The sequence below is a fragment of the Rathayibacter sp. AY1C5 genome, assembly GCF_002931705.1.
Taxonomy (GTDB): Bacteria; Actinomycetota; Actinomycetes; order Actinomycetales; family Microbacteriaceae; genus Rathayibacter.
Genome location: NZ_PSWD01000016.1, coordinates 1 through 55,125, shown reverse-complemented (window position 1 = coordinate 55,125; position 55,125 = coordinate 1). Strand labels below are relative to the sequence as shown.

Sequence of the window (55,125 nt, the reverse complement as noted above, 5' to 3'; positions counted from 1 at the left end):
TCGGCCGCTCGCCCTCGCCGCGGGCGTAGAGGTGCCAGCTCCCCTCCATCTTGAGGTGGGAGTGGATCAGCGCGTCGCCGACCCGCATCAGCAGGTGCTTGCCGCGGGGGACGACCTCGTCGATCGTCTCGCCGGTGAGGTCGACCGTCGCGTACTTCGGCACGCGGACGTCGCATCGGGTCAGGACCTCGCCGTCCAGCGCCTCGGCGAGGTTGTGGGCGGATCGGTAGACGGTGTCACCCTCGGGCACGCGGGCTCCCTCCGGCGCTCACGAGCGCATCCTCAGGCCGCGCGGATTCGCGACGAAGCCGGCGGCGACGAGGGCGTCGCCGAAGGGCGTGCCGAGCGCGAAGACGCCGTCGATCTTCTCGACGGTCAGCTTCTCGACCCCGCGGGAGCGGACCAGCTGCGAGAGGGAGGCGGCCGCGTCGGCGAGGGCCGCCTCGTCGGCGGTGAAGGTGAGGGCGGTCTTGCCGCCGCGCTCGAGGTAGACCGCGAGCGCTCCGTCGACGACGGCGACCAGCGCGCCGGCCTTCCGACCGGGGCGGTGCCCCTCGCCCTGCGGCCACGGCAGAGCGGCGCCGAACGGATTGGCGGGGTCGGTCGCCGCCAGCGCGAGCACCGGGCGTGAGCGCTCCTGCGCCTCGTCCTGCGGGGCGAACGTGCGGAGCCGGTCGACGCTGCCGGCTGTGCCGAACTGCGCTGCTCCCAGCTTCTCGATGAAGTAGCCCCTCCGGGCGCGGCCCTGCTGCTCGAAGCCGCTCAGCACCTTGTAGGCGAGGGCGAAGCCGCCCAGGACGCCCTCGGCCTGCACGGAGCCGCGGGTGACGATCCCGTACCGCTCGAGCAGCGTCTCGCCGAGCGCGTGCCCGCGGATCGTCGCGTCCGACTCCGCGAGCGGCACGATCGACCAGCGGCCGCCGGCGGTCGGCGGCCCCACGCGGGTGGCCATCGTGGGGCGGGCGGTCATCCGGCCCCGGGGCGCGCGGGCGCGGGCGGGGGCGCGCGGCTGGCGGTGGGCGCCGCCGGTCGAGCCGACGAGGGTGCGCAGCGGCGCCAGGGTGTCGTTCGTGACGAGCCCGGCCCAGACCAGCTCCCACAGGGCCTCGACGAGGCCCGCGTCGTCGGTGGAGCCGACCGCGTCGGAGAGCTGGCGGAAGAAGTAGCCGCCGCCCGAGCCGAGCACGCCGACGATCTCCTGCTGGAGCTCGGTCAGGGTCACGGACTCGGCGGCGGGGACGGGGAGGGTCAGCCCTGCCGTGTCGGCGAGATGGAGGCTCACCCAGCCGTCGTTGCCGGGCAGGGTGCCCGCGCCGGCCCAGAGGACCTCGCCGGTCGCGGTGAGCTCGTCGAGCATCGCGGGGGAGTAGTCGCGCACCCGGGCGGGCAGGATCAGCGACTCCCAGGCGGACGCGGGGATGGGCGCGCCGGCCAGCTGGTCGATCACGGAGGCCACGCCGTCGATACCGCGGAGCGAGCCGCCGACGTGCTGCCAGGCGGGGAGGAAGCGGGCGTACGCGGCCGCGTCCACCGGCTCCACCTCCTTACGGAGCGCGGCGAGAGAGCGGCTGCGCAGGCGGCGCAGCACCTCGGCATCGCACCACTCGGTCCCGGTGCCGGTGGGGCGGAACTCGCCCTCCGAGACGCGGCGCTCGCCCGCGAGGCGGCGCAGGGTGTCGGTGACGACCGCGACTCCGAGGCCCAGGCGGGTGGCGACGGCGGCGGCGGTGAAGGGGCCGTGGGTGCGCGCGTAGCGGGCGACGAGGTCGCCGAGCGGATCGCGGACCGGGTCGATGAAGGCGACGGGGACGCCGATCGGCAGGGGCACGCCGAGAGCGTCGCGGAGCCGGGAGGCGTCCTCCATCGCGGCGTACCGCTGCTCATCGCCGAGGCCCACGGGCAGGACGCGCTTGGCCTTCACGAGCGCGGCCACGTCGGCCTCGAGCACCGCGCGCTCGATCGCGGGCGCCTTCGCGACGTCCGCCGAGGCGACCGACTCGTCGACCAGGCGCTCCCCGAGCTCGTCGAGCGTCAGCGGGCCGAGCAGCCGGAGCAGGTCGGCGGCGCCCTCGAGCCCGCGGAGGCGGCGCTCGGGCTCGACGCGCTGCAGCTCGCGCTCGATCTGCGCGAGGACGGCCGGGTCGAGCAGCTCGCGCAGCTCCGCCCGGCCGAGCAGCTCGCCGAGGAGCGTCGCGTCGACCGAGAGCGCCGCGGCACGGCGCTCGGCGAGCGGGCTGTCGCCCTCGTACATGAAGGCCGCGACGTAGCCGAAGAGCATGGACCGCGCGAACGGACTGGCGGTCGGCGTCTCGACCTCGAGGATCCGCAGCTCGCGCCCGTCCAGCCGCGCGGCGAGCCGGAGCAGCGCGGGCAGGTCGTAGACGTCCTGGAGGCACTCGCGGACGGTCTCGAGAATGATCGGGAAGGTCGGGTAGGTGCGGGCGACGTCGAGCAGCTGCGCCGCCCGCTGCCGCTGCTGCCAGAGCGGGGAGCGCTTGCCCGGGTTGTACCTCGGGAGCAGGAGCGCCCGCGCCGCGCACTCGCGGAACCGGGCGGCGAAGAGGGCGGAGCCGCCGACCTCGCTCGTGACCAGCTGCTCCAGCTCCTCGCGCTCGAACAGGAACAGCTCGGAGCCCGGCGGCTCCGACTCCGTGTCGGGGATCCGCACGACGATGCCGTCGTCCCCGGCCATCGCCGCTCCGTCGACCCCGTGCCGCTCGCGGACGCGAGCGCCGATGGCGAGCGCCCACGGCGAGTGCACCTGCATCCCGTACGGGGAGTGCAGCACCAGCCGCCAGTCGCCCAGCTCGTCGCGGAAGCGCTCGAGCACGAGGGTGCGGTCGTCCGGGATCTGCCCGGTGGCCAGGCGCTGCTCGTCGAGGAAGGAGAGGAGGTTGCTGGTCGCGTACTCGTCGAGCCCGGCCGCCGTGCAGCGCTCGCGGGCCGTCTCGGGGGCGGCGGCGCCCACCTCGCGGGTGAACGCCCCGATCGCCTCGCCGAGCTCGGCGGGGCGCCCCTGCGAGTCGCCCTTCCAGAACGGGAGGCGCCCGGGCTCGCCGAACGCCGGCGTCACGATCACGCGGTCGTAGGTGATCTCCTGGATGCGCCAGCTGGTGGCTCCGAGCGCGAAGACGTCGCCGACGCGGGACTCGTAGACCATCTCCTCGTCGAGCTCGCCGACGCGGTTGCCGGTCGAGCCCGGCTCGCCGACCATGAACACGCCGAAGAGCCCGCGGTCGGGGATGGTGCCGCCGCTGGTGACGGCGAGGCGCTGGGCGCCGGGCCGGCCGGTGAGCGTGTTCGCGTCGCGGTCCCAGACGAGGCGCGGCCGCAGCTCCGCGAACTGGTCGGAGGGGTAGCGGCCCGAGAGGAGGTCGAGGGTCGCCTCGTAGGCGGAGCGGGGCAGGGACACGAAGGGGGCGCTGCGGCGGACGGTGTCGAACCAGTCGTCCACGTCGAGGCTCTCGAGGGCGGTCGCGGCGACGGTCTGCTGCGCGAGGATGTCGAGCGGGTTCGCGGGGACGGCGATCGCCTCGATCAGGCCGGAGCGCATCCGCTCCGTCGTCACGGCGGAGTGGAGCAGGTCGGCCCGGTGCTTGGGGTAGAAGGACCCGCGCGAGACCTCGCCGACCTGGTGGCCGGCTCGGCCCACGCGCTGCAGGGCGCTCGCGACCGAGGGCGGCGTCTCGACCTGGACGACGAGGTCGACCGCGCCCATGTCTATCCCGAGCTCGAGGCTCGAGGTCGCGACCACGCAGCGCAGGCGGCCGGATTTCAGGTCGTCCTCGATGATCGCGCGCTGCTCCTTGCTCACCGAGCCGTGGTGAGCGCGGGCGAGCAGTGGCTCCTCGTCGGGCGCGGACTGCCCGCTTCCGCTCGTGCCCCCGGCCGCTCCCATCGCCTCGGCCGGGGAGCGGCGGACGGAGGAGGAGGCCGCTTCGGCGAGCAGGGCCCCGACTGCGACGGGCTCGCCCGCCTCGCGCGCCCGCTCCGCGGCGAGCTCGCGGCGCTCGGCGTAGATCTCGTTGAGCCGGGCGGTCAACCGCTCGGCGAGACGGCGGGAGTTCGCGAAGACGATGGAGGAGGTGTGCGCGAGGACCCGGTCGACGATCGACTCCTCGACGTGCGGCCAGATCGACCCGCTCTGCGGACCGGTGGCCCCCATCGTCGATCCGTCCTGCGGAGCCGCCGTCCCCAGCTCGGACATGTCCTCGACCGGGACGACGACGCTGAGGTCCCACTGCTTCTCGGACGCCGGAGCCACGATCGCGACCGGGGAGCGGCCGGCGAGGAACCGGGCCACCTCCTCGCGCGGGCGCACCGTCGCCGAGAGGCCGATGCGCTGCACCGGCTTCGGGAGCAGGGCGTCGAGCCGCTCGAGGGAGACGGCGAGGTGCGCCCCGCGCTTGGTCGACGCGACCGCGTGGACCTCGTCGACGATGACCGTCTCGACGCCGCGGAGCGACTCGCGCGCCGCCGAGGTGAGCATGAGGTAGAGCGACTCGGGGGTCGTGATCAGGATGTCCGGCGGCGTCTTCTGCAGCACGCGCCGCTCGGCGGCGGGCGTGTCTCCCGACCGCACCCCGACGGTGACCGTGGCCGGCGCGGTACCGATGCCCTCGGCGCTCAGCCGCAGCGCCGTCTGGGTGACGCCGACGAGCGGCGAGCGGAGGTTGCGCTCGACGTCGACGCCGAGAGCCTTCAGCGGCGAGACGTAGAGCACGCGCGTGCGGTGCTGCGGATCCTCCGGCGGCGGGCCCTGCACGAGCCGGTCGATCGCCCAGAGGAAGGCCGAGAGCGTCTTGCCGGAGCCGGTGGGAGCGACCACGAGGGCGTGCGCTCCGCTCGAGATGGCCGACCAGGCGCCCTCCTGGGCGGCGGTCGGCGCCGGGAACGCGCCCTCGAACCACGCGCGCGTGGCGGGGGAGAAGCGCTCGAGGACGTCCGGCATGCACCCATCCTCCCTGCCACCTCTGACATTGCCGGGGCCGCGGCCCGGGGGCGAGCCCTTGACGCGGGGGAGCCCGCCCGTCAGGCGAAGCCGAGACGCACGAACGTGCCGATGTCGGCGAGCTCGGCCTGCCCGACTCCGTGGGCGACGCCCTCGTAGACCCGGGCGTCGAGCGCCGTGTGCTCCGGGAACCAGGCCGCCGCGTCCCGCACGAGCTCCTCCGGGATCACCGTGTCGAGCGTCCCGCGGCCCCAGAACACCGGAGGACGCTCGCGGGCGAGCCGCTCGTCCGCGTCGTCGCCCTCGGCGAGCGGGACCACGAACCCGGACAGAGCGACCGCGAAGGCGAAGCGGCCCGGCGCGCGCCGAAGCAGCTGCACCGCCAGCGCGGCGCCCTGGGAGAAGCCCAGCAGCCCCACCGGACCCGGGTGCCCCAGAGCGTCGAGCCACTCGATCACCCCCGCCGCCGCCGCCTCGACGGCCTCGGGATCGGCCCGCGGCTCATCAGGCACCAGCGGCACCCGGAGGGGCCACCACGCGTTCGCCCCGCCGCCCAGGGCGAGAGGCGCCCGGAGGGACGCGAGGACCGGCTCCAGCGGCAGGTAGGCGCCGAGCGAGAACAGGTCCCCCTCGTGCGAGCCGTAGCCGTGCAGCAGCACCAGGAGGGGCCTGCCGACGCGGTCGCGCTCGGAGGAGGACCACAGCACCGCGTTCGCGTCGATTCCCATCGCACCATCATCCCCCTGAGTGCGGGATCGCCGCCGCCGGTCGGAACACCAGCCGCGAAGGGTGAGAATGGCTGCATGAGCGTGCGCACCCCTGACCCGAACTCCGGGTGGCTGTCCGACGACGAACTCGCCGAGATCCGCCGGCGGCTCCCGCTGCTGTACGTGGAGGCCGTGCCCGTCCGGGTCGACGGGCTCGGGCAGGTCACCGAGGTCGGTGTGCTCCTGCGCGCGACCCCCTCCGGCCAGATCACCCGCACGATCGTCTCGGGCCGCGTGATGTACGGCGAGACGCTGCGCGACGCGCTGTTCCGCCACCTCGAGAAGGATCTCGGTCCCATGGCCTTCCCCCTCCTCCCGGCGAGCCCGCTCCCCTTCCACGTCGCCGAGTACTTCCCGATGCCCGGCATGGGACCGTTCACCGACGACCGCCAGCACGCGGTCTCCCTCGCCTACGTCGTCCCCGTCACCGGCACCTGCGACCCCCGCCAGGACGCCCTCGAGCTCACCTGGATGACCCCCGACGAGGCCTGCTCCGACGCGATCTCCGCCGAGATGGAGGGCGGGCGGGGCGCGCTGATCCGCGCCGCGCTCGCTTCCGTCGGCCGCCTGTCCTAGCGGCGCGGATCGGCCGCGGTGCTTCCTGCGCCGATAGCGGCGCGCCGCGGTCGGCTCGCAGGGACAGCAGGCCGGCTGGAGCATCGTGCGTCCGCCTGGACCGATTCGCCGGCACGCGACTCGGCCGTTCGGCTCGTGGATCCGGCATCCACGGGACCTCTGTGACCGGGCGAGGAGAGGCGGCGCCCCTGCCCGACGACGGCGCAGCAGGGGATCGCCTGATCAGGACGCGGTGAGGACTTCCGGAGCTCCCTGCGCGGGACTCCGCTCGAAGAGGTGAAGCGTGAACGACGAAGGGCCGGGGCCCGCGACCAGTAGTCGCGGGCCCCGGCCCTTCGTGATGTCGGCGTCCTGATCAGGACGAGCGTTGACGTGCGATCACCGAACGCTCAGCCCCCGGACCAGCCGCTCCCCGCGAGGCGAACGGTCGATCCGCGTGCGAGCGGATCGGCCTAGCCGGTCGCGACACGCTCTGCGCGTCGCGACCGTGCTTGAAGCCGACCGCGGTGCGCCGCTACGCGGCGCACAAAACGGTCAGCCCTGCGCGCGGCGGCCGCCGCGGCGGGCGCCTCCGCCGGCGGACTCGCGGGCGGGAGCGGCCGAGGCCGCTCCGCCGGTCGCGGTGCTGTAGAACGAGCGCGATCCGCCCGAGGTCGAGGGGGCACCGGCGGCCGAGCGGCTGCGGCCTCCGCGGGCGCCGCCGCGGGCGGGTCCCTCGGCGGCGGTGCGGTCGCGGCGGGGGCGGTCGCCTCCGCCGGTCGCGGCACCCGTCGAGCGTCCGCCGCGGGGTGCGGCGGTGCCCTCGGTGCGGGCCGCGCGCTTGCGCTGCGCGTTGGCGCCCTGCGAGCGTCCGCCCTGCGACTGGCCGCGGACGGGCTCGACGACGGCGCTGGGGGTGACGTACGGAGCGACGTCGCCGACGAGCTTCGCGACGGCGGCCGAGTCAGCCGTCACCTGCTGGGGCGCGACCTGGATCGCGGCCTTGCGGAGGAGGGTCTTCACGTCGCTGCGCTGCGTGGGCAGGACGACGGTGACGACGTCTCCCTCGCTGCCGGCGCGGGCGGTGCGGCCCGAGCGGTGCAGGTACGCCTTGTGCTCCATCGGCGGGTCGACGTGGATGACGAGCTCGACGTCGTCGACGTGCACACCGCGGGCGGCGACGTCGGTGGCGACGAGGACCTTGACGGTGCCGGCGCCGAACGCGGCGAGGTTCCGGTCGCGGGCGACCTGCGAGAGGTTGCCGTGCAGGTCGACCGCGGGGATGCCCTGGCCGGTGAGCTGCTTGGCGAGCTTCTTCGCGTGGTGCTTGGTGCGCATGAAGAGGATGCGGCGGCCGGTGCCGGACGCGAGCGTCTTCACGAGAGCGTTCTTGGCGTCGAGGCCGTCGACCTCGAACACGTGGTGGGTCATCAGCGCGACCGGCGAGTTGGCCTCGTCGACCGAGTGGAGCACCTCGTTCTGGAGGTACTTCTTGACCAGCTTGTCCACGCCGTTGTCGAGCGTCGCGGAGAACAGCAGGCGCTGCCCGCCGCGGGGGGTCTTGTCGAGGATGCGCGTGACGACCGGCAGGAAGCCGAGGTCGGCCATGTGGTCGGCCTCGTCGAGGACGGTGATCTCGACGGCGTCGAGGTTCACGAAGCCCTGCTTCATCAGGTCCTCGAGGCGGCCCGGGCAGGCCACGACGATGTCGACGCCCTGCTTGAGCGCGGCGACCTGGCGCTGCTGCGAGACGCCTCCGAAGATCGTGGTGGTGACGATGCCGTACGCGTCGGCGAGGGGCTGCATCGCGGCGGTGATCTGCGTGGCGAGCTCGCGGGTCGGCGCGAGGACGAGTCCGAGCGGGCGGCCGGGGCGGCGGCGTCCGCCGGCGAGCGAGCCGCCGAGTCGGGCGATCATCGGGATGGAGAAGGCGAGGGTCTTGCCGGAGCCGGTCTTGCCGCGGCCGAGGACGTCGCGTCCGCCGAGGGTGTCGGGCAGCGTGTCGACCTGGATCGGGAAGGGCTCGGTGATGCCGCTCGCGGTGAGCGCGGCCACGAGGGGGGCCGGCACGCCGAGGGCGCTGAAGGAGAGGGGGGTGTTCGACATGGAGTGGTGCCTTTCGGGGGCATCATGCCGATCGAGGACGCGCGGGCGGTGGCCGGGGCGCGGGTGATCGGCGTTCGGGCGAAGGTGACGGTGGTCACATCCGTTCGCCGTACGATTCGGTGCGCGCGGCCGGGGGCCTCATGCACGTGCGCCAGATGGTCGGGACGGATCCTCGACGGTCAGAGTCCTAGGGGACAAGGGGCGTTCTACGACGCGGGGGAGCGCAGTCGCTGCGCTCGCACCATCCCACTCTAGTGGATGCCGATCCATCCGCGCATCGCGGCCTGCACGCGGGAGCCGTCGCGGTCGCTCAGCTTGGTCCCGACGAAGTCGCCCACCCAGTCCGAGGTCTGCACGCGGAAGGCCGGCTCCGGGTCGCGCAGGGTCTTCAGGATGACGGCGGCGACGTCGGACGGGTCCTGCGCGTGGGTCGAGGAGAAGGACGACGCGGCGCGGTCGAGGTAGGCGCCGAGCGCCGGCGAGTAGGGGCCGGCCTGCGCGAGCATCGCCGCCGCGTCGATGCCGACGTTCTCGACGAAGCTGCTGCGGACCGCTCCCGGCTCGATCAGCGACACGTGGACGCCGACGGAGGCGGCGACCGGGGCGAGCGCCTCGAAGAACCCCTCGACCGCGAACTTCGCCGCGCAGTAGTCCTCGTTGAACGGCTGCCCGATCGCGCCGCCGACGCTCGAGACGGTGACGATGCGACCGCGGGACGAGCGCAGCATCGGCATCGCGGCGCGGGTGACCGCGACGGTGCCGAAGAAGTTGACCTCCATCACGCGGCGCAGCTCCTCCGGATTCTCCAGCTCGAGGGTGCCGAGATGGCCGGCTCCGGCGTTGTTCACGAGGGCGTCGAGACCGCCGAGCTCCTCCTCCACGGCGCGGAGGCAGCCGGCGACGGAGTCCGCGTCGGTCACGTCGAGCGCCCGCAGGTCGAGCTCGACGCGTGCCTCGGCGGCGGCGGCGCGCAGGCCCTCCGCCCGCTCCGGATCCCGCACGGTGGCGACCACCCGCCAGCCCGCGCGCGCGGCCTCGATCGCTGTAGCGCGGCCGATGCCGGTGGAGGTTCCGGTGACGAGGAGGACGGGACGGGGCATGCGGCTTTCCTGCTTTCCGGCTCACGACGGCGCCGCCCGGAGGCTATCGGCCGCCCCTCCGAGAACGTCCAGGGTCGGTGTCAGCCCCGGTAGCGCTCGCCGACCGGCACCTCGACCGGCAGCCGGTTGCCCGCCTGGGCGAGCGGGCAGGCCCAGGCCGGGTCGTAGGCGCAGGAGGGGTTGTAGGCGAAGTTGAAGTCGAGCACCAGCGTCCCCGGGGCGGAGCCCGGGCCGAGGTCGGCGCCCTTCACGGTGTCCAGGAGGTAGCGGCCGCCGCCGTAGGTGCCGCCGGGTGTCCCCGCGAGGGCGTCCTTGACCGGCAGGAACAGGCCTCCGCCGTAGGACGCCAGGCGCCAGACGTCGAGGCTGCCGGTGTCCGGCACCTCGACCGTGCCGATCAGCTCGAAGGGGACGGTGCCGTCAGTGCCGGTCTCCACGTCCATCCGCCGCGCCTCCTCGGCCGGGGCCACCTCGAGCTCGAAGCGCCAGGCCGCGTCGTAGGGCGCGATCGGCAGCGAGCGGAAGTGCGCGCGGTCGGCCGGGAGGAGGGGGGTGGAGGGGTGCTGCGCGAAGAGCGCGTTGCGCCCGCGGATCCAGGACGCGTGCGCGGCGAGCAGGTCCACGTTCGAGAGCCGGCGCACCTCCGCGTAGAGGGCCTGGACGTGGCGGCGCCAGTCCGACACCTCGACCGCCGTCGTGAGGCGGCGGCGGGGCGAGACGTCGTCGTCGTCCTGCTCCTCCTCGTCGGCGGAGGGCCACTGGAGGCGCAGGAGCTCCGAGCGCGACAGCTCGGTCTCCTCCTCGGCGACGCCGTCGGGGCTCATGCGGCGGACTCCCCGCGCGGGCGGGTGTCGGCACCGAGATCGTGGCGCCAGGACGGGGCGAGGGAGCGGATGCGGATGCCGCGCCACTGCCAGAACGCCCACATCGAAGGCCAGAGCGCGGCCGAGGCGAGACCCGCCGAGAACTCGAGGCGGTCGCGGAAGAGCGTGCGCCCGTCAGGGAGCGGGGCCACGGCCATGCGGTGGTCCCACGCGGTGATGAGGCGGAGGGAGCCCGTGAGGGGCCCGCCGCTGTCGCGCAGGATCCGCACGTCGGGCATCGAGGGGACGCGGCGGTAGGAGAGGTCGATCTCCTGTGCGCCCATCGGCACGATCCCGAGGGCGTCCATCGCGACCTCGTGGGAGCCGAGCCCCCAGGTCGGGCGGAAGCCGCCCTCGTCCAGCGACGCGGCGGTCAGGAGCGGGGACATCACCTCCCGGAACACGGCCGGACTCTGCAGGGCGCGCCAGGCGGAGTCGGCGTCGGTGTCGAGCACGTGCTTGAGCATCACCTTCACGAGGGACATCCTCCTCCGCCCGCCCCTGCGCGGGAACCGGGTGCGCGCGGAGCCCCGGACGTGTATGCGCCTCCGGGGCTCGCTACCGTGTCAGGGTGACCGCTCCCGCCGCCTCCGTCGATCAGTCGACCTACCAGATCCGCTTCGAGTGGGGGGCCCGCGCCCTCCGCGTGCTCGCCCCCGCCCACGTCACGGTGCTCGTCGACGCTCTGCCCGGAGGCGAGAGCCCCGACCTCGGGGGAGTGGAGGGCCGCGTCGTCCGCGCGGGCCTGGCCGACCGCTCGGCCGTCGCCCGCTGGATCCTGGAGCGCCAGCACGAGAACGGCGGGCGCACCAGCGTCAACGTGATCGCACTCGGCGACGTCGACGACAGCGGAGCGGCGCGGTTCGCGATGGAGGACCAGCTGGCGGCCGGCGCCGTCGTCGACGCGCTCATCGGGCTGGGCATCGACCACGTCTCGCCCGAGGCCGCGGTGGCCTGCGCGTCCTACGAGGGCCTGCGCCGGGCGTGCGCGCATCTGCTCACCGCGTCCGAGTCCGGCCGCCTGCTCGCCGCCGAGGGGCGGGCGGACGAGGTCCGCGCCGCCGCCCGGGTCGACGCCGTCGACGAGGTGTCGGTCCTCCGCTGACCCGCCGCTCCGGCGGGCGCGGCCTCCGAGCGGTGCAGGGCGTCCGCGGAGCGCACAAGCCCCTGCGGATCCGAGCCGCCGCCTCGACCACTCGCCCGCCCCCGGCGTAGCGTTCGGCGGAGGCGGTCCCTCCGCCCCCGCCCCGACCGAAAGCTGGCCCGCATGAAAGCCGTCCTCAACGACGTCGTCCTCGCCGACGCCCCCGACTCCGACCTGATCTCGATCGAGGGCAACTGGTACTTCCCGCCGTCGAGCATCGCCGAGGGCGTGCTCGTCGAGAGCCCCACGCCCTACACCTGCCCGTGGAAGGGCGAGTGCCAGTACTTCTCGGTGCAGACCGGCGACGGCCTGCAGAAGGACAAGGCCTGGTCGTACCCGCACCCCTACCCGACGGCGTTCGACCGCGTCGGCAAGGACTTCTCGGGCTACGTCGCCTTCGACCGCTCGGTCCGCGTCTCCGACTGACCCGTCCCGCCGCGGTGCCGCTCCCGGTGCCGCGGCGGTGCGTCAGCCGCGCGGGGCGGCGGCGCGCGCCCGGTACGCCCGGACCTTCGACCGGTTCCCGCAGCGCTGCATCGAGCACCAGCGGCGCGAGCCGGCGCGGGACGTGTCGAGGTAGAGCATCCGGCACTCCGGATCCGCGCAGCGCCTCAGCCGTCCGGCCACGGCCGGGCCCAGCAGCCCCACGGCCTCCCGGGCGATGGACGCGAGCGCCTGCCTGCCCGCCGCATGGAGCCGTCCTGCCTGCCGCGACCCTCCGCCCAGCACCGGTGGGATGTCGGGCATCGCCGCGACCAGGTTGACCACGTCGACGTCGCGCGGGTCGGGCGCGGTGCCGGCCTCGGCCGCGACGGCCAGCCGGGCGATCGCGCCCCGGAGCATCAGCGCGTCGTCGAGGCGCGCGTCCCGGCTCTCGGGGCCGACCGCCTCGAAGCGCTCGGCGAGCCAGGCGGCCAGGGCGGCGTCGGAGTCGAGGTGCTCGGCCGCTCCCGGAGGCAGTGCTCCCGTCGTGGCGAAGTCGAGTGCGAGGCTTCCGGAGTCGAACCACCAGCGCCGGCCGTCGGCCTCGGGGAGCCACTGCCCGGTGACCGGCGTGCGCCCGCCGTGCGGGGCCTCGTCCGCGGTCACGGCGCCGGGACCGGTCGGCGCCGCCACTGGATCGCGTTCGCGGGCTCGAACCGGCGCGCGCAGCGGCCGCAGGCCAGGGGCCGGGTGGGCCGGCGATGGCGGTAGAAGAGGTGTCCGCCCGGGCAGGTGCCGACCCACGGCGCGAGCTCGTCCGCGGTCGGGTTGCTGTGGGTGCGCGATCCCGTGTAGCCGAGCCGTGCCGCGATCCGCCGCCACTGCGGTCCGTGCCCGGCGTCGGGCCCCGCGAGCGCGTGAGCGACCTCGTGCAGGAGGGTCTGCCGGACCTCCTCGTCGCTCCAGCGGGCGACGAGGTGGCGCGAGACCGTGATCCGTCGGCGCGTCCAGTGGCAGGCGCCGCCGCGGGTGCGCGCGTGGTCGAGCGCGAAGGACCAGGAGGGGTCGAGGTGCTCCTCGATCAGCGCGTCGGCCCAGCGGGCCACGTCCTCGAGGTCGGCCACCGGTGGCGCTGCCTAGGACTCGTCGCCGTCGGCGCGGCGTCGGCCGCGGGCGGTGCCGTCGGTGCGGGCTTCGCGGTCGGTCCCGTCCTGGAACTCGGAGGCGGCGGCGTAGCCCAGGCGCGCGACCTCGAGCTCCTCCTCGGGGACCCCGACGCGCTCGCCGAGGGCGGTCGCGGCGTCGAAGTCGCGCATGGCCCGGCCGTACTCGCCCAGCTCGAAGAAGGTGAGGCCGCGGTGCTTGAGCGCGAAGGAGTGCTCGAGGTGCCACTCGTGCGTGCGCGCCTCCTCGACGCAGAGCGCGAGCTCCGAGAGGGCCTCGTCGGTGCGGCCCCGCAGCTGCATGAGGCGGGCGCGGCGGACACGGGCGGTGAGCAGCTCGGCGCGGTCGCCGGAGAAGCGGGTGCGGCGGACGGCCTCGTTCGCGAGGTCCCACGCCTCGTCGACGCGCCCGAGCAGGCGCAGCAGCTCCGCCTTCTCGGTGAGCGCGGCGAGGCTGCGCAGCGCGCCGATCTCCTCCAGGCGCTCCTGGGCGGCGTCGACGTCGATCTCCTCGTGGAGGGTCGCGGGGTCGTGGCGGATGATGATGCTCAGGGCGATGCTTCCTCGTGGAGTGCGGATCCGGATCGTCGCGCGCGGCGGACGAGAGGACGGTCGGGGTCGCTGACCCCGGCGTCGAGTGTACCGGCGGGTCCCCGGACGGCGCCCCGACGCGCGGCCCGGGTCAGCCCCGTCGCACCTGGAAGACGCTCCGCGCCGGCAGCGGCGACGGGGTGGCGGTCTCGTCCGTGACGACGAGGGCGCCGGCGATGAAGTTCTCGAGCTCCCGCCCCTGCACCAGCTTGGAGGGCGCGGGGTCGGAGGCGAGGCGCCGCGGCAGGCCGTCGAGCGGCAGCGGATCGGCCGAGGCGAGCATCACCACGTTCCCGAAGCGCTTGGCCTTGAGCATCTGGGTGTCGGTCATGATCGCGGTGTGCGCGAAGACGGAGGCGAGCGTCGCGGCCTGGGCGCGGGCGAAGGCGAGCGCGCCGCCGTCGGCCACGTTCACCGCGACCAGGCCGCCGGGGGCGAGCAGCGGCGCGATCGCCCCGTAGAACTCGGCGCTGGTCACGTGCGCGGGAGTGCGCGCGCCCGAGAAGATGTCGACGACGACCACGTCGACCGTGCCGCGCAGCCCGGGCGGCAGCTTGCCGAGCACCTCGCGGGCGTCGCCCTGGCGGATGCGGATCTGCGCCCCGCGGGGGAGCGGGAGCGCCTCGCGCACCAGCTCGACCAGAGCGCCCTCGATCTCGACGACCTGCTGGCGCGAGCCCGGCCGGGTCGCGGCGACGTAGCGGGGGAGGGTCAGCGCTCCGGCGCCCAGGTGGAGCGCCGTGACGCTCTCGCCCTCGGGGGCGACGAGGTCGATCGCGTGGCCGATCCGGCGGACGTACTCGAACGAGAGGTGCGTCGGATCCGCGAGGTCGACGTGCGACTGCGGAGTGCCGTCGACGACCAGGGTCGCCGCCTCGGGCGAGTGGCGGTCGGGCTCGATCCGCGCGGTGTACCCGCTGGCGAGCACGGCGCGGGGGTGCTCGGAGTCGTCTCCGCGTCGGCGGCCGGTGCGTTCCTGCATCCGACCAGTCTGCCGCGGCGGTGGGACGGCGGGGCTCCGCGCCCGGCCCGGTCGGATCGATCCGGGAGGCCGTGGCCTCGTATACCGGACCCCGCGGGGCGGCGCAAGCATCCGCACTTGCGCGGCGTGGCGCGATGCGGCTATATTCGTACTTTGCGCTCCCGAGTACCCATGCCCTCATATCGCGGTCGGCAGGTCACCGGAACCCGGCATCAGATGGTGGATGCCGTTGCCACACTCTAGCCCCGCCCCCAAGACCGAGTCGCCTCGGTCCGCACGGCGTGCGGGCAGGGGTGGCGGCCCGTCCGGCGGGAGCCCACTCCACACATCCCACAGATTGAGACCCGCGAGGGTCTACGGAGGTTCCTTCCTTGGCTGCTGCGTCCACCGCGACCACCACCTCACCCAAGAACGGACGCGGAGCTTCGCGTCTCTCGTTCGCCAAGATCAGCGACACCCTGACCGTTCCGGATCTGCTCGCGCTGCAGACCGAGAGCTTCGACTGGCTCGTCGGCTCGGAGGCGTGGAAGACCCGCGTCGCCGAGGCGAAGGCCGCCGGCCGGGAGGACCTCCCCGCCAACTCCGGCCTCGACGAGATCTTCGAGGAGATCTCCCCGATCGAGGACCTCAGCGAGACGATGCAGCTGAGCTTCACGAACCCGTACCTCGAGCCCGAGAAGTACACGATCGAGGAGTGCAAGGAGCGCGGCAAGACCTACGCCGCTCCGCTGTACGTCGAGGCCGAGTTCATGAACCACCTCACGGGTGAGATCAAGACCCAGACGGTCTTCATGGGCGACTTCCCGCTGATGACCGAGAAGGGCACGTTCATCATCAACGGCACCGAGCGTGTCGTCGTGTCCCAGCTCGTGCGCAGCCCCGGCGTCTACTTCGAGCGCCAGCAGGAGAAGACGTCCGACAAGGACATCTACTCCGCCCGCGTCATCCCGAGCCGCGGCGCCTGGCTCGAGTTCGAGATCGACAAGCGCGACCAGGTCGGCGTGCGCATCGACCGCAAGCGCAAGCAGTCGGTCACCGTGTTCCTCAAGGCCCTCGGCCTGACGAGCGAGGAGATCCTCGAGCAGTTCGCCGGCTACGAGTCGATCGAGCTGACCCTCGAGAAGGACAACATCCTCACCAAGGAGGACGCACTCCGCGACATCTACCGCAAGCTCCGTCCGGGCGAGCAGGTCGCCGCCGAGGCCGCCCGCGCGCTGCTGGACAACTTCTACTTCAACTCCAAGCGCTACGACCTTGCGAAGGTCGGCCGCTACAAGATCAACCGCAAGCTCGGCATCGACAAGGCGCTGTCCGACTCGGTGCTCACGGTCGAGGACATCATCGCGACCATCAAGTACCTGGTCGCCCTGCACGACGGCCGCACCGCCCTCCCCGGCGTGCGCGACGGCGAGGCGGTCGAGCTGCGTCTCGACGTCGACGACATCGACCACTTCGGCAACCGCCGCATCCGCGCGGTCGGCGAGCTGATCCAGAACCAGGTCCGCACCGGACTGTCCCGCATGGAGCGCGTCGTCCGCGAGCGCATGACCACGCAGGACATCGAGGCGATCACCCCGCAGACCCTGATCAACGTGCGCCCCGTCGTCGCCGCGATCAAGGAGTTCTTCGGGACCAGCCAGCTGTCGCAGTTCATGGACCAGAACAACCCGCTCGCGGGTCTGACCCACAAGCGCCGCCTGTCGGCGCTCGGCCCCGGCGGACTCTCCCGTGAGCGCGCCGGCGTCGAGGTCCGCGACGTCCACCCCTCGCACTACGGCCGCATGTGCCCGATCGAGACCCCGGAAGGCCCGAACATCGGCCTGATCGGTTCGCTCGCGTCCTTCGCGCGCATCAACTCGTTCGGCTTCATCGAGACGCCCTACCGCAAGGTCGTCGACGGCACCGTCACCTCGCAGATCGACTACCTCACCGCGTCCGAGGAGGACGAGTACCTGGTCGCCCAGGCGAACGCCCCCCTCACGAAGGACTTCCGCTTCGCGGAGGGCAAGGTCCTGGTCCGCCCCAAGGGCGGAGAGGTCGAGCTCGTCGACGCCGAGCGCGTCCACTACATGGACGTCTCGCCGCGCCAGATGGTCTCGGTCGCGACCTCGCTGATCCCGTTCCTCGAGCACGACGACGCGAACCGCGCGCTCATGGGCGCGAACATGCAGCGTCAGGCCGTCCCGCTGCTGCGCAGCGAGTCGCCCGTCGTCGGAACCGGCATGGAGGGCTTCGCGGCCATCGACGCCGGCGACGTCATCACCGCCGACAAGGCCGGTGTCGTCCAGGAGGTCTCCGCCGACTCCGTCACCGTCCAGCTGGACGAGGGCGGCACGCAGACCTACTTCCTCCGCAAGTTCGACCGCTCCAACCAGGGCACCTCGTACAACAACCGCGTGGTCGTCTCGGCCGGCGAGCGCATCGAGGTCGGCGAGGTCGTCGCCGACGGCCCCGCCACCGAGAACGGCGAGCTCGCGCTGGGCAAGAACCTGCTCGTCGCGTTCATGCCGTGGGAGGGCCACAACTTCGAGGACGCGATCATCCTCAGCCAGAACCTGGTGAAGGACGACGTCCTCTCCTCGATCCACATCGAGGAGTACGAGGTCGACGCCCGCGACACCAAGCTCGGCAAGGAGGAGATCACCCGCGACCTCCCCAACGTCAGCCCGGAGCTCCTGGCCGACCTGGACGAGCGCGGCATCATCCGCATCGGCGCCGAGGTCCGCCCCGGCGACATCCTCGTCGGCAAGGTCACGCCCAAGGGCGAGACCGAGCTCTCGGCCGAGGAGCGCCTGCTCCGCGCGATCTTCAACGAGAAGAGCCGCGAGGTCCGCGACACGTCGCTGAAGGTGCCCCACGGCGAGCAGGGCACGATCATCGGCGTCAAGGTGTTCGACGCGCAGGACGGCGACGACGAGCTCGGCTCGGGCGTCAACCAGCGCGTGGTCGTCTACATCGCCCAGAAGCGCAAGATCACCGAGGGCGACAAGCTCGCCGGCCGCCACGGCAACAAGGGCGTCATCTCGAAGATCCTGCCGGTCGAGGACATGCCGTTCCTCGCCGACGGCACCCCGGTCGACATCGTCCTCAACCCGCTCGGCGTCCCCGGCCGCATGAACTTCGGCCAGGTCCTCGAGATCCACCTCGGGTGGATCGCGAAGCAGGGCTGGAAGGTCGAGGGCCAGCCGGAGTGGGCCGCGCGCCTGCCCGAGCACGCCCGCGAGGCGGCGCCCGGCACCAAGGTCGCGACCCCCGTCTTCGACGGCGCGGCGGAGGAGGAGCTCGCAGGGCTCCTCGACTCCACCACCCCGACCCGCGACGGAGAGCGCCTGATCGGCTCGTCCGGCAAGACGCAGCTGTTCGACGGCCGCTCCGGGGAGCCCTTCCCGGACCCGGTCTCGGTCGGCTACATGTACATCCTGAAGCTGCACCACCTCGTCGATGACAAGATCCACGCGCGCTCGACGGGCCCGTACTCGATGATCACCCAGCAGCCGCTCGGTGGTAAGGCGCAGTTCGGCGGACAGCGCTTCGGCGAGATGGAGGTGTGGGCCCTCGAGGCCTACGGCGCCGCCTACGCCCTCCAGGAGCTCCTCACCATCAAGTCGGACGACATCCTCGGCCGAGTGAAGGTGTACGAGGCCATCGTCAAGGGCGAGAACATCCAGGAGCCCGGCATCCCGGAGTCCTTCAAGGTCCTCATCAAGGAGATGCAGTCCCTGTGCCTGAACGTCGAGGTCCTCTCGGCCGACGGCACCGCGGTCAGCCTGCGCGACACCGATGACGAGGTCTACCGCGCCGCGGAAGAGCTCGGCATCAACATCTCCTCCCGGTTCGAGTCGTCCTCCGTCGACGACATCTGATCCGCGCCAGCATCCGACGACCTCCCGTCTCTGACGAGACACCCTGTTTTCCGACAAGGAGAAAACATTGCTCGACGTAACCACTTTCGATGAGCTGCGCATCGGCCTCGCAACGGCCGATGACATCCGTCGCTGGTCGCACGGTGAAGTGAAGAAGCCCGAGACCATCAACTACCGCACCCTGAAGCCCGAGAAGGACGGCCTGTTCGGCGAGCAGATCTTCGGACCCTCTCGCGACTGGGAGTGCTCCTGCGGCAAGTACAAGCGAGTCCGCTTCAAGGGCATCGTCTGCGAGCGCTGCGGCGTCGAGGTCACCAAGTCCTCGGTCCGCCGCGAGCGAATGGGCCACATCGAGCTCGCCGCCCCCGTCACCCACATCTGGTACTTCAAGGGCGTCCCCTCGCGCCTCGGATACCTGCTGGACATGGCGCCGAAGGACCTCGAGAAGGTCATCTACTTCGCGGCGTACATGATCATCGACGTGGACGACGACGGCCGTCACGCCGACATGCCCGGCCTCGAGAACGAGCTCCGGCTCGAGATCAAGACCCTCTCGGACCAGCGCGACTCCCGCATCGCGGACCGCCTGGCGCGCCTGGAGACCGACCTCGCCGCCCTGGAGGCGGAGGGCGCCAAGAGCGACCAGAAGCGCCGCACCAAGGACGGCGCCGAGAAGGAGATGGGCCAGATCCGCAAGTCCTTCGACGAGGACATCGCGCGGCTCGAGAGCGTGTGGGAGCAGTTCCGCACCCTCAAGGTCGGCGACCTCAAGCCCGAGGACGCGGTCTTCAACGAGCTCGTCGACCGGTACGGCGTCTACTTCGAGGCCTACATGGGCGCCGAGGCGATCAAGAAGCGCCTCGAGCAGTTCGACCTCCAGGCCGAGGCCGAGACGCTGCACCTGCAGATCGCCGAGGGCAAGGGTCAGAAGAAGATCCGCGCCATCAAGCGGCTGCGCGTCGTCAACTCGTTCCTCGCCACCGGCAACTCGCCGGCCGCGATGGTCCTCGACGTCGTCCCGGTCATCCCGCCGGAGCTGCGCCCGATGGTGCAGCTCGACGGAGGCCGGTTCGCGACCAGCGACCTGAACGACCTCTACCGTCGCGTGATCAACCGCAACAACCGACTCCGCCGCCTGCTCGACCTCGGTGCCCCCGAGATCATCGTGAACAACGAGAAGCGCATGCTCCAGGAGGCGGTCGACGCCCTCTTCGACAACGGCCGCCGCGGCCGCCCCGTCACCGGAACCGGCAACCGCGCCCTCAAGTCCCTGAGCGACATGCTCAAGGGAAAGCAGGGTCGCTTCCGCCAGAACCTGCTGGGCAAGCGCGTCGACTACTCGGGACGCTCGGTCATCATCGTCGGCCCGCAGCTCAAGCTGCACCAGTGCGGTCTGCCCAAGCAGATGGCGCTGGAGCTGTTCAAGCCGTTCGTGATCAAGCGCCTGATCGACCTGTCGCACGCGCAGAACATCAAGGCCGCCAAGCGCATGGTGGAGCGCTCGCGCCCGCAGGTGTGGGACGTGCTCGAGGAGATCATCCGCGAGCGCCCCGTCCTGCTGAACCGTGCGCCCACGCTGCACCGTCTCGGCATCCAGGCCTTCGAGCCCCAGCTGGTCGAGGGCAAGGCGATCCAGCTGCACCCGCTCGTCTGCGCCGCGTTCAACGCGGACTTCGACGGCGACCAGATGGCCGTCCACCTGCCGCTGTCCGTCGAGGCCCAGGCCGAGGCGCGCATCCTGATGCTCGCGTCGAACAACATCCTCAAGCCCTCGGACGGCCGTCCGGTCACCCTGCCCACGCAGGACATGATCATCGGCCTCCACCACCTGACGACGATCCGCGAGGGCGCCGCCGGCGAGGGCCGCGCGTTCTCCTCCGTCTCGGAGGCGATCCTCGCGAAGGACCAGGGCTCGCTGCACCTGAACTCGAAGGTCAGGATCCGCATGTCGGACGTGTACTTCGCGCAGGGTCAGGCACCCGAGGGCGTCGAGATCGACGAGAACGGCAAGGTCATCGCGCCGGTCCTCCTCGAGACCACGCTCGGCCGCGCCCTCTTCAACGAGGCGCTGCCGGTCGACTACCCCTACTTCGAGCAGGTCGCCGACAAGACGACCATCTCCGGGATCGTCAACGACCTCGCGGAGCGCTACCCGAAGGTGGAGGTCGCCGCCTCCCTCGACCGGATCAAGGACGCCGGCTTCTACTGGGCCACCCGCTCGGGTGTCACCGTGGCGCTGTCCGACATCCTCACGCCGCCGTCGAAGCCCGAGATCATCGCGGGCTACGAGAAGAAGGCTGCGAAGGTCGAGTCCGAGTACGACAAGGGTCTGACCACTCAGGCCGAGCGCCGCCAGGAGCTCGTGAAGATCTGGACCGAGGCGACCGACGAGGTCGCCAAGGCCATGCGCGCGAACTTCCCGACGGACAACACCATCAACCGCATGGTCACCTCCGGTGCCCGCGGCAACTGGCTGCAGGTGCGCAACATCGCCGGCATGCGAGGCCTGGTGAACAACCCGAAGGGCGAGATCATCGCCCGACCGATCATCTCCTCGTACCGCGAGGGCCTGTCGGTCGCCGAGTACTTCATCGCCACGCACGGTGCCCGCAAGGGCCTGGCCGACACCGCGCTCCGCACCGCGGACTCGGGCTACCTGACGCGTCGACTCGTCGACGTCTCGCAGGACGTCATCATCCGCGAGGAGGACTGCGGCACCTCGAAGGGCCTCGACCTGCCGATCATGCTCCAGGACGCCACCGGCGCCTGGATCAAGGACTCCAACGTCGAGAACTCCGTCTACGCCCGTTCGCTCGCCACCCCGGCGTCGAACGAGGCCGGCGAGCTCGTCGCCGAGGCCGGCGAGGACGTGGGCGACGTGCTCATCGAGAAGCTGGTCGGAGCGGGCGTGCGCCACATCAAGGTGCGCTCCGTCCTGACCTGCGAGTCCGCCGTCGGCGTCTGCGCGGCCTGCTACGGCCGCTCGCTCGCCACCGGCAAGCTCGTCGACATCGGAGAGGCCGTCGGCATCATCGCGGCCCAGTCGATCGGCGAGCCCGGCACGCAGCTCACGATGCGCACCTTCCACACCGGTGGATCGGCCTCGGCCGACGACATCACGCAGGGTCTTCCCCGCGTGCAGGAGCTCTTCGAGGCCCGCACCCCCAAGGGCGCGTCGCCGATCGCGGAGGCCGCCGGCCGGATCACCATCGAGGACACCGACCGTGCCCGCCGCGTCATCCTCCAGCCGGACAACGGCGACGAGGCGGTCATCTACCCGGTGCTCAAGCGCTCGCAGCTCCTCATCGAGGACGGCCAGCACGTCGAGCTCGGGCAGCAGCTGCACGTCGGAACGGTCGACCCCAAGGAGGTCCTGCGCGTGCTGGGCGTCCGCGAGGTCCAGAAGCACCTGGTGGGCGGCGTCCAGGGCGTCTACCGCTCGCAGGGTGTGCCGATCCACGACAAGCACATCGAGGTCATCGTGCGTCAGATGCTCCGCAAGGTCACCGTGGTCGACCACGGCGACACGGAGCTGCTGCCGGGCGAGCTCGTCGACCGCTCGCGCTACAGCGAGGTCAACCGTGCGGCTCTGACCGAGGGCAAGCGGACCGCGTCCGCCCGCCAGGAGGTCATGGGCATCACCAAGGCCTCGCTCGCGACCGAGTCGTGGCTGTCGGCCGCGTCCTTCCAGGAGACCACCCGCGTCCTGACGCAGGCGGCCATGGAGGGCAAGCGCGACCCGCTGATGGGCCTGAAGGAGAACGTGATCATCGGAAAGCTGATCCCGGCGGGAACCGGTCTGCCCAAGTACCGGAACGTGTCGGTCGAGGCGACCGAGGAGGCGAAGGCCGAGCGGTACCCCAACCGCATCTTCGCGGACGACGCCGCGTTCAGCGACGCCGACCTCTCGTTCGTCGACTTCGACTCGTTCTCGAGCGACGGCTACGAGCCGGGCAACTACAGCTGATCCAGGTGAGCTGAACGATCGAAGGCCCCGTCGGGACACCGGCGGGGCCTTCGGCGTCCCCGACCCGCGGTCACCCGCACGGGGGGCCGCCCGTTCGCGACGAGCGGCCTTCCCCGCAGGAGCGGGGTGATTGACTCGATGGGTGCTCGTCGGGTCGAGCCTGTACCCGTTCCCCGTCCTGGTCGCGGCACGTGAGGAAACGCGCGGATGAGACTCGTGATCGTCGTGCTGGCCGCACTGCTCGTGGTGGTCGGCGTCGTCGTGGTGCCCGCGGTGCGGGCGGAGGCGGCAGAGGCGGTCGCACCCTCGTCCTGCGGCGTCGCGGAGCTGGCTCCCGTGCTCGCGGGCGACGACGTCCGGCCGCGCTCCGCCGCCGCGCTGGTCCCCATCGTGATGCTGCACGGCTGGCTGGGCACGGCGACGCACGACGCCGACCGCACAGGGGCCTTCTCCCATCTCGTCGACATGGTGTCGTCGGACTCGGCGACCGCTCCGCTCGACGCTCCCGAGCCGTCCCTCCTCGGCCGGCTGCAGCAGATCGACGGCGCCGCGGTCTACACCTTCGACTACCGCCGGCTCGCCGCGCGCTGGGTCACCGACCCGGGGATCAGCGACGCGCTCGCCTCCTCGATCGCCTGCCTCGTCTCCGCGACCGGGCACCGCGCCGTCGTCGTCGCGCACTCGATGGGAGGGCTCGCCGCCCGCCAGGCGCTGAGCGGCTCGGTCGACGGGACCGCCGTCGCCTCGATGGTCTCGTCCGTCCTCACCTTCGGCACCCCGAACACGGGATCCGACGTCGCGGAGCGCCTCGGACGAATGGTCGACGACTCCGGCCAGGTCAGCCCCGCGGTGATCGCAGGACTGGACCCGCAGAGCCGGCTGAGCGTCTCGGCGATGCTCGCCTCCTGCGGGGACGCCGTCTCCGAGGACGCCGAGCACGCGGGGGAGTGCACGGGAGTGCCGATGATCGACGCCCTCGCCTCGGCGGCGGGCAAGGGCCTGCGGACGGGATCGACCGAGCTCGGCTCCCTGCCGCCCTGGCCCGCCGGCGTGCACGTGACGGCGCTGGTGGGTGACATCCAGGTGACCGCCGCGGTGGCGCTCGGCCTCGCCACCGCGCCGGTCGACCTCGGCGACATCATGGTCGCGACCGGATCGGCGACGGCCGGAGTCGACGACTACGTGGTCTCGACCTGCCGCTACACCTACCTCGCCGCGGCGGACGTGCCGTCCCTCGTCGCCGAGCTCTCGCCGTTCGCGCGGCTCGGCGATGCTCTGCGCTTCGCGAAGCTCGTGGTCGACGTCGACGCGAGCCCGTGCCACCACGCGCGGCTGACCCGGAACGTCGACCTCGTCGAGCACGCCACCGGCGTCGTGTCGGACGTCGTCGCGGGCGAGCTGTCCGCTCCGCACGCCTCTCGAGCGCAGACCGCGGCGAGGGCGCTCCCGGCGGCGGAGGAGTCCCGGAGGCGGTCCTCGTGACCGGTCGGCGGACACCGCCGAGGAGACACCATGTCGCGTCAGTTGACGGACGTCTGTCGGGAAGCATACGGTCGGACCGGCCCATGGGGAGGCCGCCTGGGGGACAGGCAGCGCGGCCCGCGCGGCACCCGAGCCGCATGCGCGGGCCGCGCCCGTCTCCGATCTCCTCTCACGTTCCGCGCTCCCTCCGGGTACGCTCGGCTGGACAGTAGATGTCGGAGGCTCCTCCGTGCATCCCGGCGCCGGAGGCCTGATGAGCGACGACCCCCTCGATGCGGAGGAGCCGGCGCGTCCTCCCCGCCTGACCCGCGAGCAGGTCCGCACCCGCCTGCTGGACGCCGCTCTCGCGGTCGTCCGCGCCGAGGGCCTGCGCGTCGGAGTCGCCCACCTGCCCCTCGAGGACGTCATCCGCTCGGCGGGTGTTCCGCGCAGCACCGTGTACCGGATCTGGCCCACTCGCCAGTCGTTCTACGACGAGCTGATCGCCGCGATCCCGGAGCGGGTCCTCGCCACCCGCCTCGACCAGCCGTCCCTGCGGGCCGGGAACTCCCACCTCCACCGCAGCCTCGACCCCGAGCCGACCCCGGCGCAGCGCCGCGAGGCCCTGATCGCCTCCGTCCGGGTCGCCGTCGACGCGAACGTCGACAACATCTTCTCGTCGCAGCACTGGCGCAACTTCATCGCTCTCGCCGGCGCGGTGGGCTCGCACGAGGAGCCGGCGCGGACCGCCATCGGATCCGCTCTGCGGTCCCGCCAGCTGCACTTCATCGACAACATGGCGAAGTACTACGAGCACACCCTCGCCGAGGCGGGGCTCCGGCTGCGCCCGGACCGCGGCGCCGCCGCTCTCGCCTCCGCCGTCTCGGCCCTGATCGAGGGGCTGTGCATCGCGCGGATCGCGGCACCGGAGCTGGTGACCGGCCCGCTCGACCCGGCCGATCCCGACGGACCGTCACTGGCGGTGGTGTCGGTGCTGCTGCTGATCGACGGGTTCACCGAACCGGACGAGTGATCCGGGTCGCGGGGTCCGCTCAGTCCTCCGCGACCGGCTCCAGCATCCCGTCGACGATCGAGCGGATCGTCCAGGCCGCCAGGGTCCACTCGACCGGCTCGCCGTCGAGGCCGGGGGCGGTCACCGGAGCGTCGAGGTCGTCGTCGAGGAGCCGGCCGCGGTGGGCGAGCCCGTCGATCACGATCGCGGTGAGGTGGGCGAGCTGGAGCGTCGTGAATCCCGGGCGCATCGTCCCGCCGAAGACCTGCAGCGTCTCCTCGTAGAAGTCGCGCATCCGGCGCGTGAGCATGCCCTCGATCCGCTTCGCCGTGGCGCGCACGGCGTCGCGTGCAGGCCCCTCCTCCATCGAGAAGGTGCAGGCGAGCAGCGCGTTGTACGACGACCAGTCGGCGGAGCGGCGGAGCGATTCGGCATTGGCCCGCGCGCCGATGCGGATGGTCTCCCAGGCGACCCGGCGGCGGCCGGCGGCCGTGGAGAGCAGATCGGTGGAGCGCTCGTAGACTTCGCGCATCTCCTGCTGGGCCTCGGGATCGGCGCCCTCCGCGTACCGGTCCCGCACGAAGACCTCGCCGACCAGGTCGGCCACGAACTCCTCGCGCGTGCTCCAGATCCGGTAGACGGAGCTGCGCGGCACGCCGGCCAGGCGGATGTACTCCTCCATGGGCAGGTGCGCGAAGCTCACCGTGAGGCCGTGGTTCGAGACGACGTCGCGCGCCGTGGCGATCATGCGGCTGCGGACCTGCTCCGCGGGGATCCTCCGGGCCCGCCGGGAGCCCTCTGCGCTGTCGTCCATGGAGAGGGACACTAGCCGGAGACGGTGCCGCGGGTGGTCCTCCACGCGCTCCGTGAGCCGATCCGGAGTGCTCTGGGGCGTCCTCCCACTGAGACGGAATGTCCCATCACGTGCACGACGACGTCGCGGACCGCTACGGTGCAGCCGGGGCGGACCCGAACCTGCCCCTGCTAGGGGACCCCCGTGACCGGATTCGATCGGTTCACGCTGGCCGTCGTCGACGGACCAGCGATCGAGCGTGCCGCGCTGCAGGCGCTGCTCGCGCAGCTGCTGCCGCAGTTCTCGCACGACGAGGAGGGCGTCGACCGCATCGCGGTCCTCGACCTGGACGGCGTGCCCGGCGAGGAGGTGGCCGACGCCCTCGAGCGTGCGGCGGCTTGGACCGTCGGCCTCGTCGTGCTCTCCTCCTCCGACTCCCTGGAGCCGGTGCGGGCCGTGCTGCGACGGGAGAGGGCGGCGTACGTCTGGAAGGGCGACGACCCCAGCGAGCTCGCGGCGGCGGTCGTCTCGGTCGCCTCCGGCCGCACCTGGATCTCGGACACCGCCCGCCACCGGCTCGTGCACGGGCGCGAGGAGCGCCGCCCGGTGCTGAGCCCGCAGGAGAGCCGGGTGATGCGCGCCTACGGAGCGGGTGCCGCGGTCCGCACCGTCGCGGTCGACCTCAGCGTCGCCGAGCACACCGTCCGCACCTACATCAAGCGGATCCGCGCCAAGTACCTCGAGACCGGCGTCACTCTCGACTCACGGGTCGACTTCTACCGCCACCTCGGCGACCACGACGTCGCCATCCGCCGCGGCGGAGACCGGGTGCGGGCCGGCGCGCAGCAGGCGGCCGGCGACGTGGTCGGCGAGCGCCGAGCCTGAGGCGAGCAGGATCGCGTTCCCGCCGGTGCGCCCCTCGACGAAGGCCGTCGATCCGACCGCTGCGGTGACCGGGAGCAGCTCCCGGACGACCCCGCGCAGGCGGTCCAGCCTCCGGTGGTCGGCGTCGTCGGCGACGTTGACCGCGAGGAGCCCGTCGGCGCCGACGCGGGCGGCGAGCGGAGCGAGGACGGACGCGCGGTAGAACGGCTCCGGGATCTCGTCCCCGTCGTAGACGTCGAGCACGACGAGGTCGGCGCTCCAGGGCGGCAGGGGCCCTGCGGCGTCGGCCGTGAGGAGTCGGACGCGCGCGCCGCGGGGGAGCGGCGCGTGCTCGAGCACGAACTCCACGAGTCCTGCCGCGCCCTCCACCGCGAGCTGCTCGGAGCCCGGCCGGGTCGCGGCGACGTACCGGGCCAGGGCCAGGGCTCCGGCTCCGAGGTGCAGCACGCGCAGCGGCTCGCCGGGAGGGGCGGCGGCGTCGACCACCGCGCCGAGGCGCGCGAGGTACTCGAGGTGCAGAGCCCGGGGATCGCCCGGATCGATCAGCGACTGCTCCGCGCCGTCGACCGTGAGCAGCAGCGCCTCCGGCCGCACGGGATCCGGCCCCAGCACGGCTGTGCGGCCTCCCGGCAGCAGGAGGGAGGGAGGCATCCCGTCACGCTAGCGCTCCTCGCGCGATCCGCCCCGCCGCCGCTACGGTGACAGGCATGGCCGCCCTGATCCTGCTCGACGTCGACGGCGTCCTGAACCCCTCCGTCCGCAGCGATCGCGCCTCGGGCTCGCACCGCCTGGAGCTCGAGCCGGAGCGGGCGGCGCTCGTCGCCCGCCTGGCCGCGGTCGGCACGATCGTGTGGGCCACGACCTGGCCGCCGCGCTTGACGCGGGTCCTCGCCCAGGACCTCGGGCTGCCGGCGGGCACGGAGGCGATCGTCTTCGACGGCGGCCTCCCGCGCGACCCGCGGTTCCCGGGCCGGACGAGCAAGCTCCAGCCCGTCGCGGTGTGGCTGGAGGCGGCCGCCGAGCGCGGCGCGATCGACGCCGTGGTGTGGATCGACGACAACCTCCACGAGGACGCCTACGACTGGGCCCGCGAGCAGAGCACCCCCTTCCACCTGGTGCGTCCGGAGTCGGCGACGGGCCTCACGAGCGACGAGGTCGCCGGCGCCGAGCACTTCCTGGCCGGACTCCCGGCGTCACACGGCGACATCCGGGAATAGGGCCGCCCCCTCCACTGGTTATCGTCACTCCGGGCGGTTCCGCCGAGCAGCGGTCCGCCCCGGGACGACCCGTCCCCTCGTCGATCCCCGCGCCGCATCCGGCGCAGCGGGACCGCCACGACTCCGTGATGCACCGAAGGACAACACCGTGACCCTCTCCGCCCGCACCTCCCTGCGCGTCCTGCTCGGCACGACCGCCGCCGCCGCCGCCCTGGTCCTCGCCGGCTGCGCGCCCGCCTCGACCGACGACGTGGTCTCCGGCTCGAGCGGCGAGGGCACCGCCTCCGCGAGCTCCGGCCTGACCCTGGCCGAGGTCGAGGAGTCGGGGAAGCTCACCATCGGCACCGAGGGCACCTACCCGCCCTTCTCCTTCCACGCCGACGGCGGGACCGGAGCTCTCACCGGCTACGACGTCGACGTGATCACCGCCGTGGCCGAGAAGCTGGGCGTCGAGCCCGACTTCCAGGAGACGCAGTGGGACGCCATGTTCGCGGGCCTGGACGGAGCGCGCTTCGACGTGATCGCGAACCAGGTCTCGATCAACGACGAACGCGAGGCGAAGTACGACTTCTCGGAGCCGTACTCGGTCAGCCCCGGCGTCGTGATCGTCCCCTCGAGCGACACCTCGATCACCGACCTCGCCGGCCTCTCCGGCAAGACCACTGCGCAGTCGCTCTCGAGCAACTGGTACACCGTCGCGCAGGAGAACGGCGCCGAGGTCGAGGGCGTCGAGGGCTGGGCGCAGGCCATCGCCCTCGTCGAGCAGGGCCGCGTCGACGCGACCGTGAACGACCGCCTCACCTGGCTCGACTGGTCCACGACCTACCCCGACCAGGCCGCGGGCCTCAAGGTCGCCGTCACCACCGACGACACCTCCGAGAGCGCCTTCACCTTCCCGAAGGGCTCGGACGACCTCGTCGAGGCCGTCGACTCCGCCCTCGACGAGCTGCGCGAGGACGGCACACTCGCCTCCATCTCCGAGCGCTACTTCGGAGCCGACGTCTCCCAGTAGCCCCACCCCGAGGCGGCTCCTCCCCTTCCGGGAGGGGCCGTCTCGTGCGTGAGCGGCCCCGTCGCGGGGGAGCGGCGGAGCGGCTCAGGCCGCGGGTCCGCCTGCAAGGGCGCCCGCCTCGGCGCGAAGCGTGCCAGCATTCCCCAGGAGGCGGAGACGATCCGCCCCCGACGCCACCACCCGATCGAGCCGACCGCGGATCCTCCCGCGAAGGCGGGAGAACACAATGGACCTCGTCCTCCGGTCGTTCTGGCCGATCCTCTCCGGGGGCATCGTCGGGACGATCCCGCTCGCGCTGGCGAGCTTCGCCATCGGGCTCGTGCTCGCGCTGGCGGTCGCCCTGATGCGGCTCTCCCGGGTGCGGATCCTCTCCTGGATCGCGCGTGCCTACATCTCCGTCATCCGGGGCACGCCGCTCCTGGTGCAGCTGTTCGTGATCTTCTACGGGCTGCCGAGCCTCGGACTGAAGATCGACCCCTGGCCCAGCGCCACCATCGCGTTCGCCCTCAACGTGGGCGGCTACGCGGCGGAGGTGATCCGCGCGGCGATCCTCAGCGTCCCGAAGGGGCAGTGGGAGGCGGCGCACACGATCGGCATGAGCCGCTCGCTCTCGCTGCGGCGCATCATCCTCCCGCAGGCCGCGCGCGTCTCCGTCCCGCCGCTGTCGAACACCTTCATCTCGCTGGTGAAGGACACCTCGCTGGCCTCCCTCATCCTGGTGACCGAGCTTTTCCGGCAGGCGCAGAAGATCGCCACCGCGTCGAGCGAGTTCATGCTCCTCTACCTCGAGGCCGCTCTGATCTACTGGCTCATCTGCCTGGTGCTCTCCAGCGGCCAGGGCCTGCTCGAGAAGCGATTGGACCGCTATGTCGCCCGCTGACACTCCGACCGACGCCCGGCCCGTGCTCACGGCCCGCGGCCTCCGCAAGTCGTTCGGCGGGGTGGAGGTGCTGCGCGGCATCGACCTGGAGGTCCATCGCGGCGAGGTCGTCGCCCTGATCGGGCCGTCCGGCTCGGGCAAGACCACCGTCCTGCGCTCGCTGAACAGCCTCGAGGTGCCGGACGGCGGGGTGGTCGAGCTCGCCGACGGCAGCGTCCTCGACTTCGACCGCGGCGTCGGACGGAAGGCGCTGACCGGGCTGCGCGACCACTCCGCGATGGTCTTCCAGCACTTCAACCTCTTCCCGCACCTGACCGTCCTCCAGAACGTGACGGAGGGGCCGCTGCGAGTGCAGCGCCGTCCCGCGTCCGAGGTGGTCCCGGAGGCGGAGCGCCTGCTCGAGCGCGTCGGCCTCGGCGGCCGGGGGAGCGCTTACCCCTTCGAGCTCTCCGGCGGTCAGCAGCAGCGCGTGGGCATCGTCCGGGCGCTCGCGCTGCGGCCCGATCTGCTCCTCTTCGACGAGCCCACCTCGGCGCTGGACCCGGAGCTGGTCGGCGACGTGCTCTCGCTGATGCGGGAGCTGGCGGGGGAGGGCTGGACCATGCTCGTCGTGACGCACGAGCTCGAGTTCGCCCGGCAGGTGGCCTCGGAGGTCGTCTTCATGGCCGACGGCGTGGTCGTCGAGCGGGGCGCCCCTGCGGAGATCCTCCGGGAGCCGCGCGAGCCGCGCACACGGCAGTTCCTGCACCGCCTCCTCCACCCGCTCGAGTAGACGGTCGGCGCTGTCCCCCGTCGACGGGGAGCCGCGCGGCGCACCGGGCGCGGCGGAAGGCGTGCCTATGCTGTCCGGGTGACCTGGAGCAGCGACGCCGAGACCACGCGGATCCCCTCCGCGACCGAGACGTCCGGCGGAACCGGACCCCAGCCGACCCGGGAGTACGTCTGGCCCGAGCCCGTGACGGGTCGGCAGCCGACCGTCGAGCCCGCCGCCCCGGCCGCCGCCGCGTCCGCCCCCAGCGCCCTCGGGCCGGTCGAGGCCGAGCCCGAGCCGGTCCGGCGCTCCGGCAACCGCCTCGCGGGCCTCGCGCTCGCCCTCCTGACGACCGCGGTCTTCGCCGTCCTGTACCTCGTCGCCCTGACGGCGATCCGCCTCCTCGTCGACCGCGTCGGCGGCGACCCGGTCGCCCTCGCGCTCGACGCTGCGCCGACCGCGCTCTTCCTCGCCCCGGTGGCCGCGTTCCTGGTCGGCCTGGCGCTGATCGTGCTGGTCGTGAACCGCGCGGGCTGGTGGGCCTACATCCTCGGCGGCTTCCTCGTCGCCCTCCTCACGGCCGCGGCCGCGCTGGTCGGCGGCTGGAGCGCCGTCGGACCGCTCGCCCTGCCGATCGACCGCTCCCTCGCGCTCGACTACGTCCGCGATCCCGCAGTCCTCGCGGCGGTCCTCGCCGCCGGCGTCCTCGGCCGGGAGGCGAGCGTCTGGGGCGGCGCCGCGATCGCCGGCCGCGCCCGGGGCGTCAAGCGCCGCAACGCCGAGCGCGAAGCGGCCGCGCAGTCGTGACTCCGGAGGGGCAGGGGCAGGGCCGCGGAGCCGGCCTGGGCTACGGCCTCGCGCTGGCCGGCTTCGCCGCGTTCCTCTACCTCGCCCTGGTCGTCTGCGCGTTCGGGGTCCTCAGCCTCCTGCTGGACCAGGACGTCGTGCCCGAGCGCGACGCCGGCCCGCTGCTGGGGCCGGTGTCGGTGGCGGTCTGCGTCGTCGCCGTGCTGGTCGCGATGGTGACCCTCGCCGCCCGTCCCGCCGTCCACCGCGTCCTCGGCCCGTCGCTGCTGACCGGGGTCGTCGTCTACCTGCTCTTCCTCGTCACGGGCGGAGCGCTCTACGGGCTCGGCCGCCAGGAGCCGGGGGAGATCCTCGGCTGGATCCTCGACCACGCCCCCACTGTCTTCGCGATCGCGACCGGCGTGCTCGCGGCCGCCGTCCAGCTCCTGTTCCTCCTGCTCCTGGCCCGTCGCGACGCCGGCGGCCGCAGCCCCCACTGGGGCTGGGAGGGCGACGAGCGGGAGTGACGGCGGAGTCCCGGCGCGGCTCGTCGCGGCGCTGCGGCATCTCCCAGGGCGAACGCCGCTCGGTTGACCGGCCCCGTCACTCCCCGTAATATTCTTCGGGTGTGCGCTTTGCCGTGCGCTCGTGTCGTGCCTCCGGGTCGATGCGGTCGCCGCACTTCGCTCCACCGGGTCCGCGAGGATCCGCGGGTTCGTCCGATCGGGCGGCCCCCACGGCATACCCCTCACCCTCCCGGTCCCGCTCGCGGGGCCGCGGGGTGCGTCGGGTCCAGATGAACTCGGCCGTTCCCGGAGACGGGAGGGCCGAATGTCGACCATCGATCCGCTGTCACCGTGCAGCATTCAAGGAGCAAAACCAGTGCCAACGATTCAGCAGTTGGTCCGCAAGGGACGCACGCCGAAGGTCACCAAGACCAAGGCGCCCGCCCTGAAGGCCAACCCCCAGCAGCGCGGCGTCTGCACGCGCGTCTACACGACCACGCCCAAGAAGCCGAACTCGGCCCTCCGCAAGGTGGCCCGCGTGAAGCTCTCCAACGGCACCGAGGTCACCGCCTACATCCCCGGCGAGGGCCACAACCTGCAGGAGCACTCGATGGTGCTCGTGCGCGGCGGTCGCGTCAAGGACCTCCCCGGTGTCCGCTACAAGATCGTTCGCGGCGCCCTGGACACCCAGGCCGTCAAGAACCGCAAGCAGGCTCGCAGCCGGTACGGCGCGAAGATGGAGAAGAAGTAATGCCTCGTAAGGGCCCCGCTCCCAAGCGCCCCGTCGTCGCAGACCCCGTCTACGGCGCCCCCATCGTCAGCCAGCTCGTCAACAAGATCCTCCTGGACGGCAAGAAGGGCCTCGCCGAGCGCATCGTCTACGGTGCCCTCGAGGGCGTCGCCGGCAAGAACGGCCAGGACGCGGTCGTCACCCTCAAGAAGGCGCTCGACAACGTCCGCCCGACCCTCGAGGTCCGCAGCCGCCGCGTCGGCGGCTCGACCTACCAGGTCCCGGTCGAGGTCAAGCCCCACCGCGCCAACACCCTCGCGCTCCGCTGGCTCACCAGCTACGCGAAGGCCCGTCGCGAGAAGACGATGACCGAGCGTCTCATGAACGAGATCCTCGACGCGTCGAACGGTCTGGGCGCCGCTGTCAAGCGTCGCGAGGACACCCACAAGATGGCCGAGTCGAACAAGGCCTTCGCGCACTACCGCTGGTAGCGCACCCCGCGGCCGCCCCCGGGCGACCGCGACCACCGGGCCCGCGGCGTTACCGCTGCGGGCCCGGTCCCGGCGGCGGATCGCCCGATCCCCGCGACCGGGCGACCGCCACCACCAGAATCCCAGCCATTCGGCCATGAACCCGGTGCGCTGGCTCCATCACCTATCGGAGGAACTCCGTGGCACAAGATGTGCTCACCGACCTGAACAAGGTCCGCAACATCGGCATCATGGCCCACATCGATGCCGGCAAGACCACCACCACCGAGCGCATCCTGTTCTACACGGGTATCACGCACAAGATCGGCGAGGTCCACGACGGCGCCGCGACGATGGACTGGATGGCGCAGGAGCAGGAGCGCGGCATCACGATCACGTCCGCCGCGACGACCTGCTTCTGGAACAAGAACCAGATCAACATCATCGACACCCCCGGTCACGTCGACTTCACGGTCGAGGTCGAGCGCTCGCTCCGCGTCCTCGACGGCGCCGTCGCCGTCTTCGACGGCAAGGAGGGCGTCGAGCCCCAGTCCGAGACCGTCTGGCGTCAGGCCGACAAGTACGACGTCCCGCGCATCTGCTTCGTCAACAAGATGGACAAGCTCGGCGCCGACTTCTACTACACGGTCGACACGATCATCAAGCGCCTCGGCGCGAAGCCGCTGGTCATCCAGCTGCCCATCGGCGCGGAGTCCTCTTTCGAGGGCGTCGTCGACCTGGTCGAGATGCGCGCGCTCACGTGGCGCGGCGACTCGAAGGGCGACGTCGCGCTCGGCGCGAAGTACGAGATCGAGGAGATCCCGGCCGACCTCGCCGACAAGGCGGCGGAGTACCGCGAGAAGCTCCTCGAGACCGTCGCGGAGACCTCCGACGAGCTGCTCGAGAAGTACTTCGGCGGCGAGGAGCTCACCGTCGCGGAGATCAAGGGCGCCATCCGCAAGATGACCGTCAACTCCGAGATCTACCCGGTGCTCTGCGGCTCGGCGTTCAAGAACCGCGGCGTCCAGCCGATGCTCGACGCTGTCGTGGACTACCTCCCCTCCCCGCTCGACGTCCCCGCCATCGAGGCGCACGACGTCCGCGACGAGGAGAAGGTCATCATGCGCCACGCGGACTCGACCGAGCCCTTCTCGGCGCTCGCGTTCAAGGTCGCCGTGCACCCGTTCTTCGGCCGCCTGACCTACGTCCGCGTCTACTCGGGCAAGCTCGACTCCGGCGCCCAGGTCATCAACTCGACCAAGGGCAAGAAGGAGCGCATCGGCAAGATCTTCCAGATGCACTCCAACAAGGAGAACCCGGTCGACTCGGTCACCGCCGGCCACATCTACGCCGTCATCGGCCTCAAGGACACCACCACCGGTGACACCCTGAGCGACCCGGCCGCGCAGGTCGTGCTCGAGTCGATGACCTTCCCGGAGCCCGTCATCGAGGTCGCCATCGAGCCCAAGACGAAGGCGGACCAGGAGAAGCTCGGCACCGCGATCCAGAAGCTCGCGGAGGAGGACCCCACCTTCCGCACCGAGCAGAACCAGGAGACCGGTCAGACGGTCATCAAGGGAATGGGCGAGCTGCACCTCGACATCCTGGTCGACCGCATGAAGCGCGAGTTCAACGTCGAGGCCAACGTGGGCAAGCCCCAGGTCGCGTACCGCGAGACGATCCGCCGCACGGTCGAGAAGTACGACTACACCCACAAGAAGCAGACGGGTGGCTCCGGCCAGTTCGCGAAGGTCCAGATCACCATCGAGCCGATGGAGGTCGAGGCCGACAAGACCTACGAGTTCGTCAACGGCGTCACCGGTGGCCGCGTCCCGCGCGAGTACATCCCCTCCGTCGACGCGGGCATCCGCGACGCCATGCAGGTCGGCGTGCTCGCCGGCTACCCCATGGTCGGCGTGAAGGCGACCCTGGTCGACGGAGCGGCGCACGACGTCGACTCCTCCGAGATGGCGTTCAAGATCGCCGGCTCGATCGCGTTCAAGGAGGCCTCGCGCAAGGCGCAGCCGGTCCTCCTCGAGCCGCTCATGGCCGTCGAGGTCCGTACTCCCGAGGAGTACATGGGTGACGTCATCGGCGACATCAACTCGCGTCGCGGGATGATCCAGTCGATGGAGGACGCCACCGGCATCAAGGTCATCCGGGCCAACGTCCCGCTGTCCGAGATGTTCGGCTACATCGGAGACCTGCGCTCGAAGACCTCGGGCCGCGCCGTCTACTCGATGACGTTCGAGACCTACGCCGAGGTCCCCAAGGCCGTGGCCGAGGAGATCGTCCAGAAGAACAAGGGCGAGTAGCTCCGCCCCTGGGCCGTCGCCGTTCCCCGGAACGGCGGCGGCCTGGTAGTGTCGTGCGGGTTTGCTGCCGAGTGCAGCGCGCCCCCTGTCGCAGCGGGACGGCCGCACGACCACTGCCGGTAACATACGTACACAAAACCCCCGCAAGTCCTCCTGTCCTCGTGCCGCCCCGTGCGGCCGCCCGGATGCGGATGCTTGCACCTAAGTCCTGAGGAGGACCCACAGTGGCTAAGGCCAAGTTCGAGCGGACCAAGCCGCACGTCAACATCGGAACCATCGGTCACGTCGACCACGGAAAGACCACGCTCACCGCGGCGATCTCGAAGGTTCTGGCGGACAAGTTCCCGTCCGCGACCAACGTCCAGCGTGACTTCGCGTCGATCGACTCCGCTCCCGAGGAGCGCCAGCGCGGCATCACGATCAACATCTCGCACGTCGAGTACGAGACGCCGAAGCGCCACTACGCGCACGTCGACGCCCCGGGTCACGCCGACTACATCAAGAACATGATCACCGGCGCGGCCCAGATGGACGGCGCGATCCTCGTGGTCGCCGCCACCGACGGCCCGATGGCTCAGACCCGTGAGCACGTCCTCCTCGCCAAGCAGGTCGGCGTCCCCTACCTCCTCGTCGCGCTGAACAAGGCCGACATGGTGGACGACGAGGAGATCCTGGAGCTCGTCGAGCTCGAGGTCCGCGAGCTCCTCTCGTCGCAGGGCTTCCCCGGCGACGACGCCCCCGTCGTGCGCGTCTCCGGCCTCAAGGCCCTCGAGGGCGACGACACCTGGACCCAGTCGATCCTCGACCTGATGGACGCGGTCGACGAGTCCATCCCGGACCCGGTGCGCGACAAGGACAAGCCGTTCCTCATGCCGATCGAGGACGTCTTCACGATCACCGGTCGTGGAACCGTCGTCACCGGCCGTGCGGAGCGTGGAACCCTCGCTCTGAACTCCGAGGTCGAGATCGTCGGCATCCGCCCGACGCAGAAGACCACGGTCACCGGAATCGAGATGTTCCACAAGCAGCTCGACGAGGCCTGGGCCGGCGAGAACTGCGGTCTGCTCCTCCGCGGCACCAAGCGCGAGGACGTCGAGCGCGGCCAGGTCGTCGTCAAGCCGGGTTCGGTCACGCCGCACACGGACTTCGAGGGCACCGCGTACATCCTGTCCAAGGATGAGGGTGGGCGTCACAACCCGTTCTACGCGAACTACCGTCCGCAGTTCTACTTCCGCACCACCGACGTCACCGGCGTCATCACGCTGCCCGAGGGCACCGAGATGGTCATGCCCGGCGACACCACCGACATGACGGTCGCGCTGATCCAGCCGATCGCCATGGAGGAGGGCCTCGGCTTCGCCATCCGTGAGGGTGGACGCACCGTGGGTGCCGGTACGGTCACCAAGATCATCAAGTAGGTCCGTCCTACCGATCTCTCGAGAGGGGTCGTCCGCTTCGGCGGGCGGCCCCTCTCGTCGTTCCCGGGGACGCCCGGCTAGCGTGGCGGCATGCCCTTCGTGAAGAGCGACCCCCGTGCCCTCCCGCAGTTCTTCGAGTGGGAGGCGGCCGGCCTGGACTGGCTGCGCGAGGCGGACGGCGGTGCGCGCTGTGTCGGGGTGGAGAGGGTGTCGCCCGGGCGCATCGAGCTGGAGGAGATCCGCTCCGTGCGTCCCTCGGCCGAGTCGGCTCGGGCTCTCGGCGCCGCGCTCGCCCGGACGCACGACGCCGGAGCCGCGGCGTTCGGAGCGCCGCCCCCGGGATGGACCGGCCCCGCGTACATCGGCCGCCGCGGGATGCCGTGCCGCCCGGACGACTCGTGGGGGCGCTTCTACGCGGAGCAGCGGGTGCGGCCGTTCCTCGGCCCCGCCGTGGAGGCGGGCAACCTCACGGCAGCCGAGTCGCGGCTCGTCGAGCAGGCTCTGGGCCGGGTGGCGGCCGGAGCCTTCGACGACGGTGCGGGGCCCGCCCGGATCCACGGGGACCTCTGGACCGGCAACGTGCTCTGGACGGCGGACGGCGCCGTCCTGATCGACCCCGCCGCTCACGGGGGACACCGCGAGACCGATCTGGCGATGCTGGCCCTCTTCGGTGCTCCGCACCTCGACGCCGTCCTCGAGGGCTACCGCGAGCAGCATCCGCTGGGGGTCGGCTACGAGGAGCGGGTGCCACTCCACCAGCTGCACCCGCTCGCCGTCCACGCCGCCGGTCACGGTCCCTCCTACGGCCGCGCCCTGGCAGACGCAGCGGAGCAGGTGATCGCACTGGCCGGCTGACCGGCGCGCCCGCACCGTTCCCCCAGCCGGGAGCGCCACACTGAGGCACGCGCCGCCCTGTGCGCGTTTACAAGGAGGCATCATCGTGGATCTCGGGAAGCTCGGACGCCAGGCCGGCGAACTGCTCAACAGCCGGAAGGCCCAGGACGCGCTGCGGAGCGAGAAGGCCGAGCAGGTCTCCGACCAGACCCTCGAGAAGGCGGGCGAGATCGCCAGCCGCCTCACCAACGGCAAGTACGACGACCGCATCGAGGACCTGAAGCGCCAGGCCGACAAGCGGATCGGCAACGAGTAGCGGCTGCCGACCGACTGCTCGTCCCCGCCGTCAAGCGGGTGCGGGCCTCGGATCCGCCGTCCTATCGTCGGATCGATGGCTGACACTCGCGCGCAACGACTCCGCAGGACCGATTCGAGCGGGCGCGGCTACACCCGGGTGCGCGCGGGCTCCGGCTTCAGCTACCGCGACCCGAAGGGCGCGACCGTCGCCGACAAGGAGCTGCGCGCGCGCTTCGACCGTCTCGGCATCCCGCCGGCCTGGACGGACGTCTGGATCGCCCCGTACCCCAACGGGCACATCCAGGCCACCGGCGTCGACTCCGCCGGCCGCCGCCAGTACATCTACCATCCGACCTGGCGCGAGCAGAAGGACCGAATCAAGTTCGACCGGGCGCTGCGGCTCGCGGAGGCCCTGCCCGGGGCGCGCCGGGCCGTGACCATCGCCCTCCGCTCGGACGGACCCAGCCGCGAGCGCGCGCTGGCCACCGCCTTCCGGATGCTCGACACCGGATCGCTCCGCGTCGGCAGCGAGAGGTACGCGAAGGAGCACGGCAGCATCGGCCTCTCGACGCTCCTGTGCGCGCACGCCACGACCCACGGGGACCGGGTCGCCCTCGCCTTCCCCGGGAAGAGCCATCAGGCGTGGACGAGCGAGATCCTCGACCACGACCTCTCGCGCGTCGTCCGTGCTCTCAAGCGTCGTGGGCCGAACGCCCGCCTGCTCGCCTGGAAGGACGGGCGGGAGTGGCGGCCGGTCTCGGCGCCCGAGATCAACGACTACGTGCGCGAGCGCGCCGGCGACGACTTCACGGCGAAGGACTTCCGCACTCTGCACGGCACGGTCGCGGCCGCGCTGAGCCTGGCGAAGTCGGGACCGCAGGCCACGCAGCGCGCTCGGAACTCCGCGATCGCCCAGGCGATGCGCGACGCCTCGGACGTGCTCGGGAACACGCCGACGGTCGCCCGCGCCAGCTACGTCGACCCGCGGCTGCTCGACCACTTCCGCGCCGGCGAGACCATCGACGCGTCGCGCCCCGCGTCGGCCGAGACCGCCGTCCGGGCCCTGCTCTTCGAGTAGCGGGGGAGGCCCTTCGACCCGCGCTGCTGCTCGGAGCGACCGGCTCCCACGGTCCGTCACGACGTGCTCGCGAAGGAGCCCTCCGGCGCGACACGCCCGGGTTGCAGGGGTGGGGCATCTGTGGGAGACTCTTCTAGTTCAAAATTTCCTCTCGGGTGGCGTGCTGCTCGCAGGGGGACACTGCCAGGCAGTGCCGAGACGGCATCGCGGAGGCTCGACCCGAGAGGGCGGCCACGCGGGTGCGACGTCGAGGCGGCGGGTAGCAGAACGACAACAACCGACATCTCAACGGTCTCTCCGTGCGTCGTGCGTTCTGCACGCCGATCGGAGCGCCCCGAGGGTGCGGTGCTTTTGACAGAAGAACACTGGTTGCACTTTTCCGGGTCACCGGAGTTCCTTCGCGAGCGCGTCCAATGCGAGACGAGTCCGGCTCCGGCCGGGGGAGTCGCGTACGACGCAATAACAAGAGAGTGAGAGATCACACATGGCGGGACAGAAGATCCGCATCCGACTGAAGTCGTACGACCACGAGGTCATCGACACGTCGGCGCGCAAGATCGTCGACACGGTCACCCGTGCCGGTGCAACGGTGGTCGGCCCCGTGCCGCTGCCGACCGAGAAGAACGTGGTCTGCGTGATCCGTTCTCCCCACAAGTACAAGGACAGCCGCGAGCACTTCGAGATGCGCACCCACAAGCGCCTCATCGACATCATCGACCCGACGCCCAAGGCCGTCGACTCGCTCATGCGCCTCGACCTGCCGGCCGACGTCAACATCGAGATCAAGCTCTAAGGAGGAGTGCCACCATGTCTGTCACTGTTTCCCCCACGCTGAAGACCAGCAAGGGCCTCCTCGGCACCAAGCTCGGAATGACCCAGGTCTGGGACGAGAACAACAAGCTCGTGCCGGTCACCGTCATCGAGATCAGCCCCAACGTCGTGACCCAGGTCCGCACGGAGGAGAAGGACGGCTACACCGCCGTCCAGCTCGCCGCCGGTGCGATCGACCCGCGCAAGGTGAACAAGCCCGCCGCCGGTCACTTCGACGCCGCGGGCGTCACCCCCCGCCGCCACCTCACCGAGGTCCGCACCTCCGACGCCGCCGACTACTCGGCAGGCCAGGAGCTGACCGTGGACGCCGTCTTCGAGGCCGGCACCAAGGTCGACGTCGTCGGCACCAGCAAGGGCAAGGGCTTCGCCGGTGTCATGAAGCGCCACAACTTCAAGGGCGTCTCGGCTTCGCACGGTTCGCACCGCAACCACCGCAAGCCCGGCTCCATTGGCGCCTCCTCGACCCCCAGCCGTGTCTTCAAGGGCATGCGCATGGCCGGTCGCATGGGTGGCGAGCGCGTCACCGTGCTCAACCTCAAGGTGCACTCCGTCGACGCCGAGAAGGGCCTGCTGCTCGTCAAGGGCGCCGTCCCCGGTGCCCGCGGTCGCCTCGTGTTCGTTCGCAACGCCGTGAAGGGAGCGTAGTTCCATGGCTACCTCTGTCGACATCATCGACGTCAAGGGCCAGAAGGCGGGCTCGGTCGAGCTCCCCGCCGCGCTCTTCGACGTCCAGACCAACATCCCCCTCATCCACCAGGTCGTCGTGGCCCAGCTCGCCGCGGCGCGCCAGGGAACCCACAAGACGAAGAACCGCGGTGAGGTCTCCGGAGCCGGTCGCAAGCCGTTCAAGCAGAAGGGAACCGGTCGCGCTCGTCAGGGCTCGATCCGCGCCCCGCACATGACCGGTGGTGGCGTGGTCCACGGACCGACCCCCCGCAGCTACGCGCAGCGCACCCCCAAGAAGATGATCGCCGCGGCTCTGCTCGGTGCTCTCTCGGACCGCGCCCGCGGTGCCCGCATCCACGTGGTCGAGTCCCTCGCCCTCGGTGACACCCCCCGGACCAAGGACGTCCTCGTCCTGCTCGACGCCCTCTCGGTGTCGCGCAACGTCCTCGTGGTGCTCGAGCGCGACGACTACATCGCCGAGCTCTCGCTCCGCAACGTGCCGTTCGTGCACATCCTGCCGGCCGACCAGCTCAACGCGTACGACGTGCTCGTCTCCGACGACATCGTGTTCTCGAAGGGCGCGCTCGACGCGTTCATCGCGGCCAAGTCGGGCGTCGAGTCCAACAAGGAAGAGGTGAACGCATGAGCCAGTCCGCCGCGTTCAACAAGGACCCCCGCGACGTCATCATCTCCCCGGTGGTCTCGGAGAAGTCCTACGGCCTGATCGACGAGGGCAAGTACACCTTCGTGGTCGACCCGCGTTCGAACAAGACCGAGATCAAGCTCGCCATCGAGAAGATCTTCGGCGTCGAGGTCGCGTCGATCAACACGCTGAACCGCCAGGGCAAGACCCGCCGCACGAAGTTCGGCACCGGCAAGCGCAAGGACACCAAGCGCGCGATCGTCACGCTGAAGTCCGGCTCCATCGACATCTTCACGAGCGTCGGCTGAGCCGAAGAAGCGTAGAGGAAACAGACAATGGCTATTCGTAAGTACAAGCCCACGACCCCCGGTCGCCGCGGCTCCAGCGTTGCCGACTTCGCCGAGATCACCCGCTCGACGCCTGAGAAGTCGCTCCTGCGCCCGCTGTCCAAGACCGGTGGCCGCAACAACTCCGGCCGCATCACGACGCGTCACATCGGTGGTGGCCACAAGCGCCAGTACCGTCTGATCGACTTCCGTCGCAACGACAAGGACGGCGTCAACGCCAAGGTCGCTCACATCGAGTACGACCCCAACCGCACGGCGCGCATCGCGCTGCTCCACTTCGTGGACGGCACCAAGCGCTACATCCTGGCCCCGAACAAGCTCTCGCAGGGCGACGTCGTGGAGTCGGGCGCCGGCGCCGACATCAAGCCCGGCAACAACCTGCCGCTGCGCAACATCCCGACCGGTACGGTCATCCACGCCATCGAGATCAAGCCGGGAGGCGGCGCCAAGCTCGCCCGCTCGGCCGGCACCTCGGTCCGCCTCGTCGCCAAGGACGGCCCCTACGCGCAGCTCCGCCTGCCGTCGGGCGAGATCCGCAACGTCGATGCGCGCTGCCGCGCCACGATCGGCGAGGTCGGCAACGCCGAGCAGTCGAACATCAACTGGGGCAAGGCCGGCCGCATGCGCTGGAAGGGCGTCCGCCCGACCGTCCGCGGTGTCGCGATGAACCCGGTCGACCACCCGCACGGTGGTGGAGAGGGCAAGACCTCCGGTGGACGCCACCCGGTCAGCCCGTGGGGTCAGTCCGAGGGACGCACCCGTCGCCCCAACAAGGAGAGCGACAAGCTCATCGTTCGCCGCCGCACCGCCGGTAAGAAGCGCAAGTAGGAGTTGTAGAAGATGCCTCGCAGTCTCAAGAAGGGCCCCTTCGTTGACGACCACCTGCTCCGCAAGGTGTTCACGGCCAACGAAGCCGGCAACAAGAACGTCATCAAGACCTGGTCGCGCCGTTCGATGATCATCCCGGCGATGCTGGGCCACACCATCGCGGTCCACGACGGTCGCAAGCACATCCCCGTGTTCGTGACCGAGACCATGGTCGGCCACAAGCTCGGCGAGTTCGCCCCCACTCGGACCTTCCGCGGTCACGAGAAGGACGACAAGAAGGGCCGTCGCCGCTGACGCGGCGACGAGAAGGAGGAGAGAAATGGTGGAGTCGATCGCACGCGTGCGACACATCCGCGTCACCCCCCAGAAGGCTCGCCGTGTCGTGAACCTGATCCGCGGGAAGCAGGCGCAGGAGGCACTGGCCATCCTGAAGTTCGCGCCGCAGGGTGCGTCCGAGCCCGTCTACAAGCTCGTCGCCTCGGCGATGGCCAACGCTCGCGTCAAGGCCGATGCCTCGAACGAGTACCTCGACGACCAGGACCTGATCGTGTCCCGCGCCTTCGTCGATGAGGGAACCACCCTCAAGCGATTCCAGCCCCGTGCTCAGGGTCGTGCCTTCCGCATCAACAAGCGCACCAGCCACATCACCGTCGTGCTGGCCACTCCTGAGGAGGGGACCAAGTAATGGGTCAGAAAGTAAACCCCTACGGTTTCCGTCTGGGAATCACCACCGACCACGTGTCGCGCTGGTTCTCCGACAGCACCAAGAAGGGCCAGCGGTACAGCGACTACCTCGCCGAGGACGTCAAGATCCGCCGACTCCTCGCCACGCAGCTCGACCGTGCGGGCGTCGCCCGCATCGAGATCGAGCGCACCCGTGACCGCGTCCGCGTCGACATCCACACCGCCCGCCCGGGCATCGTGATCGGCCGCCGCGGCGCCGAGGCCGAGCGCATCCGCGCCGACCTCGAGAAGCTCACGGGCAAGCAGATCCAGCTCAACATCCTCGAGGTCAAGAACCCCGAGGCCGAGGCTCAGCTGGTCGCGCAGGGCATCGCCGAGCAGCTCTCCGCCCGCGTGGCCTTCCGCCGCGCGATGCGCAAGGGCCTGCAGGGCGCTCAGCGCGCCGGCGCCAAGGGCGTCCGCATCCAGGTCTCCGGCCGTCTCGGCGGCGCCGAGATGAGCCGCTCGGAGTTCTACCGCGAGGGACGCGTGCCGCTGCACACCCTCCGCGCGAACATCGACTACGGCTTCTACGAGGCGAAGACCACCTTCGGCCGCATCGGCGTGAAGGTCTGGATCTACAAGGGCGACATCACCAACAAGGAGCTCGCCCGCGAGCAGGCGAACAGCAAGTCGTCGCGCCCCGAGCGCAGCGACCGTCCGCGCCGTGCACCCCGCCAGCAGAGCGAGGCGCCCATCGCAGCAGGAGTTGAGGCATAACCATGTTGATTCCGCGTCGAGTCAAGCACCGCAAGCAGCACCACCCGGGCCGGTCCGGCCAGGCCACCGGTGGCACCAAGGTGTCGTTCGGTGAGTTCGGCATCCAGGCCCTCACCCCCGCCTACGTGACCAACCGTCAGATCGAGTCCGCTCGTATCGCGATGACGCGTCACATCAAGCGTGGCGGAAAGGTGTGGATCAACATCTACCCCGACCGTCCGCTCACCAAGAAGCCCGCCGAGACCCGCATGGGTTCCGGTAAGGGCTCGCCGGAGTGGTGGGTCGCGAACGTCAAGCCGGGTCGCGTCCTCTTCGAGGTCGCCGGCGTCGACGAGCAGCTCGCTCGTGAGGCCATGACCCGTGCCATCCACAAGCTGCCCCTCAAGGCACGCATCATCAAGCGCGAGGAGGGAGACGCGTAATGGCGATCGGATCCAAGGAGCTCGCCCCCGCCGAGCTCGACACCTACGAGGACGAGCGTCTCGTCACCGAGCTGAAGAAGGCCAAGGAGGAGCTGTTCAACCTCCGCTTCCAGTCGGCCACCGGTCAGCTGGACACCAACGGCCGCCTGCGTGCCGTCAAGCGCGACATCGCCCGCATCTACACGGTCATCCGTGAGCGCGAGCTGGGCATCCGCGCCACCCCCGCACCCGTCGAGGCCCCGGCCAAGGCGGAGAAGAAGCCCAAGACCAAGAAGGCCGCCAAGGCCGAGGTCGAGGCGACCGAGTCGAACGAGGAGGCCAAGTAATGGCAACCGTCAATGACAGCGCCGGCCACGAGTCGGCCGCCCACGACGTGAAGGAGGCGGGCGCTCGCGGATACCGCAAGACCCGTCGCGGCTACGTCACCAGCGACAAGATGGACAAGACCATCGTCGTCGAGGTCGAGGACCGGGTGAAGCACCCGCTGTACGGCAAGGTCATCCGCCGTACGTCCAAGGTCAAGGTCCACGACGAGCTGAACTCCGCCGGCATCGGCGACTCCGTCGTCATCAGCGAGACCCGTCCCCTCAGCGCCACCAAGCGCTGGCGCCTGGTCGAGATCCTCGAGAAGGCCAAGTAGGCCGCGGCCTACTTGAGTTAGCAGGAGAGACACATGCTTCAGCAAGAATCCCGAGTCAAGGTCGCCGACAACACCGGCGCCAAGATGCTCCTCACCATCCGCGTCCTCGGAGGCTCCGGCCGCCGCTACGCGGGCCTCGGTGACATCATCGTCGCCACCGTCAAGGACGCGATCCCCGGTGGCAACGTGAAGAAGGGCGACGTGGTCAAGGCCGTCATCGTCCGCACCATCAAGCAGACCCGTCGCGCCGACGGCTCGTACATCAAGTTCGACGAGAACGCCGCCGTCATCCTCAAGAACGACGGGGACCCCCGTGGCACCCGCATCTTCGGACCGGTCGGTCGCGAGCTCCGCGACAAGAAGTTCATGAAGATCGTCTCGCTGGCACCGGAGGTTATCTAGTCATGGCCAAGATCAAGAAGGGTGACCTCGTCCAGGTCATCTCGGGCGCTACCCAGGCCCGCGGTGGAGACCGCGGCAAGCAGGGCAAGGTCCTCGAGGTGCTGGTCGAGCGCAACCGCGTCGTCGTCGAGGGCGTGAACTTCGTCAAGAAGCACGTCCGCGTCGGCCAGACGCAGCGCGGCTCGAAGGAGGGCGGCATCGAGACCGTCGAGGCCTCGATCCACATCTCCAACGTCGCGCTCGTCGACCCGAAGACCAAGAAGCCGACCCGGGTCGGCCACCGCAACGTGGCCGTCACCAAGGACGGCGTGACCAAGACCGTTCGCGTGCGCTACGCGAAGGCGTCGGGTGAGGAACTGTAATGACTGACACCACCGCAGTGGCTGCGAAGGTTCAGCCGCGGCTCAAGGCCAAGTACCAGGCCGACATCATCCCCGCTCTCAAGGAGCAGTTCGGCTTCGGCAACGTCCACCAGGTCCCCGGCCTGGTCAAGGTCGTCGTCAACACCGGTGTCGGTGAGGCCGCCCGCGACGGCAAGATCATTGACGGCGCGGTCAAGGACCTCACCGCCATCACCGGTCAGAAGCCGCAGGTCACCAAGGCCCGCAAGTCCATCGCGCAGTTCAAGCTGCGCGAGGGTCAGGCCATCGGCGCTCACGTCACCCTCCGGGGCGACCGCGCCTGGGAGTTCCTGGACCGCCTGCTCTCGGTGGCGCTGCCCCGCATCCGCGACTTCCGCGGGCTGTCGGACCGCCAGTTCGACGGCAACGGCAACTACACCTTCGGCATCACGGAGCAGTCGATCTTCCACGAGATCGACCAGGACCGCATCGACCGCGTCCGCGGCTTCGACGTGACCGTCGTGACCACCGCCAAGACCGACGACGAGGGTCGCGCGCTGCTCAAGCAGCTCGGCTTCCCGTTCAAGTCGTCGGACAACGCGTAAGCAGCAAGCCTCGAGGCCGGGGGACGGTGAGAACCGCCCTCCGGCCTCGTCGTGCGTCCGCCGCCGGACCGGTCCGTCCGGAGCCGGCGGCGGGCGCCACGCGGGATCCCCGGATCCCGTGCACGATCGGCCCTCGACCGCAGGACCTCGGCCATGTAGCATGGCTCGTTGGCCTGCGTTCGCGCGGCCGCATGGGCGTCGACGTCGTCGGCGCCGTCCCACACCACAGGTCGTCACTCTTGTAAAGGGTGCCGAAACCAGGCGAGAAAGGCACCATCAGCCATGACCATGACTGATCCGGTCGCAGATCTGCTGACCAGAATCCGTAACGCGAACTCCGCGCACCACGACTCCATCACCCTCCCGGGCTCGAAGCTCAAGGCGAACATCGCCGAGATCCTCAAGACCGAGGGCTACATCGCCGACTGGAAGGTCGAGGAGGCGCGCGTCGGCACGACGCTCTCCATCTCCCTCAAGTACGGCCCGAACCGCGAGCGCTCGATCGCCGGCATCAAGCGGGTCTCGAAGCCCGGACTCCGCGTGTACGCGAAGTCGGCCGAGATCCCCACCGTGCTCGGCGGCCTCGGCGTCGCCATCCTGTCCACCTCGAGCGGTCTCCTGACCGACCGCCAGGCCGAGAAGAAGGGCGTGGGTGGGGAAGTCCTCGCCTACGTGTGGTAACCCCTCATGTCGCGTATTGGAAGACTCCCCATCGAGATCCCGGCGGGCGTCGACGTCTCCGTCGCCGGATCCGCTGTGACCGTCAAGGGCCCCAAGGGCGAGCTGACCGTCTCGGTCGCCAGCCCCATCCAGGTGTCCGTCGAGAACGGCCAGGTGCTGGTCTCGCGTCCCGACGACGAGCGCGAGTCGCGCTCGCTCCACGGCCTCACCCGCACGCTCATCGCGAACGACATCATCGGTGTCACGCAGGGCTACTCCAAGGGCCTCGAGGTCGTCGGAACCGGTTACCGCGTGCTGGCGAAGGGCTCGGACATCGAGTTCGCGCTCGGCTTCTCGCACCCGGTCGTCGTCACCCCGCCCGCGGGCATCTCGTTCACGGTCGAGGGCAACAACAAGCTCACCGTGCACGGCATCTCGAAGCAGGCCGTCGGTGAGGTAGCCGCCAACATTCGTAAGATCCGCAAGCCCGAGCCCTACAAGGGCAAGGGCGTGCGCTACGCCGGCGAGGTCGTTCGCCGCAAGGCCGGAAAGAGCGGTAAGTGATCATGGGACTCGGAACCAGAGGAAAGAGCAAGTCCGCTGCGCGCGGTCGTCGTCACGACCGTCTGCGCAAGAAGGTCGTCGGATCCGCCGAGCGCCCCCGCCTCGTCGTCAACCGCTCGGCCCGCCACGTCTTCGTGCAGGTCGTCGACGACGCTCAGGGCCGCACCCTCGCGTCGGCGTCGACCCTCGAGGCCGACCTGCGCGTGTTCGACGGCGACAAGACCGCCAAGGCCCGCAAGGTCGGCGAGCTCGTCGCCGAGCGCGCCAAGAACGCCGGTGTCGAGGCGGTCGTCTTCGACCGCGGAGGCAACAAGTACGCCGGTCGCGTCGCCGCGATCGCCGATGGAGCACGAGAGGCAGGGCTCAACCTGTGAGCGCCGCAGAGAACAAGGAACCCGAGGTCGCCGCTGTGTCGGAGGCCCCCGTCGAGACCGCTGCGTCCACGCAGCCGCAGCAGGAGGCTCGTGAGCCCCGCCGCGGCGGCCGCGACCGCAACCAGGGTGGCCGCGACCGCGGTGGCCGTGACGCCGAGAAGAGCCAGTTCCTCGAGCGCGTCGTGACCATCAACCGCGTGTCGAAGGTCGTCAAGGGCGGCCGTCGCTTCAGCTTCACCGCGCTCGTGGTCGTCGGAGACGGCAACGGACTGGTGGGCGTCGGCTACGGCAAGGCCCGCGAGGTCCCGACCGCCATCTCCAAGGGCGTCGAGGAGGCGAAGAAGAACTTCTTCCGCGTCCCCCGCGTCGCCTCGACCATCCCGCACCCCGTCCAGGGTGAGGCCGCCGCCGGTGTGGTGCTCCTGCGCCCCGCCGCCGCGGGTACCGGTGTCATCGCCGGCGGTCCCGTCCGCGCCGTCCTCGAGTGCGCCGGCATCCACGACGTCCTGAGCAAGTCGCTCGGCTCGTCGAACACCATCAACATCGTCCACGCGACCGTCGAGGCTCTGAAGCAGCTCGAGGAGCCGCGCGCCGTCGCCGCTCGTCGTGGTCTCGACTTCGACCAGGTCGCGCCGGCACGTCTCGTCCGTGCCGAGGCCGACGCCCTCGCCGCCGCGTCCAACGCGAAGGCAGGTGCCTGATGGCCCAGCTCAAGGTGACCCAGATCAAGTCGAAGGTCAGCGAGAAGCAGTACCAGCGCGACACGCTGCGCTCGCTCGGCCTCAGGAAGATCGGTCAGAGCGTCGTCCGCGAGGACAACGCCCAGAACCGCGGATACGTGAAGACCGTCGCCCACCTGGTGAAGGTCGAGGAGATTGACTAATGGCTGAGACGAAGAAGGCCGCCGCCGCGGAGTCCACGACTCCCGCGCAGGCGACCACCACGAAGGGCGCGGCGGCGCCGGCGACCAAGGAGCACGTGCTCAAGGTCCACCACCTCCGCCCCGCTGCCGGAGCCAAGAAGGCCAAGACCCGCGTGGGTCGCGGTGAGGGCTCCAAGGGAAAGACCGCCGGTCGCGGCACCAAGGGCACCAAGGCCCGCTACCAGGTGCGCGTCGGCTTCGAGGGTGGGCAGATGCCGCTGCACATGCGCACCCCGAAGCTCCGCGGCTTCAAGAACCCGTTCCGGGTCGAGTACCAGGTCGTGAACCTGTCCGCTCTCGCGGAGCTCTACCCCCAGGGCGGCGACGTCACCATCGGCGACCTGGTCGCCAAGGGTGCTGTCCGCAAGAACGAGAAGGTCAAAGTCCTCGGGGACGGCGACATTGCGGTTAAGCTGAACGTCGCGGTCGACAAGGTCTCCAGCTCTGCCGAGCAGAAGATCGTCGCTGCGGGCGGATCCATCAAGTAGCACCAGCAGCTTGTCGGTCGAGCTTGTCACGCCGACTCCCTCCGGGAGCGCGTGGCAAGCTCGACCTGTATCCCGCACCACAGAATTGAGCAGGAGACCTTAGGTAGTGTTTGGCGCCGTTGCGCGGATCTTCCGCACCCCCGACCTCCGCCGCAAGATCGGCTTCACCCTCGCGATCGTGGCGATCTTCCGGCTGGGATCCTTCATCCCTGCTCCGTTCGTCGACTTCAGCGCCGTGCAGGCCTGTCTCGCCGGCAACCAGGGCACCTCGGGTCTCTACGAGCTCGTGAACCTCTTCAGCGGTGGAGCACTGCTCCAGCTGTCGATCTTCGCGCTCGGGATCATGCCGTACATCACGGCGTCGATCATCGTGCAGCTGCTGCGCGTGGTCATCCCTCACTTCGAGACCCTGTACAAGGAGGGGCAGTCCGGTCAGGGCAAGCTCACCCAGTACACGCGGTACCTCACCATCGCGCTCGGCGTCCTCCAGTCGACGACGCTGATCACCGTCGCCCGCTCGGGCGCCCTCTTCGGCAACTCCGGCGTCCCGGAGTGCTCGGCGCTCATCATCACCGACGAGTGGTACTCCATCCTCCTCATGGTCATCACCATGACCGCGGGCACCGGGATCATCATGTGGATGGGCGAGCTCATCACCGAGCGCGGCATCGGCAACGGCATGTCGCTGCTGATCTTCACCTCGATCGCCGCCCAGTTCCCCACCTCCCTGTGGTCGATCGCGCAGTCGCGCGGCTTCGAGACCTTCCTCCTCGTCCTCGGCGTGGGCCTCGTGCTCGTGGTCGCCGTGGTCTTCGTGGAGCAGTCGCAGCGGCGGATCCCCGTGCAGTACGCCAAGCGGATGGTCGGCCGCCGCACCTACGGCGGCAACAACACCTACATCCCGATCAAGGTCAACATGGCCGGCGTCGTGCCCGTCATCTTCGCCTCGTCGCTGCTGTACCTGCCCGCGCTCATCGCGCAGTTCAACCAGCCCGCCGCTGGCCAGGAGGCCCCGGTCTGGGTCACCTGGATCACGAACTACCTCACCAAGGGCGATCACCCGCTCTACATGGCGCTGTACTTCCTCCTGATCGTGGGCTTCACCTACTTCTACGTCGCGATCACCTTCAACCCGGACGAGGTCGCCGACAACATGAAGCGCTACGGCGGCTTCATCCCCGGCATCCGCGCCGGCCGCCCGACCGCCGAGTACCTCAACTACGTGCTCACCCGGGTGACGCTGCCCGGATCGGTCTACCTCGGCCTCATCGCGCTCGTGCCCCTCGTGGCCCTCGCGCTGGTCGGTGCGAACCAGAACTTCCCCTTCGGCGGCACGTCCATCCTGATCATCGTCGGAGTCGGCCTGGAGACGGTGAAGCAGATCGACTCCCAGCTGCAGCAGCGCCACTACGAAGGACTCCTCCGATGACGTCGCACCCGATCGGCTTCCGTCTCCTGCTGATCGGCCCTCCCGGCGCAGGCAAGGGGACCCAGGCCGCTCGGCTGAGCGACATCCTCCGGGTGCCCGCCATCTCGACCGGGGACATCTTCCGCGCGAACGTCGCCAACGAGACCGAGCTCGGTCTCCAGGCGAAGGCCTACCTCGACAACGGGCGCTACGTGCCGGACGAGCTGACCAACGCGATCGTGCACGACCGCCTCCAGGAGGCGGACGCGTCGACCGGGTTCCTGCTTGACGGCTACCCGCGCACCACGGAGCAGGTCGACGAGCTCGACCGCATCCTCGCCGCGGACGACAACCGGCTCGACGCGGTCGTCCAGCTGACGGCCGATCCCGACGAGGTCGTCGGCCGCCTGCTCAAGCGCTCGCTCGAGCAGGGGCGCAGCGACGACACCGAGGACGTCATCCGGCGCCGACTCGCGCTCTACGAGGAGCAGACCGCTCCGCTCATCGACGTCTACGCGGCCCGCGGGCTCGTGGTCGTGGTCGACGGCCTCGGGCCGGTCGACGAGGTGACCGAGCGGATCGTCGTCGCCCTCGAGGGCCACCGCGTGGGCCGCCTCGACACCCCGGCCGCCTGAGCCGTGGCGTTCCGCTCCTCGCTCTACAAGACGCCCGCGCAGCTGCGGTCGATGCTCGCTCCGGGCCTCGCCACGGCCGCCTCGCTCGACGCGGTCCGCGCGGCGGTCCGCCCGGGCGTCACCACGCTCGAGCTCGACGCGATCGCCGAGGCGGCGATCGTCGCGCTCGGCGGCCACTCGAACTTCCAGCTCGTCCCGGGCTACCGGCACACGATCTGCGCCTCGGTCAACGACGAGGTGGTCCACGGCATCCCCGGCGGGCGCGTGCTCGAGCCGGGCGACCTGGTCTCCATCGACAGCGGCGCCGAGATCGACGGCTGGAACGGCGACTCCGCGATGACGGTGGTCCTGCCCGATCCCTCCCGCCCGGAGGAGGTCGCGGCACGCGCCGAGCTCTCGCGGGTGACCGAGGGATCCCTGTGGCGGGGGATCGCCGCCCTCGCCTCCGCCCGCCATCTCAACGAGGTCGGCGCGGCGATCGAGGAGTACATCGAGGACGAGGCCGAGCGCTCGGGCCGCGTCTACGGCATCCTCACCGACTACATCGGCCACGGCATCGGGCGCACCATGCACGAGGCTCCGCCGGTCTTCAACTACCGGGTGCGCCAGCGCGGCCCCGAGGTGAAGCCGGGACTCGTCGTCGCGATCGAGCCTATGGTCACCGCGGGCAGCGCCGAGACCTTCGTCCGCGAGGACGAGTGGACGGTCGCGACCGAGGACAGCAGCATGGCCGCCCACTGGGAGCACTCCGTCGCCGTGCACCACGACGGCATCTGGGTCACCACGCTCGCCGACGGCGGCGCGGCCGGCCTCGCCCCCTACGGGATCGTGCCGACGCCCTTCGCGTAAAGGCCCCCAGCTCAGAGCTCCTCCGATCCGATGCGGAGGGAGGGTGCTGTCGTCCTCTCGCGACTGGCTCGGGTCTGGCGGGCGCCCGCAGGGCGCGGGATGGCGCGAGAGGGCGACAGCACCCTCTCGATCCCTGTCTGAGCGGACAGTCAGCTGTCGATCACCCGCACCAGCTCCTCGATGAAGCCGCCGAAGTCCGTGGAGCGCCGGATGAGGCGCTGCACCTCCGCCCGGTCGGCGAACACCTCGACGAACTGGTCGAACACCGACTGGAAGGTGCTGCGGCCGGCCGAGGCGAACGCGATCATCGCGATCACGTTCACCCGCTGCTCGCCCCACTCCATCGCGGTGTCGTTCACGACGATCGCGATGGAGGTGCGGCGGGCGCTCATCGCCATCGCGTGCGGGACCGCGAGGTTGTCGGTGAACGCCGTGGAGCTCATCCGCTCGCGCTCGATGGCGCCGTCGACGTAGTCCTCGTCGATGATGCCGCCGGCGATCATCCGCTCGCCCAGCATCCGGATCATCGCCGCCTCATCGCGCGCGTGTACGTTGCGGAAGAACAGCTCCTCGTCGAAGAACTGCAGCAGCTCGTCCTTGATCTGCGCGCGGCGGCGGTGCCGGCGGACGCGGGCGATGGCCCGGCGTACCGTCTCGACGTCGTGGTCGGTGAGGAACGGCTGCACGACCACGACGTCATCGGACGCGGGGCGCTCGTCGATCGTGGTGATCACGAGGTCGGCGGTGAGCCGGTCCCAGTCGACGTCGCTCCGCGTGATCAGCGAGCGCACCTCCACCTCGGTGCCGAGCGAGCGCTCGACGCGCAGGCGCAGCATGTGAGCGAGGTCGTAGTAGTTGGGGCAGACGATCACGCAGGACAGACGCTCCTCCCGCCGGGACACCCGCTCGAGGAACGAGCCGACGTGGAGGGCGATGTAGGCGATCTCGTCCTCGTTGACCACGACGCCCCGACGGCGCTGCAGCCCGCTCGCCAGGAACACGGCGATCTCGTAGGTCATCGGGTAGCTGGTCTTGATCGAGCGGGTGAGCGGGTTGCGAGAGTAGCCGCCCTCGGCGGCCCGGGCGATCAGGTTCCGAACGTGCAGGGCGAGGCGGACGATGAAGCCCTCGTCGTCCAGGTCGACCAGGTACTCGCGGTTGACGTCGGCGACGAGCTCGCGGACGACGGCGAGGTCCTCCGGGTCGAGGTAGTTCTCGACCACGGCGGCGACCGGCTCGTTCTGCCCGGGCGTCGCCACCCGCGTCGTCATCAGGATCGCGAGCTGGGCGAGCTCGGCGTCGGTCAGGCGCGTCGCGAAGTGCCGCTCCACCAGCTCCGCCAGCAGGGCCGCGAGCTCGCCGTGGATCGCGGGGGAGGGGCGGGAGCCGGAGGGGTCCCCGATGCCCCGGGCGACGCGGTCGACGGCGATCGCGATGTGGAGGAGGACGCTGTTCACGCCGTAGTCGTTGATGTAGTAGCCGCGGGTCTCGAGCTCGGCCAGCAGCTCGGTCTTGAAGGCGCCGAGGCCGGGGGAGGCGAACTCGCGCTGGACGTCGTCGAGCGTGAAGACGCCCTGCGCGCTCTCGTCGCGGAACATCCGCGAGATCAGGCGGCGGCGGGCCTCCTCGCTGCCCTCGAGGCGCACCGACGGGCCGCGCCGGACCAGCCCGAGGCCGGCCTCGTCGGCGAGGGCCTTCACCCGGCGCAGATCGGCGTCGACGGTCGACTCGCTCACCGACAGCGCGTCGGCGAGGGCGAAGACGTCCAGGCCCTCGTCGGAGTCGACCAGGCGGCGGACGATGCTGTACAGCCGGTCGCGCGGGGTGTCGGGCTCGACGTCGCGGCTGCGCTGCGCCTCCAGGTAGGCCGCGTACGCCTCGCGCGCGAGCCGGTAGCCGTTCGCGGAGGACTCGACCGGCTCCAGCGGGGCGGCCTGCGCCTTCACCGCGGTGACGTAGCTCCGGACGCTGCGGGTGGTGACTCCGAGCCTGTCGGCGAGCTCGTGCGCCGTCACCCAGCCGTCGGCGCGGGAGAGGTACTCCAGCAGTCGTTCGCGGTTGTCAGGCATCAGGCTCCAGGCGTGCGGTCGGACCGGGCGCCGGGAGCGCCACGACCCTGCCGCGGGCCCGCAGGACGCGGGCGGCGAGTCGTACGTCCCGTCAGTCAATCACCCCGGCGACGCGCCCGGGAGCCCCCGCGCCGCGGGTGGAAGGGGCCGTCTTCCGCCCCCGCGGAAGATTGTCTGCTGGAGGGTGCCGCCCCTCCGAGGGGATGCTTGGATGAATCACGACCCGGACGCGAGGAGGCGAACGAGGTGCGGAAGATCCTGATCGTCTGCGGTGCAGGCGCGTCGAGCACGTTCCTGGCCCACCGGCTGCGAGCGGGCGCGAAGGAGCGCGGCATGGATGCCGTGTTCCGCTCCGAGACCCTCACCGGTCTCGACCACTCCCTCCCCGAGGCCGACGTCCTCCTCGTGGGGCCGCACCTCGAGTCGCAGTTCGACGGACTCCGCCACCGTGCGGAGCTCGTGGGAGCCGCGGCCGCCCTCCTCCCGCCCGATGTCTTCGGAGCGCACGGTGCCGATGCCGTGCTCGAGACCCTGCCCGTCCTCTTCGCCGCTCGCGCGGTCGTCGCAGGCGCGGACGGGGACTCCTCCACCCGCCCGGTCCGTCCGGGCGAGCCCGACTCCGGGCACCACTGATGCAGTCGCGACTGCAGGATCAAGGAGAAACGTTCATGGTCGAGCGCACCGTGCAGGTTGCATCGTCGAAGGGCCTCCACGCCCGCCCCGCCTCGCTCTTCAGCCAGGCCGCGGCGAAGTCGGGTCAGAAGGTCCTCGTCGCCAAGGGCGACGCGACCCCGGTCAACGCCGCGTCGATCCTCGGGATCATCTCGCTCGGCATCGAGCACGGCGACGAGCTCACCGTCAGCGTCGAGGGCGACAACGAGCAGGCCGTGCTCGAGGAGCTCGCGACCTTCCTCACCACCGACCACGACGCGTGACGCGGAGCGTCACGCAAGGCGGCCGGCCCCGGCGCCCACGGCGCCGGTAGCCGCGGCAGCCCCTGGAGCGTGACGGCGACCCTCACCGGGTCGCATCAGGCGCCTGCGAGACCCGGCCCCGCCGGCCCCACGC

General features: G+C 71.0%; 59 protein-coding genes (1 of these 59 only partly in view). 46 read left to right on the top strand and 13 right to left on the bottom strand.

Annotated elements, in window-relative coordinates; translation table 11 throughout:
* From C5C57_RS12045 to C5C57_RS12035, 3 genes are all read right to left on the bottom strand, one after another.
* Positions 1-250 carry the beginning of a DNA-formamidopyrimidine glycosylase family protein gene (locus tag C5C57_RS12045; RefSeq protein ID WP_104247584.1) on the bottom strand. The gene continues 542 nt to the left of window position 1, outside the view, so the window shows 250 of its 792 coding nt (coding positions 1-250); it begins with the start codon at positions 248-250; its stop codon lies off the left edge, out of view.
* Positions 251-268: 18 nt separating this feature from the next.
* Complete coding sequence (locus C5C57_RS12040) at positions 269-4,951, bottom strand: ATP-dependent helicase (protein ID WP_104297654.1); 4,683 nt, start codon at positions 4,949-4,951, stop codon at positions 269-271.
* Positions 4,952-5,031: 80 nt separating this feature from the next.
* Entirely contained in the window at positions 5,032-5,679 is a 648-nt protein-coding gene (locus C5C57_RS12035; protein ID WP_104226771.1) for an alpha/beta hydrolase, read from the bottom strand.
* 75 nt (positions 5,680-5,754) lie between these two features.
* Between C5C57_RS12035 and C5C57_RS12030 the strand changes: the two genes are divergently transcribed.
* On the top strand, positions 5,755-6,294 hold the full coding sequence (locus C5C57_RS12030) for an NUDIX hydrolase family protein (protein ID WP_104225113.1): 540 nt from the start codon (positions 5,755-5,757) through the stop codon (positions 6,292-6,294).
* A gap of 534 nt (positions 6,295-6,828) precedes the next feature.
* On the opposite strand, the gene C5C57_RS12025 is transcribed toward C5C57_RS12030, so the two are convergent.
* The 4 genes from C5C57_RS12025 to C5C57_RS12010 all read right to left on the bottom strand — a co-directional run bounded on the left by C5C57_RS12025 (position 6,829) and on the right by C5C57_RS12010 (position 10,827).
* Positions 6,829-8,379, bottom strand: a complete 1,551-nt coding sequence (locus tag C5C57_RS12025) for a DEAD/DEAH box helicase (protein WP_104225114.1) — start codon at positions 8,377-8,379, stop codon at positions 6,829-6,831.
* A 251-nt stretch (positions 8,380-8,630) separates the two neighbouring features.
* A complete protein-coding gene (locus tag C5C57_RS12020; RefSeq protein ID WP_104247586.1) occupies positions 8,631-9,479 on the bottom strand; it encodes an SDR family oxidoreductase in 849 nt (282 codons plus the stop codon).
* Positions 9,480-9,559: 80 nt separating this feature from the next.
* Complete coding sequence (locus C5C57_RS12015; protein ID WP_104247587.1) at positions 9,560-10,303, bottom strand: DUF1684 domain-containing protein; 744 nt, start codon at positions 10,301-10,303, stop codon at positions 9,560-9,562.
* The gene (locus C5C57_RS12010; RefSeq protein WP_244248113.1) at positions 10,300-10,827 is read right to left on the bottom strand and encodes a hypothetical protein; all 528 of its coding nucleotides are present in this window, start codon (positions 10,825-10,827) and stop codon (positions 10,300-10,302) included. Before C5C57_RS12010 ends, C5C57_RS12015 begins: the two co-directional genes overlap by 4 nt.
* A gap of 86 nt (positions 10,828-10,913) precedes the next feature.
* Between C5C57_RS12010 and C5C57_RS12005 the strand changes: the two genes are divergently transcribed.
* On the top strand, positions 10,914-11,447 hold the full coding sequence (locus tag C5C57_RS12005; protein ID WP_104226768.1) for a 2-phosphosulfolactate phosphatase: 534 nt from the start codon (positions 10,914-10,916) through the stop codon (positions 11,445-11,447).
* Positions 11,448-11,609: 162 nt separating this feature from the next.
* Entirely contained in the window at positions 11,610-11,912 is a 303-nt protein-coding gene (locus C5C57_RS12000) for a DUF427 domain-containing protein (RefSeq protein ID WP_104224584.1), read from the top strand.
* A 42-nt stretch (positions 11,913-11,954) separates the two neighbouring features.
* Here C5C57_RS12000 and C5C57_RS11995 read toward each other — a convergent pair whose 3' ends face one another.
* From C5C57_RS11995 to C5C57_RS11980, 4 genes are all read right to left on the bottom strand, one after another.
* On the bottom strand, positions 11,955-12,575 hold the full coding sequence (locus tag C5C57_RS11995) for a CGNR zinc finger domain-containing protein (RefSeq protein WP_104247605.1): 621 nt from the start codon (positions 12,573-12,575) through the stop codon (positions 11,955-11,957).
* Positions 12,572-13,033: a SprT-like domain-containing protein gene (locus C5C57_RS11990; RefSeq protein ID WP_104247588.1), complete on the bottom strand. Its 462-nt coding sequence runs from the start codon at positions 13,031-13,033 to the stop codon at positions 12,572-12,574. The genes C5C57_RS11995 and C5C57_RS11990 overlap by 4 nt, the downstream gene beginning before the upstream one ends.
* Positions 13,034-13,045: 12 nt before the next feature.
* Complete coding sequence (locus tag C5C57_RS18145; protein WP_181027192.1) at positions 13,046-13,375, bottom strand: hypothetical protein; 330 nt, start codon at positions 13,373-13,375, stop codon at positions 13,046-13,048.
* A 379-nt stretch (positions 13,376-13,754) separates the two neighbouring features.
* On the bottom strand, positions 13,755-14,645 hold the full coding sequence (locus C5C57_RS11980) for a spermidine synthase (protein WP_104238078.1): 891 nt from the start codon (positions 14,643-14,645) through the stop codon (positions 13,755-13,757).
* A gap of 371 nt (positions 14,646-15,016) precedes the next feature.
* Here C5C57_RS11980 and rpoB point away from each other — a divergent pair, with 371 nt between their 5' ends.
* From rpoB to C5C57_RS11960, 4 genes are all read left to right on the top strand, one after another.
* A complete protein-coding gene (gene rpoB, locus C5C57_RS11975) occupies positions 15,017-18,508 on the top strand; it encodes a DNA-directed RNA polymerase subunit beta (RefSeq protein WP_104247589.1) in 3,492 nt (1,163 codons plus the stop codon).
* Positions 18,509-18,575: 67 nt separating this feature from the next.
* The gene (locus C5C57_RS11970) at positions 18,576-22,475 is read left to right on the top strand and encodes a DNA-directed RNA polymerase subunit beta' (protein WP_104226764.1); all 3,900 of its coding nucleotides are present in this window, start codon (positions 18,576-18,578) and stop codon (positions 22,473-22,475) included.
* Between the two features lie 207 nt (positions 22,476-22,682).
* Positions 22,683-23,957, top strand: a complete 1,275-nt coding sequence (locus C5C57_RS11965; protein WP_104247590.1) for a triacylglycerol lipase — start codon at positions 22,683-22,685, stop codon at positions 23,955-23,957.
* Positions 23,958-24,210: 253 nt separating this feature from the next.
* Positions 24,211-24,969 carry a TetR/AcrR family transcriptional regulator gene (locus tag C5C57_RS11960; RefSeq protein WP_104247591.1) on the top strand — a complete coding sequence of 253 codons (759 nt, stop codon included), beginning with the start codon at positions 24,211-24,213 and terminating at the stop codon, positions 24,967-24,969.
* A gap of 19 nt (positions 24,970-24,988) precedes the next feature.
* Here C5C57_RS11960 and C5C57_RS11955 read toward each other — a convergent pair whose 3' ends face one another.
* Entirely contained in the window at positions 24,989-25,762 is a 774-nt protein-coding gene (locus C5C57_RS11955) for a hypothetical protein (protein ID WP_146076607.1), read from the bottom strand.
* A 183-nt stretch (positions 25,763-25,945) separates the two neighbouring features.
* Between C5C57_RS11955 and C5C57_RS11950 the strand changes: the two genes are divergently transcribed.
* The 37 genes from C5C57_RS11950 (at position 25,946) to map (ending at position 51,988) form a co-directional block, all read left to right on the top strand.
* Positions 25,946-26,626 (top strand): LuxR C-terminal-related transcriptional regulator, encoded by a 681-nt coding sequence (locus tag C5C57_RS11950; protein ID WP_104247592.1) that lies wholly within the window; start codon positions 25,946-25,948, stop codon positions 26,624-26,626.
* A 707-nt stretch (positions 26,627-27,333) separates the two neighbouring features.
* Positions 27,334-27,843: an HAD domain-containing protein gene (locus C5C57_RS11945; RefSeq protein ID WP_104297652.1), complete on the top strand. Its 510-nt coding sequence runs from the start codon at positions 27,334-27,336 to the stop codon at positions 27,841-27,843.
* 148 nt (positions 27,844-27,991) lie between these two features.
* Complete coding sequence (locus C5C57_RS11940; protein ID WP_374953606.1) at positions 27,992-28,855, top strand: amino acid ABC transporter substrate-binding protein; 864 nt, start codon at positions 27,992-27,994, stop codon at positions 28,853-28,855.
* 226 nt (positions 28,856-29,081) lie between these two features.
* Positions 29,082-29,735: an amino acid ABC transporter permease gene (locus C5C57_RS11935; RefSeq protein WP_104224574.1), complete on the top strand. Its 654-nt coding sequence runs from the start codon at positions 29,082-29,084 to the stop codon at positions 29,733-29,735.
* Positions 29,722-30,507: an amino acid ABC transporter ATP-binding protein gene (locus C5C57_RS11930; RefSeq protein WP_104269386.1), complete on the top strand. Its 786-nt coding sequence runs from the start codon at positions 29,722-29,724 to the stop codon at positions 30,505-30,507. Before C5C57_RS11935 ends, C5C57_RS11930 begins: the two co-directional genes overlap by 14 nt.
* A 78-nt stretch (positions 30,508-30,585) precedes the next feature.
* On the top strand, positions 30,586-31,293 hold the full coding sequence (locus C5C57_RS11925; RefSeq protein WP_104269385.1) for a hypothetical protein: 708 nt from the start codon (positions 30,586-30,588) through the stop codon (positions 31,291-31,293).
* The gene (locus tag C5C57_RS11920; protein WP_104247596.1) at positions 31,290-31,799 is read left to right on the top strand and encodes a DUF6121 family protein; all 510 of its coding nucleotides are present in this window, start codon (positions 31,290-31,292) and stop codon (positions 31,797-31,799) included. The genes C5C57_RS11925 and C5C57_RS11920 overlap by 4 nt, the downstream gene beginning before the upstream one ends.
* Positions 31,800-32,154: 355 nt before the next feature.
* Positions 32,155-32,529, top strand: a complete 375-nt coding sequence (gene rpsL, locus C5C57_RS11915) for a 30S ribosomal protein S12 (protein WP_011186743.1) — start codon at positions 32,155-32,157, stop codon at positions 32,527-32,529.
* Positions 32,529-32,999 (top strand): 30S ribosomal protein S7, encoded by a 471-nt coding sequence (rpsG, locus tag C5C57_RS11910; protein ID WP_068251443.1) that lies wholly within the window; start codon positions 32,529-32,531, stop codon positions 32,997-32,999. Before rpsL ends, rpsG begins: the two co-directional genes overlap by 1 nt.
* 179 nt (positions 33,000-33,178) lie before the next feature.
* The gene (gene fusA, locus C5C57_RS11905) at positions 33,179-35,293 is read left to right on the top strand and encodes an elongation factor G (protein WP_104224571.1); all 2,115 of its coding nucleotides are present in this window, start codon (positions 33,179-33,181) and stop codon (positions 35,291-35,293) included.
* 224 nt (positions 35,294-35,517) lie between these two features.
* The gene (gene tuf / locus C5C57_RS11900) at positions 35,518-36,711 is read left to right on the top strand and encodes an elongation factor Tu (protein ID WP_104224570.1); all 1,194 of its coding nucleotides are present in this window, start codon (positions 35,518-35,520) and stop codon (positions 36,709-36,711) included.
* Between the two features lie 90 nt (positions 36,712-36,801).
* Complete coding sequence (locus C5C57_RS11895) at positions 36,802-37,566, top strand: fructosamine kinase family protein (RefSeq protein ID WP_104297651.1); 765 nt, start codon at positions 36,802-36,804, stop codon at positions 37,564-37,566.
* 85 nt (positions 37,567-37,651) lie between these two features.
* Positions 37,652-37,861 (top strand): antitoxin, encoded by a 210-nt coding sequence (locus C5C57_RS11890; RefSeq protein ID WP_159939075.1) that lies wholly within the window; start codon positions 37,652-37,654, stop codon positions 37,859-37,861.
* Positions 37,862-37,936: 75 nt separating this feature from the next.
* A complete protein-coding gene (locus C5C57_RS11885) occupies positions 37,937-38,920 on the top strand; it encodes a DNA topoisomerase IB (RefSeq protein ID WP_104292486.1) in 984 nt (327 codons plus the stop codon).
* Positions 38,921-39,404: 484 nt separating this feature from the next.
* Positions 39,405-39,713 carry a 30S ribosomal protein S10 gene (gene rpsJ, locus C5C57_RS11880; protein ID WP_005050520.1) on the top strand — a complete coding sequence of 103 codons (309 nt, stop codon included), beginning with the start codon at positions 39,405-39,407 and terminating at the stop codon, positions 39,711-39,713.
* 14 nt (positions 39,714-39,727) lie between these two features.
* The gene (gene rplC / locus C5C57_RS11875; protein WP_104224566.1) at positions 39,728-40,396 is read left to right on the top strand and encodes a 50S ribosomal protein L3; all 669 of its coding nucleotides are present in this window, start codon (positions 39,728-39,730) and stop codon (positions 40,394-40,396) included.
* A 4-nt stretch (positions 40,397-40,400) separates the two neighbouring features.
* Entirely contained in the window at positions 40,401-41,063 is a 663-nt protein-coding gene (rplD, locus tag C5C57_RS11870; protein ID WP_104224565.1) for a 50S ribosomal protein L4, read from the top strand.
* A complete protein-coding gene (gene rplW, locus C5C57_RS11865; RefSeq protein ID WP_068209445.1) occupies positions 41,060-41,368 on the top strand; it encodes a 50S ribosomal protein L23 in 309 nt (102 codons plus the stop codon). Before rplD ends, rplW begins: the two co-directional genes overlap by 4 nt.
* Positions 41,369-41,395: 27 nt before the next feature.
* Complete coding sequence (gene rplB / locus C5C57_RS11860) at positions 41,396-42,235, top strand: 50S ribosomal protein L2 (RefSeq protein ID WP_068251462.1); 840 nt, start codon at positions 41,396-41,398, stop codon at positions 42,233-42,235.
* Positions 42,236-42,247: 12 nt separating this feature from the next.
* Complete coding sequence (gene rpsS / locus C5C57_RS11855) at positions 42,248-42,529, top strand: 30S ribosomal protein S19 (RefSeq protein WP_055787078.1); 282 nt, start codon at positions 42,248-42,250, stop codon at positions 42,527-42,529.
* A 25-nt stretch (positions 42,530-42,554) separates the two neighbouring features.
* Positions 42,555-42,920 (top strand): 50S ribosomal protein L22, encoded by a 366-nt coding sequence (rplV, locus tag C5C57_RS11850; protein ID WP_077221988.1) that lies wholly within the window; start codon positions 42,555-42,557, stop codon positions 42,918-42,920.
* A complete protein-coding gene (gene rpsC, locus C5C57_RS11845; RefSeq protein ID WP_104260914.1) occupies positions 42,920-43,678 on the top strand; it encodes a 30S ribosomal protein S3 in 759 nt (252 codons plus the stop codon). Before rplV ends, rpsC begins: the two co-directional genes overlap by 1 nt.
* A 2-nt stretch (positions 43,679-43,680) precedes the next feature.
* Positions 43,681-44,100 (top strand): 50S ribosomal protein L16, encoded by a 420-nt coding sequence (gene rplP, locus C5C57_RS11840; protein WP_068209436.1) that lies wholly within the window; start codon positions 43,681-43,683, stop codon positions 44,098-44,100.
* Positions 44,100-44,426, top strand: a complete 327-nt coding sequence (gene rpmC / locus C5C57_RS11835) for a 50S ribosomal protein L29 (RefSeq protein ID WP_104224564.1) — start codon at positions 44,100-44,102, stop codon at positions 44,424-44,426. Before rplP ends, rpmC begins: the two co-directional genes overlap by 1 nt.
* Positions 44,426-44,740, top strand: a complete 315-nt coding sequence (gene rpsQ, locus C5C57_RS11830) for a 30S ribosomal protein S17 (protein WP_104224563.1) — start codon at positions 44,426-44,428, stop codon at positions 44,738-44,740. The genes rpmC and rpsQ overlap by 1 nt, the downstream gene beginning before the upstream one ends.
* Positions 44,741-44,773: 33 nt before the next feature.
* Complete coding sequence (gene rplN, locus C5C57_RS11825; protein WP_104224562.1) at positions 44,774-45,142, top strand: 50S ribosomal protein L14; 369 nt, start codon at positions 44,774-44,776, stop codon at positions 45,140-45,142.
* Positions 45,143-45,144: 2 nt separating this feature from the next.
* Positions 45,145-45,504, top strand: a complete 360-nt coding sequence (gene rplX, locus C5C57_RS11820; RefSeq protein ID WP_104224561.1) for a 50S ribosomal protein L24 — start codon at positions 45,145-45,147, stop codon at positions 45,502-45,504.
* Positions 45,504-46,088 (top strand): 50S ribosomal protein L5, encoded by a 585-nt coding sequence (gene rplE / locus C5C57_RS11815; protein ID WP_068209425.1) that lies wholly within the window; start codon positions 45,504-45,506, stop codon positions 46,086-46,088. Before rplX ends, rplE begins: the two co-directional genes overlap by 1 nt.
* Before the next feature lie 282 nt (positions 46,089-46,370).
* A complete protein-coding gene (rpsH, locus tag C5C57_RS11810) occupies positions 46,371-46,769 on the top strand; it encodes a 30S ribosomal protein S8 (protein ID WP_068209423.1) in 399 nt (132 codons plus the stop codon).
* A gap of 6 nt (positions 46,770-46,775) precedes the next feature.
* Positions 46,776-47,312: a 50S ribosomal protein L6 gene (gene rplF, locus C5C57_RS11805; protein ID WP_104224560.1), complete on the top strand. Its 537-nt coding sequence runs from the start codon at positions 46,776-46,778 to the stop codon at positions 47,310-47,312.
* 2 nt (positions 47,313-47,314) lie between these two features.
* Positions 47,315-47,686, top strand: coding sequence for a 50S ribosomal protein L18 (gene rplR / locus C5C57_RS11800; protein WP_056037296.1), 372 nt, complete (start codon positions 47,315-47,317; stop codon positions 47,684-47,686).
* Positions 47,683-48,387 carry a 30S ribosomal protein S5 gene (rpsE, locus tag C5C57_RS11795; protein WP_104224559.1) on the top strand — a complete coding sequence of 235 codons (705 nt, stop codon included), beginning with the start codon at positions 47,683-47,685 and terminating at the stop codon, positions 48,385-48,387. The genes rplR and rpsE overlap by 4 nt, the downstream gene beginning before the upstream one ends.
* On the top strand, positions 48,387-48,569 hold the full coding sequence (gene rpmD / locus C5C57_RS11790) for a 50S ribosomal protein L30 (RefSeq protein ID WP_181024623.1): 183 nt from the start codon (positions 48,387-48,389) through the stop codon (positions 48,567-48,569). Before rpsE ends, rpmD begins: the two co-directional genes overlap by 1 nt.
* Positions 48,569-49,096 (top strand): 50S ribosomal protein L15, encoded by a 528-nt coding sequence (rplO, locus tag C5C57_RS11785; protein WP_104226755.1) that lies wholly within the window; start codon positions 48,569-48,571, stop codon positions 49,094-49,096. The genes rpmD and rplO overlap by 1 nt, the downstream gene beginning before the upstream one ends.
* A gap of 106 nt (positions 49,097-49,202) precedes the next feature.
* A complete protein-coding gene (secY, locus tag C5C57_RS11780) occupies positions 49,203-50,525 on the top strand; it encodes a preprotein translocase subunit SecY (protein ID WP_104224557.1) in 1,323 nt (440 codons plus the stop codon).
* Complete coding sequence (locus tag C5C57_RS11775) at positions 50,522-51,139, top strand: adenylate kinase (protein ID WP_181028829.1); 618 nt, start codon at positions 50,522-50,524, stop codon at positions 51,137-51,139. Before secY ends, C5C57_RS11775 begins: the two co-directional genes overlap by 4 nt.
* A 3-nt stretch (positions 51,140-51,142) precedes the next feature.
* Entirely contained in the window at positions 51,143-51,988 is an 846-nt protein-coding gene (gene map, locus C5C57_RS11770; RefSeq protein ID WP_104226753.1) for a type I methionyl aminopeptidase, read from the top strand.
* Between the two features lie 149 nt (positions 51,989-52,137).
* Here map and C5C57_RS11765 read toward each other — a convergent pair whose 3' ends face one another.
* Complete coding sequence (locus C5C57_RS11765; protein WP_104260916.1) at positions 52,138-54,057, bottom strand: BglG family transcription antiterminator; 1,920 nt, start codon at positions 54,055-54,057, stop codon at positions 52,138-52,140.
* A gap of 207 nt (positions 54,058-54,264) precedes the next feature.
* On the opposite strand from C5C57_RS11765, the gene C5C57_RS11760 reads away from it, so the two are divergent.
* Together C5C57_RS11760 and C5C57_RS11755 are read left to right on the top strand one after the other, a co-directional pair.
* Entirely contained in the window at positions 54,265-54,690 is a 426-nt protein-coding gene (locus C5C57_RS11760; RefSeq protein WP_181065531.1) for a PTS sugar transporter subunit IIB, read from the top strand.
* A 35-nt stretch (positions 54,691-54,725) separates the two neighbouring features.
* Positions 54,726-54,992: an HPr family phosphocarrier protein gene (locus C5C57_RS11755; RefSeq protein ID WP_104224553.1), complete on the top strand. Its 267-nt coding sequence runs from the start codon at positions 54,726-54,728 to the stop codon at positions 54,990-54,992.
* The last annotated feature ends 133 nt before the right edge of the window (positions 54,993-55,125 follow it).

What these genes read in the sequence shown, in the direction of transcription:
- C5C57_RS12040 (WP_104297654.1), bottom strand. Translation starts at nt 4,951, where the DNA reads ATGCCGGACGTCCTCGAGCGCTTCTCCCCCGCCACGCGCGCGTGGTTC.
- C5C57_RS12035 (WP_104226771.1), bottom strand. Translation starts at nt 5,679, where the DNA reads ATGGGAATCGACGCGAACGCGGTGCTGTGGTCCTCCTCCGAGCGCGAC.
- C5C57_RS12030 (WP_104225113.1), top strand. Translation starts at nt 5,755, where the DNA reads ATGAGCGTGCGCACCCCTGACCCGAACTCCGGGTGGCTGTCCGACGAC.
- C5C57_RS12025 (WP_104225114.1), bottom strand. Translation starts at nt 8,379, where the DNA reads ATGTCGAACACCCCCCTCTCCTTCAGCGCCCTCGGCGTGCCGGCCCCC.
- C5C57_RS12020 (WP_104247586.1), bottom strand. Translation starts at nt 9,479, where the DNA reads ATGCCCCGTCCCGTCCTCCTCGTCACCGGAACCTCCACCGGCATCGGC.
- C5C57_RS12015 (WP_104247587.1), bottom strand. Translation starts at nt 10,303, where the DNA reads ATGAGCCCCGACGGCGTCGCCGAGGAGGAGACCGAGCTGTCGCGCTCG.
- C5C57_RS12010 (WP_244248113.1), bottom strand. Translation starts at nt 10,827, where the DNA reads ATGTCCCTCGTGAAGGTGATGCTCAAGCACGTGCTCGACACCGACGCC.
- C5C57_RS12000 (WP_104224584.1), top strand. Translation starts at nt 11,610, where the DNA reads ATGAAAGCCGTCCTCAACGACGTCGTCCTCGCCGACGCCCCCGACTCC.
- C5C57_RS18145 (WP_181027192.1), bottom strand. Translation starts at nt 13,375, where the DNA reads ATGCAGCTGCGGGGCCGCACCGACGAGGCCCTCTCGGAGCTCGCGCTC.
- C5C57_RS11980 (WP_104238078.1), bottom strand. Translation starts at nt 14,645, where the DNA reads ATGCAGGAACGCACCGGCCGCCGACGCGGAGACGACTCCGAGCACCCC.
- C5C57_RS11965 (WP_104247590.1), top strand. Translation starts at nt 22,683, where the DNA reads ATGAGACTCGTGATCGTCGTGCTGGCCGCACTGCTCGTGGTGGTCGGC.
- C5C57_RS11960 (WP_104247591.1), top strand. Translation starts at nt 24,211, where the DNA reads ATGAGCGACGACCCCCTCGATGCGGAGGAGCCGGCGCGTCCTCCCCGC.
- C5C57_RS11955 (WP_146076607.1), bottom strand. Translation starts at nt 25,762, where the DNA reads ATGGACGACAGCGCAGAGGGCTCCCGGCGGGCCCGGAGGATCCCCGCG.
- C5C57_RS11945 (WP_104297652.1), top strand. Translation starts at nt 27,334, where the DNA reads ATGGCCGCCCTGATCCTGCTCGACGTCGACGGCGTCCTGAACCCCTCC.
- C5C57_RS11935 (WP_104224574.1), top strand. Translation starts at nt 29,082, where the DNA reads ATGGACCTCGTCCTCCGGTCGTTCTGGCCGATCCTCTCCGGGGGCATC.
- C5C57_RS11930 (WP_104269386.1), top strand. Translation starts at nt 29,722, where the DNA reads ATGTCGCCCGCTGACACTCCGACCGACGCCCGGCCCGTGCTCACGGCC.
- rpsG (WP_068251443.1), top strand. Translation starts at nt 32,529, where the DNA reads ATGCCTCGTAAGGGCCCCGCTCCCAAGCGCCCCGTCGTCGCAGACCCC.
- C5C57_RS11895 (WP_104297651.1), top strand. Translation starts at nt 36,802, where the DNA reads ATGCCCTTCGTGAAGAGCGACCCCCGTGCCCTCCCGCAGTTCTTCGAG.
- C5C57_RS11885 (WP_104292486.1), top strand. Translation starts at nt 37,937, where the DNA reads ATGGCTGACACTCGCGCGCAACGACTCCGCAGGACCGATTCGAGCGGG.
- rpsJ (WP_005050520.1), top strand. Translation starts at nt 39,405, where the DNA reads ATGGCGGGACAGAAGATCCGCATCCGACTGAAGTCGTACGACCACGAG.
- rplC (WP_104224566.1), top strand. Translation starts at nt 39,728, where the DNA reads ATGTCTGTCACTGTTTCCCCCACGCTGAAGACCAGCAAGGGCCTCCTC.
- rplD (WP_104224565.1), top strand. Translation starts at nt 40,401, where the DNA reads ATGGCTACCTCTGTCGACATCATCGACGTCAAGGGCCAGAAGGCGGGC.
- rplW (WP_068209445.1), top strand. Translation starts at nt 41,060, where the DNA reads ATGAGCCAGTCCGCCGCGTTCAACAAGGACCCCCGCGACGTCATCATC.
- rplB (WP_068251462.1), top strand. Translation starts at nt 41,396, where the DNA reads ATGGCTATTCGTAAGTACAAGCCCACGACCCCCGGTCGCCGCGGCTCC.
- rpsS (WP_055787078.1), top strand. Translation starts at nt 42,248, where the DNA reads ATGCCTCGCAGTCTCAAGAAGGGCCCCTTCGTTGACGACCACCTGCTC.
- rplV (WP_077221988.1), top strand. Translation starts at nt 42,555, where the DNA reads ATGGTGGAGTCGATCGCACGCGTGCGACACATCCGCGTCACCCCCCAG.
- rpsC (WP_104260914.1), top strand. Translation starts at nt 42,920, where the DNA reads ATGGGTCAGAAAGTAAACCCCTACGGTTTCCGTCTGGGAATCACCACC.
- rplP (WP_068209436.1), top strand. Translation starts at nt 43,681, where the DNA reads ATGTTGATTCCGCGTCGAGTCAAGCACCGCAAGCAGCACCACCCGGGC.
- rpmC (WP_104224564.1), top strand. Translation starts at nt 44,100, where the DNA reads ATGGCGATCGGATCCAAGGAGCTCGCCCCCGCCGAGCTCGACACCTAC.
- rpsQ (WP_104224563.1), top strand. Translation starts at nt 44,426, where the DNA reads ATGGCAACCGTCAATGACAGCGCCGGCCACGAGTCGGCCGCCCACGAC.
- rplN (WP_104224562.1), top strand. Translation starts at nt 44,774, where the DNA reads ATGCTTCAGCAAGAATCCCGAGTCAAGGTCGCCGACAACACCGGCGCC.
- rplX (WP_104224561.1), top strand. Translation starts at nt 45,145, where the DNA reads ATGGCCAAGATCAAGAAGGGTGACCTCGTCCAGGTCATCTCGGGCGCT.
- rplE (WP_068209425.1), top strand. Translation starts at nt 45,504, where the DNA reads ATGACTGACACCACCGCAGTGGCTGCGAAGGTTCAGCCGCGGCTCAAG.
- rpsH (WP_068209423.1), top strand. Translation starts at nt 46,371, where the DNA reads ATGACCATGACTGATCCGGTCGCAGATCTGCTGACCAGAATCCGTAAC.
- rplF (WP_104224560.1), top strand. Translation starts at nt 46,776, where the DNA reads ATGTCGCGTATTGGAAGACTCCCCATCGAGATCCCGGCGGGCGTCGAC.
- rplR (WP_056037296.1), top strand. Translation starts at nt 47,315, where the DNA reads ATGGGACTCGGAACCAGAGGAAAGAGCAAGTCCGCTGCGCGCGGTCGT.
- rpmD (WP_181024623.1), top strand. Translation starts at nt 48,387, where the DNA reads ATGGCCCAGCTCAAGGTGACCCAGATCAAGTCGAAGGTCAGCGAGAAG.
- rplO (WP_104226755.1), top strand. Translation starts at nt 48,569, where the DNA reads ATGGCTGAGACGAAGAAGGCCGCCGCCGCGGAGTCCACGACTCCCGCG.
- C5C57_RS11775 (WP_181028829.1), top strand. Translation starts at nt 50,522, where the DNA reads ATGACGTCGCACCCGATCGGCTTCCGTCTCCTGCTGATCGGCCCTCCC.
- C5C57_RS11765 (WP_104260916.1), bottom strand. Translation starts at nt 54,057, where the DNA reads ATGCCTGACAACCGCGAACGACTGCTGGAGTACCTCTCCCGCGCCGAC.
- C5C57_RS11755 (WP_104224553.1), top strand. Translation starts at nt 54,726, where the DNA reads ATGGTCGAGCGCACCGTGCAGGTTGCATCGTCGAAGGGCCTCCACGCC.